Annotated in this window: 54 protein-coding genes; 25 read left to right on the forward strand and 29 right to left on the reverse strand. The window is 52.4% G+C overall.

The annotated features are described in order from the left end of the window. Positions 1 to 31: 31 nt before the first annotated feature. Together CR46_RS0116520 and CR46_RS0116525 are read right to left on the reverse strand one after the other, a co-directional pair. Positions 32 to 991, reverse strand: a complete 960-nt coding sequence (locus tag CR46_RS0116520) for a toll/interleukin-1 receptor domain-containing protein (RefSeq protein ID WP_030074523.1) — start codon at positions 989 to 991, stop codon at positions 32 to 34. 312 nt (positions 992 to 1,303) lie between these two features. Further along, positions 1,304 to 2,146, reverse strand: a complete 843-nt coding sequence (locus tag CR46_RS0116525) for a hypothetical protein (RefSeq protein ID WP_030074525.1) — start codon at positions 2,144 to 2,146, stop codon at positions 1,304 to 1,306. A gap of 416 nt (positions 2,147 to 2,562) precedes the next feature. Between CR46_RS0116525 and CR46_RS0116530 the strand changes: the two genes are divergently transcribed. From CR46_RS0116530 to CR46_RS0116545, 4 genes are all read left to right on the forward strand, one after another. Next, positions 2,563 to 4,308 carry an ATP-dependent nuclease gene (locus CR46_RS0116530; RefSeq protein WP_030074527.1) on the forward strand — a complete coding sequence of 582 codons (1,746 nt, stop codon included), beginning with the start codon at positions 2,563 to 2,565 and terminating at the stop codon, positions 4,306 to 4,308. Continuing rightward, positions 4,308 to 6,017, forward strand: coding sequence for an ATP-dependent helicase (locus CR46_RS0116535; RefSeq protein ID WP_030074529.1), 1,710 nt, complete (start codon positions 4,308 to 4,310; stop codon positions 6,015 to 6,017). Before CR46_RS0116530 ends, CR46_RS0116535 begins: the two co-directional genes overlap by 1 nt. Positions 6,018 to 6,845: 828 nt before the next feature. Beyond that, on the forward strand, positions 6,846 to 7,136 hold the full coding sequence (locus tag CR46_RS0116540; RefSeq protein ID WP_051690205.1) for a lysozyme inhibitor LprI family protein: 291 nt from the start codon (positions 6,846 to 6,848) through the stop codon (positions 7,134 to 7,136). A 395-nt stretch (positions 7,137 to 7,531) separates the two neighbouring features. Next, the gene (locus CR46_RS0116545; protein ID WP_030074532.1) at positions 7,532 to 8,722 is read left to right on the forward strand and encodes a GGDEF domain-containing protein; all 1,191 of its coding nucleotides are present in this window, start codon (positions 7,532 to 7,534) and stop codon (positions 8,720 to 8,722) included. A gap of 49 nt (positions 8,723 to 8,771) precedes the next feature. Here the strand turns inward: CR46_RS0116545 and CR46_RS18020 are convergent, their stop codons facing one another. From CR46_RS18020 to hemN, 12 genes are all read right to left on the reverse strand, one after another. Continuing rightward, positions 8,772 to 10,472, reverse strand: a complete 1,701-nt coding sequence (locus CR46_RS18020; protein WP_232222407.1) for a putative bifunctional diguanylate cyclase/phosphodiesterase — start codon at positions 10,470 to 10,472, stop codon at positions 8,772 to 8,774. A 16-nt stretch (positions 10,473 to 10,488) separates the two neighbouring features. Beyond that, positions 10,489 to 11,262 (reverse strand): MHYT domain-containing protein, encoded by a 774-nt coding sequence (locus CR46_RS18590; protein ID WP_035536938.1) that lies wholly within the window; start codon positions 11,260 to 11,262, stop codon positions 10,489 to 10,491. 413 nt (positions 11,263 to 11,675) lie between these two features. Then, positions 11,676 to 12,665, reverse strand: coding sequence for a GTP 3',8-cyclase MoaA (moaA, locus tag CR46_RS0116555; RefSeq protein WP_030074534.1), 990 nt, complete (start codon positions 12,663 to 12,665; stop codon positions 11,676 to 11,678). Continuing rightward, positions 12,662 to 13,069, reverse strand: coding sequence for a putative zinc-binding protein (locus CR46_RS0116560; protein ID WP_030074536.1), 408 nt, complete (start codon positions 13,067 to 13,069; stop codon positions 12,662 to 12,664). The genes moaA and CR46_RS0116560 overlap by 4 nt, the downstream gene beginning before the upstream one ends. Positions 13,070 to 13,126: 57 nt before the next feature. Then, positions 13,127 to 14,389 carry a molybdopterin molybdotransferase MoeA gene (locus tag CR46_RS0116565; RefSeq protein ID WP_030074540.1) on the reverse strand — a complete coding sequence of 421 codons (1,263 nt, stop codon included), beginning with the start codon at positions 14,387 to 14,389 and terminating at the stop codon, positions 13,127 to 13,129. Continuing rightward, positions 14,386 to 14,958, reverse strand: a complete 573-nt coding sequence (moaB, locus tag CR46_RS0116570; RefSeq protein WP_030074542.1) for a molybdenum cofactor biosynthesis protein B — start codon at positions 14,956 to 14,958, stop codon at positions 14,386 to 14,388. Before moaB ends, CR46_RS0116565 begins: the two co-directional genes overlap by 4 nt. A 20-nt stretch (positions 14,959 to 14,978) precedes the next feature. After that, positions 14,979 to 15,800 carry a peptidylprolyl isomerase gene (locus CR46_RS0116575; RefSeq protein ID WP_030074544.1) on the reverse strand — a complete coding sequence of 274 codons (822 nt, stop codon included), beginning with the start codon at positions 15,798 to 15,800 and terminating at the stop codon, positions 14,979 to 14,981. A gap of 40 nt (positions 15,801 to 15,840) precedes the next feature. Then, complete coding sequence (gene narI / locus CR46_RS0116580) at positions 15,841 to 16,533, reverse strand: respiratory nitrate reductase subunit gamma (RefSeq protein WP_030074546.1); 693 nt, start codon at positions 16,531 to 16,533, stop codon at positions 15,841 to 15,843. A 12-nt stretch (positions 16,534 to 16,545) separates the two neighbouring features. Further along, positions 16,546 to 17,364, reverse strand: coding sequence for a nitrate reductase molybdenum cofactor assembly chaperone (narJ, locus tag CR46_RS0116585; RefSeq protein WP_030074548.1), 819 nt, complete (start codon positions 17,362 to 17,364; stop codon positions 16,546 to 16,548). Further along, positions 17,357 to 18,919, reverse strand: a complete 1,563-nt coding sequence (gene narH / locus CR46_RS0116590; RefSeq protein ID WP_030074550.1) for a nitrate reductase subunit beta — start codon at positions 18,917 to 18,919, stop codon at positions 17,357 to 17,359. Before narH ends, narJ begins: the two co-directional genes overlap by 8 nt. Further along, positions 18,916 to 22,698, reverse strand: a complete 3,783-nt coding sequence (locus CR46_RS0116595; protein ID WP_030074553.1) for a nitrate reductase subunit alpha — start codon at positions 22,696 to 22,698, stop codon at positions 18,916 to 18,918. Before CR46_RS0116595 ends, narH begins: the two co-directional genes overlap by 4 nt. A 174-nt stretch (positions 22,699 to 22,872) precedes the next feature. Further along, a complete protein-coding gene (gene hemN / locus CR46_RS0116600) occupies positions 22,873 to 24,258 on the reverse strand; it encodes an oxygen-independent coproporphyrinogen III oxidase (RefSeq protein WP_030074555.1) in 1,386 nt (461 codons plus the stop codon). A 202-nt stretch (positions 24,259 to 24,460) separates the two neighbouring features. Between hemN and ubiU the strand changes: the two genes are divergently transcribed. The 3 genes from ubiU to CR46_RS0116615 all read left to right on the forward strand — a co-directional run bounded on the left by ubiU (position 24,461) and on the right by CR46_RS0116615 (position 26,991). Next, on the forward strand, positions 24,461 to 25,456 hold the full coding sequence (gene ubiU, locus CR46_RS0116605; protein ID WP_030074557.1) for a ubiquinone anaerobic biosynthesis protein UbiU: 996 nt from the start codon (positions 24,461 to 24,463) through the stop codon (positions 25,454 to 25,456). Positions 25,457 to 25,465: 9 nt separating this feature from the next. Beyond that, complete coding sequence (locus CR46_RS0116610) at positions 25,466 to 26,380, forward strand: U32 family peptidase (protein WP_030074559.1); 915 nt, start codon at positions 25,466 to 25,468, stop codon at positions 26,378 to 26,380. 164 nt (positions 26,381 to 26,544) lie between these two features. Next, a complete protein-coding gene (locus tag CR46_RS0116615; protein WP_030074561.1) occupies positions 26,545 to 26,991 on the forward strand; it encodes an Rrf2 family transcriptional regulator in 447 nt (148 codons plus the stop codon). A gap of 39 nt (positions 26,992 to 27,030) precedes the next feature. Here the strand turns inward: CR46_RS0116615 and CR46_RS0116620 are convergent, their stop codons facing one another. After that, positions 27,031 to 28,254, reverse strand: coding sequence for an NnrS family protein (locus tag CR46_RS0116620; RefSeq protein ID WP_030074563.1), 1,224 nt, complete (start codon positions 28,252 to 28,254; stop codon positions 27,031 to 27,033). A 166-nt stretch (positions 28,255 to 28,420) separates the two neighbouring features. Between CR46_RS0116620 and hmpA the strand changes: the two genes are divergently transcribed. Beyond that, a complete protein-coding gene (gene hmpA, locus CR46_RS0116625; RefSeq protein ID WP_030074564.1) occupies positions 28,421 to 29,593 on the forward strand; it encodes an NO-inducible flavohemoprotein in 1,173 nt (390 codons plus the stop codon). A gap of 68 nt (positions 29,594 to 29,661) precedes the next feature. Here the strand turns inward: hmpA and ubiT are convergent, their stop codons facing one another. The 4 genes from ubiT to CR46_RS0116645 form a co-directional block, all read right to left on the reverse strand. Beyond that, the gene (gene ubiT, locus CR46_RS0116630; RefSeq protein WP_051690206.1) at positions 29,662 to 30,159 is read right to left on the reverse strand and encodes a ubiquinone anaerobic biosynthesis accessory factor UbiT; all 498 of its coding nucleotides are present in this window, start codon (positions 30,157 to 30,159) and stop codon (positions 29,662 to 29,664) included. A gap of 127 nt (positions 30,160 to 30,286) precedes the next feature. Continuing rightward, positions 30,287 to 30,673: a SirB2 family protein gene (locus CR46_RS0116635; protein WP_030074568.1), complete on the reverse strand. Its 387-nt coding sequence runs from the start codon at positions 30,671 to 30,673 to the stop codon at positions 30,287 to 30,289. Positions 30,674 to 30,682: 9 nt separating this feature from the next. After that, positions 30,683 to 31,075: a hypothetical protein gene (locus CR46_RS0116640; protein ID WP_030074571.1), complete on the reverse strand. Its 393-nt coding sequence runs from the start codon at positions 31,073 to 31,075 to the stop codon at positions 30,683 to 30,685. Between the two features lie 42 nt (positions 31,076 to 31,117). Further along, positions 31,118 to 31,687 (reverse strand): hypothetical protein, encoded by a 570-nt coding sequence (locus tag CR46_RS0116645; RefSeq protein WP_232222408.1) that lies wholly within the window; start codon positions 31,685 to 31,687, stop codon positions 31,118 to 31,120. A gap of 176 nt (positions 31,688 to 31,863) precedes the next feature. Here CR46_RS0116645 and CR46_RS0116650 point away from each other — a divergent pair, with 176 nt between their 5' ends. The 5 genes from CR46_RS0116650 to CR46_RS0116670 all read left to right on the forward strand — a co-directional run bounded on the left by CR46_RS0116650 (position 31,864) and on the right by CR46_RS0116670 (position 38,351). Next, the gene (locus tag CR46_RS0116650) at positions 31,864 to 33,780 is read left to right on the forward strand and encodes a type IV pili methyl-accepting chemotaxis transducer N-terminal domain-containing protein (protein WP_030074575.1); all 1,917 of its coding nucleotides are present in this window, start codon (positions 31,864 to 31,866) and stop codon (positions 33,778 to 33,780) included. Continuing rightward, a complete protein-coding gene (narL, locus tag CR46_RS0116655; RefSeq protein WP_030074577.1) occupies positions 33,780 to 34,448 on the forward strand; it encodes a two-component system response regulator NarL in 669 nt (222 codons plus the stop codon). Before CR46_RS0116650 ends, narL begins: the two co-directional genes overlap by 1 nt. A 237-nt stretch (positions 34,449 to 34,685) precedes the next feature. Beyond that, positions 34,686 to 36,278: an MFS transporter gene (locus CR46_RS0116660; protein WP_030074579.1), complete on the forward strand. Its 1,593-nt coding sequence runs from the start codon at positions 34,686 to 34,688 to the stop codon at positions 36,276 to 36,278. An 80-nt stretch (positions 36,279 to 36,358) separates the two neighbouring features. Continuing rightward, on the forward strand, positions 36,359 to 36,817 hold the full coding sequence (locus CR46_RS0116665; protein ID WP_030074581.1) for a universal stress protein: 459 nt from the start codon (positions 36,359 to 36,361) through the stop codon (positions 36,815 to 36,817). 40 nt (positions 36,818 to 36,857) lie between these two features. Beyond that, entirely contained in the window at positions 36,858 to 38,351 is a 1,494-nt protein-coding gene (locus CR46_RS0116670) for an MFS transporter (RefSeq protein WP_030074583.1), read from the forward strand. A 165-nt stretch (positions 38,352 to 38,516) separates the two neighbouring features. Here the strand turns inward: CR46_RS0116670 and CR46_RS0116675 are convergent, their stop codons facing one another. Both CR46_RS0116675 and CR46_RS0116680 read right to left on the reverse strand, forming a co-directional pair. Continuing rightward, positions 38,517 to 38,837 (reverse strand): carboxymuconolactone decarboxylase family protein, encoded by a 321-nt coding sequence (locus CR46_RS0116675; protein ID WP_030074585.1) that lies wholly within the window; start codon positions 38,835 to 38,837, stop codon positions 38,517 to 38,519. A 48-nt stretch (positions 38,838 to 38,885) separates the two neighbouring features. Further along, the gene (locus tag CR46_RS0116680; RefSeq protein WP_030074587.1) at positions 38,886 to 40,859 is read right to left on the reverse strand and encodes a methyl-accepting chemotaxis protein; all 1,974 of its coding nucleotides are present in this window, start codon (positions 40,857 to 40,859) and stop codon (positions 38,886 to 38,888) included. Between the two features lie 141 nt (positions 40,860 to 41,000). Here CR46_RS0116680 and CR46_RS0116685 point away from each other — a divergent pair, with 141 nt between their 5' ends. Together CR46_RS0116685 and CR46_RS0116690 are read left to right on the forward strand one after the other, a co-directional pair. Beyond that, entirely contained in the window at positions 41,001 to 41,381 is a 381-nt protein-coding gene (locus tag CR46_RS0116685) for a gamma-glutamylcyclotransferase family protein (RefSeq protein ID WP_030074590.1), read from the forward strand. A gap of 201 nt (positions 41,382 to 41,582) precedes the next feature. Further along, entirely contained in the window at positions 41,583 to 42,839 is a 1,257-nt protein-coding gene (locus CR46_RS0116690) for a sensor domain-containing diguanylate cyclase (RefSeq protein ID WP_051690207.1), read from the forward strand. Between the two features lie 409 nt (positions 42,840 to 43,248). On the opposite strand, the gene CR46_RS0116695 is transcribed toward CR46_RS0116690, so the two are convergent. Both CR46_RS0116695 and CR46_RS0116700 read right to left on the reverse strand, forming a co-directional pair. Further along, positions 43,249 to 43,707 (reverse strand): DsrE family protein, encoded by a 459-nt coding sequence (locus CR46_RS0116695; protein ID WP_030074594.1) that lies wholly within the window; start codon positions 43,705 to 43,707, stop codon positions 43,249 to 43,251. A gap of 87 nt (positions 43,708 to 43,794) precedes the next feature. Further along, a complete protein-coding gene (locus CR46_RS0116700; protein WP_232222409.1) occupies positions 43,795 to 44,394 on the reverse strand; it encodes a rhodanese-like domain-containing protein in 600 nt (199 codons plus the stop codon). Between the two features lie 258 nt (positions 44,395 to 44,652). Between CR46_RS0116700 and CR46_RS0116710 the strand changes: the two genes are divergently transcribed. Next, positions 44,653 to 45,597, forward strand: a complete 945-nt coding sequence (locus tag CR46_RS0116710; RefSeq protein ID WP_030074600.1) for a co-chaperone YbbN — start codon at positions 44,653 to 44,655, stop codon at positions 45,595 to 45,597. A 38-nt stretch (positions 45,598 to 45,635) separates the two neighbouring features. Here the strand turns inward: CR46_RS0116710 and CR46_RS0116715 are convergent, their stop codons facing one another. Further along, complete coding sequence (locus CR46_RS0116715) at positions 45,636 to 46,814, reverse strand: MalY/PatB family protein (protein ID WP_030074602.1); 1,179 nt, start codon at positions 46,812 to 46,814, stop codon at positions 45,636 to 45,638. A gap of 39 nt (positions 46,815 to 46,853) precedes the next feature. Here CR46_RS0116715 and CR46_RS0116720 point away from each other — a divergent pair, with 39 nt between their 5' ends. Continuing rightward, entirely contained in the window at positions 46,854 to 47,285 is a 432-nt protein-coding gene (locus tag CR46_RS0116720) for a hypothetical protein (protein ID WP_030074604.1), read from the forward strand. Positions 47,286 to 47,300: 15 nt separating this feature from the next. Here the strand turns inward: CR46_RS0116720 and CR46_RS0116725 are convergent, their stop codons facing one another. Continuing rightward, positions 47,301 to 47,660 carry a hypothetical protein gene (locus CR46_RS0116725; protein WP_084180529.1) on the reverse strand — a complete coding sequence of 120 codons (360 nt, stop codon included), beginning with the start codon at positions 47,658 to 47,660 and terminating at the stop codon, positions 47,301 to 47,303. A 143-nt stretch (positions 47,661 to 47,803) separates the two neighbouring features. Here CR46_RS0116725 and CR46_RS0116730 point away from each other — a divergent pair, with 143 nt between their 5' ends. The 5 genes from CR46_RS0116730 to CR46_RS0116750 all read left to right on the forward strand — a co-directional run bounded on the left by CR46_RS0116730 (position 47,804) and on the right by CR46_RS0116750 (position 50,591). After that, positions 47,804 to 48,610: a hypothetical protein gene (locus CR46_RS0116730; RefSeq protein WP_030074608.1), complete on the forward strand. Its 807-nt coding sequence runs from the start codon at positions 47,804 to 47,806 to the stop codon at positions 48,608 to 48,610. A gap of 76 nt (positions 48,611 to 48,686) precedes the next feature. After that, the gene (locus CR46_RS0116735) at positions 48,687 to 49,094 is read left to right on the forward strand and encodes an acyl-CoA thioesterase (RefSeq protein ID WP_030074610.1); all 408 of its coding nucleotides are present in this window, start codon (positions 48,687 to 48,689) and stop codon (positions 49,092 to 49,094) included. A 36-nt stretch (positions 49,095 to 49,130) separates the two neighbouring features. After that, positions 49,131 to 49,433, forward strand: coding sequence for a hypothetical protein (locus CR46_RS0116740; protein ID WP_030074612.1), 303 nt, complete (start codon positions 49,131 to 49,133; stop codon positions 49,431 to 49,433). 12 nt (positions 49,434 to 49,445) lie between these two features. Then, on the forward strand, positions 49,446 to 49,967 hold the full coding sequence (locus CR46_RS0116745; RefSeq protein WP_030074614.1) for a DUF501 domain-containing protein: 522 nt from the start codon (positions 49,446 to 49,448) through the stop codon (positions 49,965 to 49,967). Positions 49,968 to 50,039: 72 nt separating this feature from the next. Further along, positions 50,040 to 50,591, forward strand: a complete 552-nt coding sequence (locus tag CR46_RS0116750) for an LOG family protein (protein ID WP_030074617.1) — start codon at positions 50,040 to 50,042, stop codon at positions 50,589 to 50,591. A 53-nt stretch (positions 50,592 to 50,644) separates the two neighbouring features. On the opposite strand, the gene CR46_RS0116755 is transcribed toward CR46_RS0116750, so the two are convergent. Next, a complete protein-coding gene (locus tag CR46_RS0116755) occupies positions 50,645 to 51,157 on the reverse strand; it encodes a hypothetical protein (RefSeq protein ID WP_030074619.1) in 513 nt (170 codons plus the stop codon). 48 nt (positions 51,158 to 51,205) lie between these two features. Further along, a complete protein-coding gene (locus CR46_RS0116760; protein ID WP_030074621.1) occupies positions 51,206 to 51,700 on the reverse strand; it encodes a tetratricopeptide repeat protein in 495 nt (164 codons plus the stop codon). A gap of 251 nt (positions 51,701 to 51,951) precedes the next feature. Here CR46_RS0116760 and CR46_RS0116765 point away from each other — a divergent pair, with 251 nt between their 5' ends. Continuing rightward, positions 51,952 to 52,983, forward strand: a complete 1,032-nt coding sequence (locus CR46_RS0116765) for an NADP(H)-dependent aldo-keto reductase (protein ID WP_030074623.1) — start codon at positions 51,952 to 51,954, stop codon at positions 52,981 to 52,983. A gap of 93 nt (positions 52,984 to 53,076) precedes the next feature. Next, positions 53,077 to 53,856, forward strand: coding sequence for a peroxide stress protein YaaA (gene yaaA, locus CR46_RS0116770; RefSeq protein ID WP_030074625.1), 780 nt, complete (start codon positions 53,077 to 53,079; stop codon positions 53,854 to 53,856). A 28-nt stretch (positions 53,857 to 53,884) separates the two neighbouring features. On the opposite strand, the gene CR46_RS0116775 is transcribed toward yaaA, so the two are convergent. After that, on the reverse strand, positions 53,885 to 54,460 hold the full coding sequence (locus CR46_RS0116775; RefSeq protein WP_030074628.1) for an isochorismatase family protein: 576 nt from the start codon (positions 54,458 to 54,460) through the stop codon (positions 53,885 to 53,887). A 143-nt stretch (positions 54,461 to 54,603) separates the two neighbouring features. On the opposite strand from CR46_RS0116775, the gene CR46_RS0116780 reads away from it, so the two are divergent. Continuing rightward, complete coding sequence (locus tag CR46_RS0116780; protein ID WP_030074630.1) at positions 54,604 to 55,446, forward strand: Tim44 domain-containing protein; 843 nt, start codon at positions 54,604 to 54,606, stop codon at positions 55,444 to 55,446. A gap of 120 nt (positions 55,447 to 55,566) precedes the next feature. Here CR46_RS0116780 and CR46_RS0116785 read toward each other — a convergent pair whose 3' ends face one another. Continuing rightward, positions 55,567 to 55,755, reverse strand: coding sequence for a hypothetical protein (locus tag CR46_RS0116785; RefSeq protein WP_030074632.1), 189 nt, complete (start codon positions 55,753 to 55,755; stop codon positions 55,567 to 55,569). Positions 55,756 to 56,056: the final 301 nt, after the last annotated feature.

Below are 56,056 nucleotides of genomic sequence, written 5' to 3' on the forward strand. Positions count from 1 at the left end.
ATCAGCAGGGGCCCAGTTTCCGATAGAGAAGTTATCTTGCACGCTGAAGTGGCGCGATAACGATTTCCCAAAGCATTTCTGCTGCCCCTCCCTGAGATAGCTTCTGATGTTGACGCCCCTGGAAAGCCATTCCCATGCTCGTTAGGTAAAGGGCTTGGTCGTCTGCTTGCACCGAAAGAGCCTCGTTAAAGGAGTTACTGCTGAAAGAGTCACCACCCTGACTGTAATAGATCCCTGCTCCCATTTGCCCTCCAACATACACTGTCGCCGTCGCGACGCTCTCACCATCTTTGTAGATGGTCGCAAAAAACCGATTAGCATCAATTCGACGAAATACACCTTCGTAGCCTGGGTTCCGTGCTTGGAGCTCATTCAGAGAGTTTTCGAAAAAGCGCGCAATGTATTCAAAAGTGTCGATTTGGAAACGGTCTTTGTCCAGCTGAGTAAAGGTCTTAGCGACTCGAAGGTTGCTCGAACGCGGGCCGGCAACTACAGTCTGCTGGGTATGCATCAAAGCCCCAACATCCACGCGTTCGGCGCTTGATTGAGTGCTTCGCCACCTTTCAGCCGCTTTGCGAACCTCCTTCACGACCTGTAACAATGCTTCGTCCCTATCCGGCCAGAGAGTGACCGGCTTTCCATCCTGGGGGGTGCCAAGCAGTTTTCCAAATGGGGCGTGGTGCCAATCGCATGCTCGCAAAATCACTGGAATGACAATTGCCTCCTTAGCGTTGTGTCGCTCCATGGCACGCGCCATCTCTATGTTGTAGCAATAGTCGGAAGCAATGAAATCAGGACTCACTAACAGCAAAATTATCTCATCGCTGTTGATATGTTCATCAATGGCTGCGTCGATCTCCTGACCAGCATCAATTCTTCGATCGTGCCAGCTGTCGATAACACCTTGACGCTTGAGCATCGCTAGCTGCTTTTCTAGCTGATCTCTCAGCACCTCGTCAGCGTGACAGTATGAGAAAAAAACGTTTGGCAAAATGAGTACTCCAAGCCTATAAGACCTGACTGATCTTACGACTTTTTCATCTCTTAAAGAAAAATTATATTTAGCATTTCGGCAAGAGGTTATCCGTCCTATCTATGGCATGCACACAATTCGGCGCAAAGCAGCCAGTGATAATAAACGACCTATTTGCACTGTGAGACCCGGTTAGCGTTCATGATGGGAGCATTTGCGTTGATGCAGCAAGTGACGCATAGCACATACAATATGGTTATACCGCTCTACTTTTAAGTTGAAATTTTGTTCGAATCAGGCATATCCGAGCAGAGTGTTTATTTCATCATTTCATTTGCTGGCTGACGTCCAATTGGATGTCCTTCTACTGCGATCGCGTTCCTTCTGCCGGAAGCGCTTCACATAGTCGGCGGAGGCCATCTCGTCCACCCTTAGCTCCAGTGCGCAGTTAATCAAGGAGGCCATGGTATTGTCCGTGATCTTCAAGTCACTGGGCAGCCGCCCAAACACCTGAGCACTGCTTTCTTCGATGGCAGCGAGGAAGGCCCTGAGAAAATCACCTTTTGACGATCTAGAGCTCTCCGTGGCCGCCTTGGTTAGCGGATCAGTAGCTTCAATATCTGCGTCGCTAGCATCCTGGGCTAGTTCGTCCATGAAGTCGCTTAGTGATGGCCAATATTTTAGGTCATATTGATAATGTAAGCGGCTAAGCTTATCCCCAATCTCCATTCCAAACAAAGGGTTGTGTTCAGAGGCTTCTTCGATTACTTCGCAGACATGATAATGGGTATTGCTGGCGAAGCCGGAATGATTATGGAGCACGCTGCGCTCATCCAGCAGCGTCGAGAGTTCCATAGCTTTGTCCGCAATCTGCCGATTGACCTCAATGAGACGATATCGACTAGCACGGGCGGCCTTCATGTCTTCCGGTTTCCAAAATGCGGCTGTACTCAAAAGCTTGGCGAGAAATTCCTGCAGTGCATGAGGGTGATGGCCGAGCTTACGGTGCAGTTCCAGATAGGCGCTTTCCAGCTCGTGGCCTCTGTTCAACAGTCTATCAATCACTCTGTTCTCACTCGGCAAACACTGATGCTCCAAATTGTATTGTTTACCCTTTCGCAGAATGTCTTCGCAAACGGCTAGGGGAGAGGCTGGCGGCTTGAGGTGAGTCATGTGCTTATCTCCGTGAAGTTTGAAAGATAGCTTACCGGCCTTCTCTCAGGCTGTCGGTACCCGAAACCGTTTATTTCTAGTGAGCTTTAGGTACCTGTTGCCACAACCATATCTAATTTTAGTAAGCACTCTCAAGGCGTACAAAATATGGCAGGCTTGAGGCCACTGAGGCCTCCCACTAAACGCGAAGGTCTGAAACGATTTAAGGAAGGGCTAGCGGGATAAAATTTATTTAGGGAGCGAAAATAGCCCTTTTCCTCACCAGGGCTTGGGGTATCACATTGGTATAGAAGCATGCTATTGCTGGGGTAACCGCTTATGACCATTTCTGGGATGGGGCGCAGGTGATGTGTTGATTACACAGTCGTGATAACAATGGATTAATTAAAAACCGATCCACAGGGGGCGCTACATCAGTGTATCTAGCAAAACTGAAAATAACGAACTTCAGAAAATTGCAATCTGTTGACCTTGAGTTTCAGCCCGGGCTGAACGTCCTGGTCGGCTCTAATAACATTGGCAAGACCGCTATTGTTGATGCATTGCGCGCGCTACTTGCAGGATACGACGAGCCATACCCGCGCTTTGACAACGACGATATGCATCGACCAAAGGGCGGCGATGCGGCAGGTGACATCCAATTTAAGTACGTCTTCCAGGATTTGGACGTAGACGACGAAGCCGACTTTCTGGCAGCACTGAAGCCGGACGAAGATGGCAGGTTTGAAGCTCACATTAACATCCGTTATTCAGAAGCTGACAAGATTGGCAGGCTGCGAGTAAGGCGTTGGTGTGGAGACCATGAAGAGATAGGCCTGACCGCAGATATGATCGAGAACCTTCGCGGTGTCTACCTGCCACCTCTTAGAGATGCATCACAGGGTCTCAAGCCCAATCGCCATAGCAAGCTGGCTCGACTATTTCAGCTCCTAGCCGATGATGAAGGTCGTGATGGAATTAATGAAGCACTTAAACTGCTCGATGAAGAGCTAAGGGGCCACGATCCCATTATTACCGCTCACTCGGCCATCACAAGTCGGCATGACACGATGCTAGGGTCTCAGCTAGCCCAAGTGTTGGATTTGGGATTGAGCGGAAGCGATTTTCAGAAGCTGGCATCACGCCTGTCGTTAGTGGTGGACGACTTCGAAATTGAACAGAACGGCCTTGGATTTAACAATCTGATTTACATGGCGGTGGTTCTCTGTGAGCTGGCCAGGAACGCTGACGCGAGTTACCGAGGCCTGATCATTGAGGAGCCTGAGGCACACTTGCATCCGCAGTTGCAGGCGGTGTTGCTAGATTACCTGGAATCGATTCAAGATGGGGAGGGTGAGAAGCCCGTTCAGTTGTTTGTTTCTAGCCATTCCCCCAACTTCGCCAGCATTGCTAATCTCGACAGCCTCACCTGTCTGGTCGAAACAGCCACTGGCGTGGAGACTTTCTTCCCACGCACCATCCAATTCGAAAGGGGAAAAAGAGAAAAGCTCGAACGCTACCTTGATGTGACCCGTGCTGAGCTGTTTTTTGCCCGTCGTATCATCTTCGTTGAAGGCGCGGCCGAGTTGATGCTGGTCAATGTCCTCGCGGAAATGTGTGGCTATAACCTGCGCAAGCACGGCGTCAGCCTGATCAGTGTCGAAGGACTCAATTTTGACTCTTTTTTGCCTCTGTTTGGCGAGGAAGCCCTGAAAATTCCAGTATCCGTGATCACCGACGCGGATCCAGTAAGTGAAGCGGATGAAATCGGAGAAACGGTGGCTGTTTATCCCACGTTCGACGAGGAAATTAGGGTTTCAGACAATACCGCCAGGATGAAGAAAAACGAGGATTCCCTCGTTAAGGTTTTCTGCGGTCTCAAAACTCTCGAATATGATCTGGCGTTGGTTGACGTTAATCGCACCGCAATGCTGGCTGCACTTAGAAATATGCACCCGAGAATCGCGCAAGACCTCCAGACTAAGGTCGAAGAGGAAGAAGGCGATGCAGACAAAGCACGGACCCTATTCAGCGGCATGTTTGAGCGCAAACAAAATAATGTGCAGAAGGGGCGCTTTGGCCAGTCACTTGCGCAAGTTATTGCCGAAGGCAACGCTTTTGTAGTGCCAGACTACATCCAGAATGCGATTTCTCATGCCTGTCAAACAGTGGAGGCCAAGTAGTGAACTACCCTTCCGAAGAGCAGACACAGGTTATAGATGCCTCAGTAGAGCCCTTGTCAGTAATTGCCTGTGCTGGCAGCGGCAAGACATTCACTGCCGTGCGACGTCTGGCCAATATTCGTCAAAAACTTGGTAATCATCGTGGTCGTGTGGCACTCCTGTCCTTCTCCAATGTCGCTGTAGATACTTTCCAAAAGGAATATCAAGATCTGGGGCTCAGCAGCAACGTCAACAACCGCGTGGACATAGATACGCTGGATACTTTCATCACCATAAACGTGTTGCGCCCTCATGCCTATCGGACGATGGGCGCGCAACAGACGGCTTTCCTTGTGACCGGTGGAGAAGCATTTCTGAAAGGATTCACCTTTCAAACGGATCCTTACCCGCGCGCTATCAATGAAATGCAGGTCGGTATTGACGCTGGAGGTGTCTACTTCTGCTACTCGGATATTAAAAGTGAAATGCACAGGCTCAATACTGCCCAAGCTGCAGACGTGGTGCATCGCCTTGGGCGGATCGGTGCCTACACACACAACCTCGGGCGTTACTGGTGCTATCGCACGTTAGCAGATCAACCTGGGATTCTGCGTGCTCTGGTTCGCCGTTATCCGCATATCCTGATTGACGAGGCTCAGGATATCGGAACGGTTCATCAGGTCATCATCGAGCAGCTAGTGAGTGCTGGTTGTCAGGTCTCACTGATAGGTGATCCAAATCAGGGTATTTATGAATTTGCCAGTGCTGATGGGGCGTTCTTGTCAAAGTACTGGCAACGTGACGGCGTAAATAGCCTCGAATTGAAGAGAAACTTCCGGTCCGTGCCACCAATCCTTGATCTGGCCAACCATCTGGCCGGACGAACCGATGCCGCAGATAGGGAAGCGCCTGATACAGTCCATGGTCCCTTCTTTGTAGCTTACGGTAAGAATGACAGAGAGCAACTCATTGTTTCGTTTCAGAGAGCAGTGGAGGCCGCTGGCCTTAGGCTGGAGCGTTCGGCGGTACTCTGCCGCGGACGCAAACAGGCAGATAAACTGGCTGGCAACAAAGGGGCCCCAGGCTGGGGCATCGTCAAACGGTTTACACAGGCTGCAATTCTGCGCGAGCGTTTTAAAGACTATCAAGGTGCATTCAAGCTGGTGGCTATCGGTATCGTCAACCTGCTCGTTGATGCTCCAAATGGGATGTTGGCTAAGCTCACATCCCAACGTGAGGATCAGGCGTTACGTCGGCTCATCTGGGCTTTTACTCGTAATCCTGATTCGGGACTGCCCGGTGTATCGCTCACAGGAAAAGCGCAGTGGCACCCCCTATTACTTAATAGAGTCAAAACTTTGCTGGCTCAAATTAATAAAGATTGTGGTCTGACGAGCGTTAATAAGCTTGGTAGCAAGCTCACTACAAGAGATTTGCCTGATGGACCGTTACTATCTGCCGCTGACCTGAATGGGAATAATGACCGACCCCGCATTCGCGTTGACACAGTTCATCAGGCGAAGGGAGAAAGTCTGGATGCAGTGTTGTATTTGACAAATAAGGAACATGCCGAAGGCTTAATGAACGGCGTGGATACAGAGATTGGGCGTATTGGCTATGTTGCGGTAACCCGTGCCCGGAACCTGTTTTGGCTTGGTGTGCCAGCCAGTGCGTTAGTTGATTTACGGCCAGGATTACTCGATCTTGGCTTTCAGGAAACTGAGGCATAAGGACATCTACGTTCGACCTATCTCATCAGCTTGACTGTGCCCTGTGATTGGCCCGAAGGTCACTTCCTTTCAAGGAATTTCCCCAAGTTTTGTGCCAACTATAAGCTCCCTCATGTGCTCTTAAATGACACTACCTCCACGAACGCAACCCAGAAAAAACCCTTCCGAATGATGATTTTAGAGCATTAAACGTAATTTTAGGACATATAATATGTCCCTATTTCATCAGTCTCATAACCGTCATCGGTTCAAATCCGGTCCCCGCTACCAATATTTTGAAAGGCAGATCAGTTACTTACTGATCTGCCTTTTTTGTGTTTGTTTGTTGGCTAATTCCCCGCGACACATTTGTGACGTGCATGTAACACATTAGCTTTCTCTATTTTATCAACAATTTCTTCTAACGACCGTCAGGCGATTTATTCCCCACCCCATTTTATTCCCCACCCCATTCATTTTTCTTTTTTGCCCTACAGCTGCGCCGATGGCGTGCCTGTTGATCACTAAACTATGCACCAGCCTCAAAATAACTATGCACCAGCCTCAGAATAATTGGCTATTTTAATAATAGAAGCTGTGGGATTAATCCAGCCGACGTCTTTCACTGAACCGTCGTCCGCAGCAAAGCGCTGAGCCTTTCATTCCTCAAGCGTCTTGTGGCTGTTAAAGATAACGCTCTCTTCTAGCCATAAACACACTCCATCATCAAAAGAGATAAATAGTGCTATGCAATGTCCAGACATCCGTCGCCCCCTACTCATCGCGACACTACTACTAGTGAGCACTGTCGCAGTCAGTAACGAAAAATCGCACTCGTATGAGGTGTGTATGCAGCAAGCCATTAGCACGCTCGATATGGTCACCTGCATATCGAACGAATATGAGCATCAAGATCAGAGGCTCAATGATAACTACCAGCAGCTTCGTCGCCAGTTGGGCAGTGAACGGCGCGACCAGTTGCTCACCGCCCAACGGGCATGGATTACATACAAAGAAGCTAATTGTGGTTTCTATGCCGACCCAGAAGGAGGAACAATGGCACGCATCAGCGCCAATTCATGCTTGCTCAACGAAACCACCCAACGAGCGGATGAACTGGAAAATTTGATGCGCCCCTAACAAGCCAGACTTACCTAGGCCTCTTCTTCAAATCTTAAGTAATTCATTAAACGTACTTTTTCTATGCCACACCTAACAATGTGAGGGCATAAAGATCGTTCTAGTGGTTACCAATAACTTTATACAAACCAATCACACTTTTTCATCGCTTTATCTCATAGGCATAGAGCCGAGTTTCACCACCAAATGATTGCCAGGAGCTACACTGGGGTCAGGGGCAGTCACTATTTTGGGGAAACCATGAAACCAACCTCTGAAATACTGTTATTTCCCGATGGAAGCAGGTTAATTTAGACGAAGCAATAAATTACCATAGACGGTTTCAGACGACCCCTTACCAGCAAAACGCGGGGCGAATTCTGAAGAAATCGCTTTCTATAAAGGGAGTCCGAGCCTTGGCATCAAGACCGACGCCAGATCAAGTACATTGGCTGACTGGCCAGTTTTGCGAAGATAGCAAAGAAGTAACTTACCGAAGATCCATCACCTCAAGGGTACAGTTTGAAGCCTGCCTTTCATTAATTGTTGCAGCCTGTATCTTTGGTATGTTTTCTATCTCTGACTACAGCCTGCTTGGCTTAACCAAAGAATATTATCTGTTGGTCGCCATGCGGTGTGTGGTGGTGGTTTTATGCCTGTCGCTGGCTTTAATCATTTATCGTTGGGGAGGTTATGCAGACAGCGCTTGGTTACACGCTTTACCACTATGGGTATTGGCAACAGGCATTATTTTAATCGTTCCCTTACGTCCCGATAGCCTGTCTACTCAGACAACAGCGGTGGTAGTAGCTACCATGGCTTTCTATCTCTTAATTCCCAATTTGCTGAAAGTAGTAACACTTGCAAGCCTCTATTTAAGTGCAGGCTTTATCGTCTCTGCGGTGTTATTTGCAGACATCACACCCATGACGACGCTTCGTATCGCACTTTTGCTGATTATGGCCAATGCGGTGGGCTTCTTTGCTCTACTGCGCTTAGAGAGCCTCCAGCGCAAGCAGTTTTCGCTACTTCACGAAGAGCGCCATCAAAACTGCAAGTTGCTCAAGGAAATAGCCCACCGAAAATCCCTGGAAACCCAGTTGCGCACACTCGCTGAGCGCGATGCTTTAACGGGACTCAATAATAGAGGCCATTTTATTAAGCTAGCTACCGCGTTGTTACACCGCTCGCAACATGAAAACATGCCGTTCAGTCTCTTCATGATCGACGTCGATCATTTCAAAAAGATCAACGATACCTGGGGCCACAGCCATGGCGATTGGGTACTGACTAAAATTGCAGAAGTGTGCTCGCAGTCTCTTCGCCCTATGGATGTGATCGGGCGCTTCGGGGGTGAAGAATTTGTGATGGCCTTACCCAACACAGGACCTGAGGATGCTCAAATGGTGGCGGAGCAATTAAAAAAGCAGGTTGCCGAGCTACCGCTAAAGGAAGGTATGAGTGAACTGTGCTTGAGCATCACCATTGGTATTGCAGTGGCGCATAATGAAAAGACCACACTTGAGTCGCTGATCAAACAGGCAGATCAAATGCTTTACGTCGGCAAGCGAGATGGCAGAAACAAAGTGGTCATGTTTCAAATCTAAGAGTAAAGCGCTACACAGAAAAAACATTAGTAAACAAGCTTCAAGAACACTAATCTAAAAAGCGGGTTAGCGGGCGCGTTAATGTATTGGTAAATACATCCACAGGAGTGGGACGGCCGAATAGAAAACCCTGATAAACATGACACCCCAAGTTGGCTAGCACTAAGCGCTGATCTTCTGTTTCTACACCTTCTGCAATTACTCCCAACCCTAGGCTTTCTGCCAATGTAATTATCGTCCCAGCAATTGGTCTCGCCTGCCTATTAAGGGTTAAATCCCTGACAAAAGCGATATCGATTTTCAGCGTATCCAGCGGTAGAAGTTTTAAATAAGAGAGTGATGAGTATCCCGTGCCAAAGTCATCTAATGCAAAGCTGACACCCATGCGCTGTAGCTGCTGCATTTTATTGATCGTCCCCTCTGGGTCAATCAGCAGGAGCGACTCGGTCAACTCCAGCGTTAACCGCGCTGGTGGCGCATCATATTGCTCGATGATAGATAACACCTGGTCAGTAAAGTCAGGCTGCTGGAATTGGCGCGCGCTAACATTCAATGAAAGCTTCAAGTGCTGTAATTGCGCGTCTTGATGCCATTTGCCTAGCAAGCGGCAGCCCTCTTTCAGCACCCACTCTCCTAGGGGCAAGATCAGTCCGGTCTCCTCGGCCAACGCGATAAAATGACCGGGTGACACCAACCCCCGCTGAGGGTGTTGCCACCGCAGCAAGGCCTCGGCCCCAATGACGTCGTGCTGACCGTTCACTTGCGGCTGTAGATGCAGACATAACTCATCATTCTCGATTGCAAAACGTAACTCACGCTCCATCATCAGACGCTCTTCAAGTTCTCGCTCCTGCTCCGCACGAAAGAACTGCGGCTGACCGTCACGAAGACGTTTCGCTACCAGGAGAGCAAGATCTGCTCGCTTAAACAGGGGGGCGCTGCCCTCACGCTTAACGGGGTTAAAAATCAGTACACCTACATTAAGCTTACAAGGGTAGGTATGCCCCTGTAGGTCATAGTCGGCGGTCAACGAGGCCAGCACCTTATCTATTAGAGAGCAGACTTCACTCTGGGCGATAGCGCCATCGTTGGTTGAACATGCCCCCAATAAAGCAAACTCGTTACCATCTAACCGCGCGGCGTATAGCCCCTTCTCTGCCCACTGCTGAAGTCGCTTGCTCAATTGACGCAGTAACTCATCACCAATATCTTGGCCTAAACTGTCATTCAGCAGTTTAAAGCGGTCAATATCCAGCAGCGCTAAAAATGCTTGTTGATGAACGGCTTTTTCAGCAGCACCAAGCTCTTCAATCCGCGCCTGCAAAGCTCGCCTGTTGGGCAGTTCTGTCAGCATGTCATGGTAGGCAAGATAGCGTATACGCTGCTCTGCCTGTTGCTCTTCTGAGCGGTCGCTAAGAAGCGCCACATAATCACGCTCATTGCTATCAGCGTAGTTCACACACGTAACGCTCAGCCAAGCGGGAAACCCTAGACCATTAGCCCGTATCGCCTTAATCATCCCACTCCATTCGCCATGCTTCTCAAGCGCTTGGCGAATCTCCACGTTCAGTGTTTGACTATCTTGAGCGTAGTTAAGATGCGCAATTGATGCTCCTACCAACTGATTAGTAGTACTACCTACCAACCGCTCGAAGGCTGCATTACACAAGCGTACGCGTGCCCGGTTATCAAGCAAAACGACGCTATCTTGAAGGGCAGATATTACCTCTAGCAGCCGCGTTTGCGTCATATATTCATGGCGCTGACTAGCATGCAGACGGCGCTGAACCCCGGTTGAGGGTGAGTAGTGCGGTTAATACCGCCACGACACCGATAAGATAAATAAGCCACCGAGAGTGCGAGTGCATGGGCAACACTAAGACACGGCCATCCGGTACGTACCAAGCAGCTTGCATGGCTACGTAGTGCATTCCGCTCACTGCAATAGAGACACACAGCGCTGCAATGAAAGCGCAGCGCCTTGAACGCTGTATGCCCCACTCCTGCTGGCAAAGCCTGTATACATAGACGCTTGCCATACCCAACACAACCGCAACAAGTAGTGATATTAAGAAGAGATTCAAAGAGTAATACAGCTCGGCCGGCATGCGCATCGCAGCCATGCCGCTATAATGCATCGCCCCAATACCCATCCCTAACCCCACCCCCGCCAACCATAAAGAATGATGGGAAGGTGCAGGACGAGAAAGCACCACCATAGCACTCAGGCTACCTAAAATAGCGGGTAGTATCGAAAGTAGAGTAGCTACTGGCGCATGAGTCACTGGAAAATCAAGCTGATAGGCGTGCATACCAATAAAGTGCATGCTCCAGACGCCTAACCCCATGGCACTGGCACCTGCAAACAGCCATACGCTACGCCAAAGTGAATGAGTCACCTTGCGTACCAGTTTGATGGTATCCAACCCCGCATAAGATGCCGCCAATGCGACTAACCATGAAATAAAAACAAGCAGGATATCGTGCTTGCCCTGAATGGCATTGAGCGCTTGGGGATCAGACAAAACATTGAATAGCATAAATAAGCTGACTGCCCGTTTATTTTTATAGTAATAATCAATATCAACGTTATTAATTCTGGTGATGCGTAATAAACAGCATTAACGTCGATCGCTGTACAAGCAAGCCGCTTTCGTCCCACCTAAGCTGCCGTAGATATAAATGTCACTACCATGTATACGCAACTAAAACGCCTATTAACTGATCTTGCCCAGTTATAGGAGCACATTAACAACTTCACGAATTGAAATAGCAAAATTTTTATGAAAAACCACTCTAAAGTATAATATTGTTAGCACTCTAAACAGGAGCAGTCGAATCAAGCGTCATGAAGGGCTGACAAGGAAGGGCGGAGACGTTGCGATGAGTAGCGGGTTAGCACACAGGAAAGCGGATTAGCACGCTGGGAAGGTGGAAGGCGGGCCAGGCGACCCTAGCCACCGGTGGCATTCATAAATCTCACTATTTGAACGTCACCATCAGTCGTAAAGTGATGACGCTCAGGCTTCTTCGTCATCGCCGCCACAATGGTCGCTTTTAGGCGCTGGGTGTCGCCCGGATAGCGGCGCATGATGGCGTGCAAATCTACCGAGTGCTCATTACCTAAGCAAAGCAGCAGACGCCCTTCCGCTGTCACCCGCACCCGATTACAGGTGCCACAAAAATTATGGCTATGGGGAGAAATAAACCCAATGCGCGACGAACTACCCGGCATACGATAGTAACGAGAGGGCCCCAGGGTCGTTTCAGTGGTCGGTAGGAGCGGATAATGCTGTTCGATCGTCTCGCGTACTACATCACTGGAAAGATAGGTTTCGCCGCGATGATGCTCGCTAATTGCGCCCAGCGACATCTCCTCAATAAAGCTAATATCCACGTCTTCATCGCGTGCGAAATTGACGAGATCTAGAATTTCATCGTCATTGCGCCCCTTCAGCAATACGGCATTGAGCTTGATGGATCTGAACCCTGCCTGGCGGGCTGCTCGGATACCGTCGATGACGTGGTTTAGATCTCCCGTCCGAGTTAACGCCTTAAAACGCTCAGGTTTGAGTGAGTCGAGGCTGATATTGACCCGATCAAGCCCACCTTGGCGCAACGCTCCAGCATGTTTTACCAGCCCTGAACCGTTGGTGGTCATGGCTAGCTCATGCAAGCCTTCAAGCTCGCCCAGCTTTTCGACTAGTGTGAGTATGCCCTTACGTACCAGTGGCTCCCCCCCGGTTAGGCGGATTTTCTCTACCCCCAGCTCGACAAACGCTTGAGAAAGGGTCGCTAACTCCTCCAGGGTGAGCAGTTTGGCACGGGGTAGAAAGGTCATCTCCTCCGCCATACAATAAACGCAGCGAAAGTCACAGCGATCAGTCACCGATAGGCGAAGATAGCTTACCGTGCGGCCAAACCCATCGACTAACGTACTCATTTTTTAGGCTCCTCTACGTGGGCGTTGGCATTAACGGGGAACCGAGCAATCAGTGCTTGCACCTCTGCGGTGACGTCGTCGATTATTTGCTCGTCATAAAACTGGCCGCGTCGCTTGCGAAGGCCACTCTCGTAAAGCTTCACATGTTTGGTGGGCGACACCCCTGCATTCGCCAGACAATGGCTAGCGCAGTGCATCTGACAGCCATCAATCGCTATGATCGGTCGTCCACTTTGGGCAGTTCGTACAAGACCGGGCACCCCGCCGCCAACGCCTGCAATGCAGGACATTTCCGCTTCCCCCGCATGATCAAGGCGCAGTGCAACACTATTGGCCAGTTGCGCAACATCAGAGCAGCCAGAGCAGGCATAGACCAAGGTGCGCGGTTTTTGACGTAACGACATGCCCTCTCCTTGAATAAGCAAGCAAACAACCTCAGCCGCCGCAGACGGTAGCAAAGCTCACGCGGCGAACTGATTAATGGGGTAATAGTGGTAGGTACTCCCTTCCGTTACCTCTGTGTCGGGGTTAATCATCAGATAGCCGTCGGCTTGGCTGGCGGCAGTGAGCATATGCGACCCCTGCCCACCCGCTAATGTCGCGACAGGTTCCCCGCTACTACCGTCCACCACCACGCGCAATAACTCGCACCGCCCCCGGGGGCCGCGCTGGGCAAAACCGGCTTTTATTGGGTAACACTGCAACGCCGCTACTTTTCTGCCCTGCATGGCGTGAACAAACGGTAATGCCAATAGTTGCCAACCAACCAACGAAGCGACGGGATTGCCAGGTAACGCGATTAGTGGGGTAGCTGCTAAAGGATCGGCACCTAAATAGCCAAACGCAAAGGGCTTGCCTGGCTTCATCGCGACACCATGGAAATGCAGCCCGCCACGCTGTTCGATAATGGGCCGAACGTGGTCTTCTTCGCCTACCGACACTCCCCCCGTACACATCAGCACGTCTGCAGCGTGCTGTGCATCATCAAACGCCTGATGTAGCGGCGCGGGCGAATCCGCAATGACGCCAAGATCAATTACCTCACACTGCGCCTGCGCTAGCAGTGCCTTGAGCATTGCCCGGTTGCTGTCGAAGACCTGCCCAGGCGATCGTCGGGCACCAGGGGCGATCAGCTCATCGCCGGTGGAGAGTAGTGCCACACGCAAACGTCGTTTAACAGTAACGGCACTTATTCCGTGACTTGCCAACAGCGCAATCGATGCCGGGGTGAGGTACTCGCCTACTGCCAGTAGCAGGTCACCCTCACGGGTTTCTTCGCCCTGGCGGCGAATATTAGCGCCCATAGCCAACGTGCCTTCGATATGAATATGCCCGTGATGATCAAGCGTGACGCGCTCCTGTGGCACCACAACATCGGCACCAACGGGTACCGGTGCACCGGTAAAGATACGCGCGCAGCCGCCTTGGGAAAGCAACATCACGCCCGCCCCGGCCGGTACGCGCTGAACAATGGGCAACCCTTCCCCCTGGCGAGCCGATGGGTAGTCAGCCAAGCGCAGCGCATAACCATCCATCGCGCTATTGTCGACCCCAGGCATATCAAGAGGCGCAACGACTGCCTCAGCAAGCACGCGCCCTGGCGCCTGTTCAAGAGAAACCGTTTCTACGCCGTTAAGTGGCGTAGCAGCGTCAATAAGCCGCTGACGTGCTTCAAAGAGCGCTAACAATCCTGGCGTTACGATGTCGCCACACTGACAGTTCATACGCGCTCCGCCTCATTATGCGTAGCATGACGGCTGCTACATGGCGTCGCTAAAGGTAGGACCATCGCGGCAAAGTTGCAGGGCCGAGTACGGGAATCCAATTGCAATGAGATAATTTTATCCCACGCCATAGCGCACGCTTTAGGTGAGCCGGGCATCGCAAATATCAGCGTTTGATTGGCAACGCCTGCGACCGCCCGCGATTGGATGGTGGCCGTTCCTATCGTCTGCAAAGAGAAATGCCGAAACAGCTCGCCATATCCGTCAATGGCTTTATCAAACAGCGGCGTCAGCGCTTCTGGGGTGGTATCCCTGGGGGTGAAGCCAGTGCCGCCGTTAACCAAGATTACCTGGGTGTCAGCCCTTGCGATCCACTCCGACACTACCGCGCGAACCTGATAAATATCGTCAGGTACGATGCGCCGTTCCATTAAGTTGTGGCCACATTCACTCAGGTGCGCAGCCAGCAAATCGCCGCTGCCATCCTCGTCAAACCCGCGGGTATCAGAAATTGTTAGCACCGAGATGTTAAGCGGGCTAAAAAGGGCATCGACAGGCACATGGGACATCACACTCTCCTCTTGCTTTTCTATTGCATCAAACTGCCGCCGGCATCGTCATCCAGAACAATGCCTTCGACGCCGATCTCGCTTTCCAACGCCAGCAAATAGTGGCGTAACGCCCGTCGGGTCGCCTGCTCACGCAGACTATGACGTACCCGGTCAGCCACCTGCTCAAACGGTAACGCTCGCCCTTCACGCCGCTCGTCGATACTGACAACGTGCCAGCCATAACGGGAAGCTAAGGGGCGCTCGTGAAGCCCTTCGGGTAAGTGTTGTAAAGCTCGGTCCAGTTCTGGGACGGTCTGCCCCGTCACCAGCCAGCCCAAGTCGCCATCCATCTCTTTCGAGGGGCACGCGGAGTGGTGTTGGGCAAACTCAGCAAAACGTTCTGGGATCTCCGTGAGTTGTTTAATCAGCTTCTCACCCAGCTGGCAGGCATCGTCGCGCCCTTGTGAATCATCGGGCGCCGCTGCCAGCAGAATATGCCTAACGCGCAGCTGGGATGGTTCGCTAAAGCGCTCACGATGGGTATCAAAGAAGCGTCGGCAATCGGCCTCTTCCGGTTCAGGAACCGGTAGCTCCTGTTCAAGCAAGGCAGCCATCGCAGCGTCTTCTTGAGCTTCTGCGTGGTCTTCAGCTGACAGCAAACCTCGTTCAATAGCGCGTTGGCGCAGCAATTCTTTAACCACCAGGGCACGGGCAGCCTGAACCTGGGCCTCCCCCGCCGTATCGGCGGGGTGGTACTGCATTTCTAACGCTATCGTTTCTTCATCGATAGCGACGTTGCCGACACGCACCGGCGGTGGGGTAACGCCCCCCGGTAGCTGTTCAATATCAATCATCTGCATATTGTTTCTCCTCTACGCCTGGGCAAACACAGGCCAGTTTTCAGCCGCGACGGCGAACCAGCTGGTACCGACGGGTGATATAACCGAACGGCACGCTCCAGACGTGAACCAGACGGGTGAAGGGGAAGAGCAGGATGATGGTCAGGCCCACGAAGATATGCAGCTTGTAGATCCAAGAGACCTCTTCCATATAGCTGGCAGCGCCGCCGCCGAAGAAGACGATTGCCTGGGCCCAACTGGCTAGCGTGACCATCATTTCACCGTCCATATGGCCCAACGAGAAGAAAATGGTGACCATGCCTAATGACGCCTGGAAAACAATCAGCCCTAGGATCGCGGTATCCATCACACTGGAAGAAGCGCGCACCCGAGCATTAGCGATACGGCGATACAGCAACATAGCGCCTCCCACTACACACATGGCGCCGGCAATACCACCAATCACAATGGCCAGCAGTTGCTTAGTGCCAGCATGAAGGAAAGGCTCGTAGACCCAATGCGGCGTCAGCATGCCGACCAAGTGGCCGAAGAATATGACGATGATGCCGATATGGAACAGGTTGCTCGCCAGGCGCATGTTTTTTGATGACAGCATTTGGCTAGAACCGGTCTTCCACGTGAACTGACCATGGTCGTAGCGCATTAGGCTGCCGATCAAAAACACCGTACCTACCAGATAAGGGTAGTAACCGTAGATTAGGTGATTTAGATAAAGCGCAATCGCGTCTAACATGATGATTCTCCTTTAACGATTGGCATGGTGTGTGTTAGTAGCAGGCATGATGCGCACCGGCTGGCTCTGAACCGTATGTTTGCGCTCGGCCAGACGACGGCCTTCGGCAGACTGCAGTGCACAATCCTCGTCTGAGCTAGCAGAGAAGCGCACCGCTTCTTCTTCCCATACTGCATCTAGCGCTTCGGGAGTGTTGTCGGGTGCTTCTTTTTTGACCTGGGGACGGTGCTCTTCTACATCGCCTTCAGCGCCCACTAACGCCAAGAGCGATAGCGGTACCAGGGCGTGATCAGACCCCCGCTCTTCCAACCGAGCGGTAAGCAACGCCAGGATATGACGTATTTCGCCCAGCCAGCGGCCAATCTCCGCGTCATCACACATCGAAAGGTATTCAAGAAACACCGGCAAATGATCGGGTAGCTCCCGTGCGTCCAACTCAAAACCAGCGGCACTGTACTCAGCCATGAGATCCACCATGGCTTGACCACGATCGCGGGATTCACCGTGCACATGCTCGAACAACAGCAAAGACGTGGCGCGGCCTTTGTCGAACATCGCCACGTACTCGGCCTGCAGCTCCAGCAGATCGCCTTCATGAAGGCGCTGGCACCACTCCATCAATGAGGACTTAAGGGCCGCTCCCAGGCGGCGCTCAGCATTGAGAATTTCGATGAGTTCGCCGCAGGCGTCCTGCAGCGCTTGAGTCGGATAGTCGAGCAGGCGGGCAAGTACCCGTAGGCTACGCATGCCCTGCACAGGCTCGCTCGGTGCGTCTAACATTGCCTCTAGCGGGGCCGATGAGACAGGCGTTGGAATGGCAGCATCAGTCATGACGAGTCTCCTCAAATTGGGGCTGCGGGTCGAAGACCTCTGCCGGTTTCACCAAAACGCTGGTCTGCTTACGGCCATTAAACAAGTTCGGCTGGCTCTCGCCGTGGCAACCATCACCAAAGGTGAAGCCACAACCACCCCGTTCGGGGAAGGCTTCGGTGGCCATTTCGCGGTGGCTGGTGGGAATAACGAAACGATCTTCGTAGTTGGCAATCGCCAAGTAGCGGTACATCTCTTCCACTTGAGCAACGCTGAGCCCCACCGCATCTAACACCTCGGCATTCGGCGCGCCATCCACATGCTTACCGCGCATGTAAACGCGCATCGCCATTAAGCGCTTGAGCGCCAGCACTACCGGCTCTTCCTCACCGGCGGTCAATAAATTCGCCAGGTACTTCACCGGAATACGCAGCGATTCAATCTTGGGCAGGATGCCGTCGAACTCTACGTGACCGGCTTCAGCGGCAGACTGAATCGGCGATAGCGGCGGCACGTACCACACCATCGGCAGCGTGCGGTATTCAGGGTGCAGCGGCAGCGCTAACCCCCAGTCAATAGCCATCTTGTAGACGGGCGATGCCTGAGCCGCTTTGATGACGTTGTCCTGAATGCCATCTTTTTTCGCTTGGGCAATGACTTCCGGATCATGGGGATCAAGGAAGATGTCGCACTGACGATGGTAAAGGTCGCGCTCGTCCGGCGAGCTGGCGACTTCTTCAATACGGTCAGCGTCATACAGCAGAACGCCCAGGTAACGAATGCGGCCAACACAGGTCTCAGAGCAGATGGTCGGCTGACCCGCCTCAATACGCGGATAGCAGAAGATGCACTTCTCGGACTTACCGGTTTTCCAGTTGTAGTAGATCTTTTTATAGGGGCAGCCAGAAATACACATCCGCCAGCCGCGGCACTTGTCCTGGTCGATCAGAACAATGCCATCTTCTTCCCGCTTGTAGATCGCACCGCTTGGGCACGAAGCTACACAGGTGGGGTTTAAACAGTGCTCGCATAAGCGCGGCAGATACATCATGAAGGTGTTTTCAAACTGGCCGTAAATATCCGCCTGCACCTTGTCGAAGTTGGCATCTTTACGTCGTTTGGCGAACTCAGTACCGAGGATCTCCTCCCAGTTGGGTCCCCATTCGATCTTCTTCATACGCTCGCCAGAAATCAGCGAACGAGGGCGTGCCACCGGCTGATGCTCACCGATTTTGGCGGTATGCAGGTGCTGGTAATCGAACGTGAACGGCTCGTAGTAGTCGTCCATATCGGGCAGATCAGGATTGGCGAAAATATTCGCCAATACCCGCCACTTGCCGCCGATGCGTGGCTCAATCCGACCATCGGTACGGCGCATCCAGCCGCCCTTCCATTTAGCCTGGTTCTCCCACTCTTTGGGGTAGCCAATGCCGGGTTTGGTTTCAACGTTATTGAACCAGGCGTACTCCATACCTTCGCGGCTGGTCCAGACATTTTTACAGGTCACCGAACACGTGTGGCAGCCGATACACTTATCTAAATTGAGGACCATGCCTACCTGGGAACGAATCTTCATTTCACGGCCTCCTGAACGCTGTCATTGCCTTCGCCATCCAGCCAGTCAACGTGTTTCATCTTGCGTACCAACACGAACTCGTCGCGGTTAGAGCCGACAGTGCCGTAGTAATTAAAGCTGTAAGAGAGTTGCGCGTAGCCACCGATCATATGGGTTGGCTTGGGGCACACCCGGGTAACCGAGTTATGGATGCCGCCGCGGGTGCCGGTAATCTCAGAGCCGGGCACGTTTACCTGGCGCTCCTGAGCGTGATACATCATCACCATGCCGTCTTTGACGCGCTGGCTGACTACCGCCCGCGCCGCAATAGAGCCATTGGCGTTGTAAACCTCGATCCAGTCGTTGTCCTCAATATCAATCGAGGCGGCGTCTGCCTCGGACAGCCACACCACCGGGCCACCACGGTTAAGTGTCAACATCATCAAGTTGTCGGAATACGTGGAGTGGATGCCCCACTTCTGGTGCGGCGTAATAAAGTTCAGTGCCTTGCTCTTAAAGCCGTTATCAGCAGGCAGCGTGAAGCCTTTGGCCGCCTTGGTATCGATAGGCGGACGATAGACCAGCAGGCTTTCGCCGAAAGCACGCATCCAGGCATGATCTTGATAGAACTGCTGACGGCCGCTCACGGTGCGCCATGGAATGAGCTCATGGACGTTGGTATAGCCCGCGTTATAGGAGACGTGTTCATCCTCAAGACCCGACCAGGTGGGGCTGGAAATGATCTTGCGTGGCTGAGCAACGATGTCGCGGAAACGGATTTTCTCGTCATGCTTCGGCGTTGCCAGGTGGGTATGATCGCGCCCGGTAATTTTGGAGAGCGCATCCCAGGCTTTTACCGCCACCTGACCATTGGTTTCCGGCGCGAGGGTCAGAATCATTTCAGCGGCATCGATCGCACTGTCGATCAGCGGCCGCCCTTTATGCGGGCCATCCAGCTTGCGATGGTTAAGTTTTCCTAATAGCTCGACTTCATCGTCGGTGTTCCAGGCAATGCCTTTGCCGCCATTGCCAATACTTTCCAGCAGCGGCCCTACAGAGGTAAAGCGCTCGTAGGTTTCGGGGTAGTTGCGCTTAACTTCGATCAGCGACGGCATGGTTTTACCAGGAATCGGCGCGCATTCGCCCTTTTTCCAGTCCATCACCGCTGGCTGAGCCAACTCTCCTGGCGAGTCGTGCTGCATCGGCAGGGTAACCAGATCGGTTTCCTCGCCCAAGTGGCCGACACACACTTTAGAGAACGCTTTAGCAATACCCTTGTAAATATCCCAGTCGCTGCGCGATTCCCACGCCGGATCAGTGGCGGCGGTCAGCGGGTGGATAAACGGGTGCATATCAGAGGTATTGAGGTCGTCCTTCTCGTACCAGGTCGCCGTGGGCAACACGATATCCGAGTACAGGCAGGTAGTGGACATGCGGAAGTCCAGCGTCACCAGCAGGTCGAGCTTGCCTTCTGGCGCTTCGTCACGCCACACGACTTCTTCAGGCTTCTGACCACCGAAGTCGCCCAAGTCTTTGCCTTGAATGCCATGGCGAGTACCCAGCAGGTACTTGAGCATGTACTCGTGGCCTTTACCGGAGCTGCCCAGTAGGTTCGAGCGCCAAATGAACATATTGCGTGGGAAGTTCTCTGGTGCATCCGGGTCTTCCGCTGCAAAGCGTAGTTCACCGCTCTTGAGCTGCTGCACCGCATAGTCGGCGGTAGACATACCCGCGGCTTCGGCTTTTTTGGCGAGGCGTAGCGGGTTAGTGTCCAACTGAGGTGCTGACGGCAGCCAACCCATACGCTCAGCGCGCACGTTAAAGTCGATCAGACTGCCTGGGTAATCCTCAGCCTTGGCTAACGGTGAAAGAATCTCTTTGATCTCAAGCTTTTCATAGCGCCACTGGGAAGAGTGGTTATAGAAGAATGAGGTAGAGTTCATGTGGCGCGGCGGGCGCTGCCAGTCTAGGCCGAAGGCCAGTGGCGTCCAGCCAGTCTGCGGGCGCAGTTTTTCCTGACCCACGTAGTGGGCCCAACCACCACCGCTCTGACCAATACAGCCACACATCACCAGCATGTTGATCAGACCACGGTAGTTCATGTCCATGTGGTACCAGTGGTTCATACCGGCACCGACGATGATCATGCTACGACCGTTGGTTTTGTTAGCGTTGTCAGCAAATTCACGGGCAATACGGGTGCACTGCTCTGCCGAAACACCGGTGATTTTTTCCTGCCATGCGGGGGTATAGGGACGAACCTGGTCAAACGAGGTCGCGCCATCATCTTCGCCATCACCGGCAAAGCCACGGTCGATGCCGTAGTTAGCACACATCAGGTCAAAGACGGTGACCGCCAGCATCTCGCTGCCATCCGCCTTCTTCAAACGTTTGGCGGGCAAGTTGTGGAACAGCAGGTCATCGGCAGCGCCAACACCAGACCCTTTGACGTGCTCAAAGTGCTCGTGCTCAATGCCACCGAAGTAAGGGAACGCCACGCGTGCAACGCTATCGTGGTGAGCTGCTAAGCTGAGGAGCGGCTTGATCTCAGTGCCCGCAGCATCCAGCGATTCCAGGTTCCATTTACCGATTTCATCACCGGTTTCACCCCAGCGGAAACCAATAGAGCCACGCGGCACTACTAGCTGATCGCGGGTTTCGTCCCAGGCAACGGTTTTCCATTCAGGGTTGTTTTCCTGACCCAGGGCGGCATCAAAATCACTGGCCCGCAATTGGCGGCCCGGCGCGAAGCTGCCATCCGCACGCGCTTCTAGTTCCACCAGGAACGGCATATCGGTATAGCGGCGCACGTAGTCAGTGAAGTAGGCACTGGGGTTGTCGAGGTGGAACTCTTTGAGAATGACATGCCCCATGGCCATGGCTAGCGCGGCGTCGGTGCCTTGCTTGGCAGAGAGCCACTCGTCGGTGAGCTTGGAGACCTCAGCGTAGTCCGGCGTAATCGAGACGGTTTTGGTGCCTTTGTAGCGCACTTCGGTAAAGAAGTGGGCATCCGGGGTACGTGTCTGAGGGACGTTGGAACCCCAAGCGATGATGTAGCCGGAGTTATACCAATCGGCAGATTCAGGTACGTCGGTCTGCTCGCCCCAGGTCATGGGCGACGCGGGCGGCAAGTCGCAGTACCAGTCATAGAAGCTCATGCAGACGCCACCGATCAACGACAGGTAGCGGCTGCCAGCCGCATAGCTGACCATCGACATGGCGGGAATTGGCGAGAAGCCGATGATCCGGTCAGGGCCATACTGTTTGGCGGTGTAAACGTTCGAAGCCGCCACCAGCTCGTTTAGCTCGTCCCAGTCACCACGCACAAAGCCGCCCATGCCGCGAGCACGCTTGTACTGCTTGGTCTTGGCGGGGTCTTCAACAATCGACGCCCACGCATCGACCGGGTCGGGATGCGCCTTAAGCGCTTCGCGCCATAGCGCCAGCAGTGGCTTACGAACCAATGGGTACTTAAGACGGTTGGCGCTATACATGTACCAGGAGTAGCTGGCACCGCGCGGGCAGCCACGCGGCTCATGGTTGGGCAGGTCGGGGCGGGTGCGGGGGTAGTCGGTCTGCTGGGTTTCCCAGGTTACCAGACCGTTTTTGACGTAAATTTTCCAGCTACACGAACCGGTGCAGTTAACACCGTGGGTGCTGCGGACCACTTTGTCGTGCTGCCAGCGGGCACGATAACTATCTTCCCATTGGCGGGATTCGCTGCGCAGTTCACCGTGTTCGTTGGCGAAGGGCTCGCGGGCCTTGCGGAAGAAATTCAGCCGATCTATGAAGTGACTCATGGTCGATCTCCAGGCTCCTCGGAAATTTGCATTACCCGTCAGGCGGGTTCCATAGAGAGGAGTCTGCGCGATCGACACCAGAATTACTGCGTGATTACCTCCATATACACCCCATCTACCCCCAAGGTGATAGAGCAGAAAACGTTAAGGAATAGACACTGGCTACCCATGTCATTATACGGTCCGCGAGTAGCGATTTTCCTTCGGCGTCAGGTAAGCATCAAACGCCATGGCGAGATTGCGGATCATTAACCGGCCCGCCGGCAACACCTCGATTTCATCGTTGCGCAAGGCAATCAAGCCATCGTCGGCCATCTCTTCCAGGTCCTTCAATGCCTTGGCGAAGTAACTGCCAAACTCAATGCCGTGGCGAGCCTCGATAGCAGCGAACTCAAGATGGCCGTGACACATCAGGGTATTGATGACATCACGACGTAGGATGTCGTCATCGCTGAGGCGATAGCCACGGAAGACCGGTAAACGCCCCTCGTCCAGTCGGTGCTGGTACTGGGCCGTCTCTTTCACGTTTTGACTGTAGGTATCCCCCACCTTGCCGATGGAGGTGATGCCTAACCCAATCATGTCGCAGTCGGCGTGGGTCGAATAGCCCTGAAAGTTACGCTGCAACGTGCCATTTTCACGGGCCACGCTCAGCTCGTCATCCGGCAGAGCGAAGTGGTCCATACCGATGTAGACGTAACCAGCAGCGGTCAGGCGATTGATCGTTAGTTCCAACAGCTCCAGCTTGCGCTCTGGCGGCGGCATATCCTCAGGGCGGATCAATCGCTGAGCCTTGAACAATTCTGGTAAATGAGCGTAGCTATAAGCGGCTATGCGATCTGGCTGTAGGTCAATAATCTTGCTCAGCGTGGTATCAAAACTGGCCACCGTCTGTAGCGGTAGGCCATAGATCAAATCCACACTGACTGATTCAAAGCCAGCGTCACGGGCGGCCTTAACCAGCGAGACCACCTGCTCTTCACTCTGCACGCGGTTGACCGCTTGCTGCACCTCGTGATCGAAATCCTGCACACCGAAGCTCAACCGATTGAACCCTAGTGCGAACAGTTCATACACCTGCTCGGGGGTTACTGTGCGCGGGTCTACTTCTAGCGAAAACTCGCGCTCTTCAGGCGCGGCAAAATGAAAGGCATCATCCAATGTCGCCATCAACTCGCCCAACTGAGCGTTACTCAGATAAGTGGGCGTGCCGCCCCCTAGGTGAAGCTGCGTCATTCGTCGCGTGCTATCGAACAGCGCTCCTTGAACGCTAATCTCCTGCCTTAGCCACTGAAGATACTCCGCTGCCCGCTCGGTGTTATGAGTAATGATTTTATTGCAGGCGCAGTAGTAGCACAGGCTTTTGCAGAACGGGATATGTACATAAACCGACAGTGGCTTTGGTTCTTCAGCCTGATTACTGCGCTCGGCGGCGCTGCGGTAGTCATCCTCGGCAAACGCCGCATGAAACTGTGGCGCCGTCGGGTAGGAGGTGTAGCGGGGTCCTGGCCGGTCATACTTTTCTACCAGGGGGCGGTTGAACAACGGCTCGTCTTGCATAATTAACGGGGTCTCTAGCGGTAGGCGCAGCAAGCGCTGGTTAATATTCATACAGTATACGTTTTTAAAAAAACCTGCATCCATCGCATGGCCCTGCGGCGTTCCGTCCCCTTTGAAAGCCTTCTCATAATGACCTGAGTCAAAGGGAGGCAAACAATAGGCGACTACTATGCTCAGGTTTTCATCTTAAGGAGTCTTCGCAATGGAGCTTGTATGCCCTGCTGGCAACTTGCCCGCCTTGAAGCGTGCGGTGGATGAAGGAGCCGATGCCGTTTACTTCGGTTTTCAAAATGCGACGAACGCGCGCCAGTTTGCTGGGCTAAATTTCACCGACAAGCGCGCCCGCGAAGGGATCGACTACGCCCATCAACGCGGCAAACGAATACTTTGCGCGATTAACACCTACCCCCAACCCGATGGCTGGCAACAGTGGACCCGCGCCGTGGATCAGGCGGCCGACCTAGGCGTCGATGCTTTAATTTTAGCCGATATGGGGCTACTTGATTACGCCGCCCAGCGCCACCCTAACGTGGCTCGTCACCTGTCGGTACAAGGGTCGGCCACCAGCCATGAAGCACTACGTTTCTACCATGACCACTTTGGCATCACGCGTGCCGTATTGCCCCGAGTGTTATCTATCACCCAGGTACGTGACTTAGCCAAGCAAACGCCAGTGGAACTCGAAGTGTTTGCCTTTGGTAGCTTATGCATTATGGCGGAAGGCCGCTGCTACCTCTCTTCCTACCTCACCGGCGATTCACCCAACACGCGAGGAGTCTGCTCACCTGCGGCGCATGTTCGCTGGGAAGAGACGCCCCAAGGTCTAGAATCGCGGCTTAACAATGTGCTTATTGACCGCTACGCGGAAGGTGAACGCGCAGGCTACCCCACCCTGTGCAAAGGCCGCTTTGAGGTGGGCGGTGAGACCTATCACGCCATTGAAGAACCCACTAGCCTCAACACCCTGGAACTGTTGCCCGAATTGCGTGAACTGGGTATTAGCGCAGTTAAAATTGAAGGCCGCCAGCGCAGTCCCGCGTATGTGTCTAAAGTAGCCGGCATTTGGCGTCAGGCACTGGACCGTCTTGAAGATGCGCCTGGACGCTTTCAACCAGAACATGCCTGGATGGCTGGCCTTGCCGAGCTTTCCGAAGGTGCTACCACTACCTTAGGCGCCTACGAGCGACGCTGGAAATAGGAGCTCTCCATGTCTACCCCGACTCTGCAACTGTCCCTGGGCCCGGTACTGTTCTACTGGACACGAGAGCGCTACGCCAATTTCTACCGCGAAGCAGCCGACTGGCCGGTGGAGATCGTTACCCTAGGCGAGACCGTCTGCTCCAGGCGTCGCGATATGAAACTGGACGACTGGCTTGGCATTGGGCGCGAGCTTACCCAAGCGGGCAAGCAAGTGGTGCTCGCCAGCCAAACATTGATTGAATCTGAGGCCGATTTGCGCGACTTGCGCAAGCTCTGCGACAACGGCGACTTCATCGTGGAAGCCAACGACCAAAGCGCCTTACAACGCCTTTCGTGTGCTGGGCTACCGTTTATCGCTGGGGCTGCGCTGAATCTTTATAACCCCGCAACGCTAGGCGTTATGAAGCGCACCGGGATGCAGCGCTGGCAAGCACCGGTAGAAATGTCTAAAAAGGACTTGGCCCAGCTGATCGCCGACTGCCATCAGGCAGGTGTCAGCCAGCCCTGCGAGGTGTTTGCCTACGGCCACTTGCCACTCGCCTGGTCATCACGCTGTTTTACCGCGCGACGCCATCAAACGCCCAAAGATCGCTGCAAATTTGTTTGCCAAAAGTATCCTGAAGGCTTAGTACTACGTTCCCAAGAGTCTCGCGATGTTTTCACCCTCAACGGCATACAAACCCTCTCAAGCGCCTGTCAGGATCTTCGTTACGAACTACCGGACATGGCCGCCATGGGCGTCTCAGTAGCACGCCTTAGCCCCCGGGCGGAAGGTATGGCAGAGATAGTCAAGGCCTTCGACCAAGCCCGCCAAAATAGGCTGCCTCCCCCTGACCCATTAAGCGTGGTGGATGCAGAGATCTGCGACGGCTACTGGTATGGCCGACCAGGCATGGACAATACCCGCACCGTCGCTAGCTAACGCAACGGAAAAGCGCCATCAGGCCAAGGTCGCTTTTCCGTTTAAATGGCCTTGCCGTATGGCAGGGCCACCCGACATTTCACCTCAACAAGATTGCAACCTACTGAACATTCATACAACATACTCTTTATCAGCTTGACTACTCTCGGAGCCACGTAACCTCCATGCAGCTCACTCGATTTACTGATTATTCAATACGCGTATTGATCTTTCTTGCCGCTAAGGGAGAAGAGCGCTCCACCATTCATGAAATTGCCGACACCTTTCAAATTTCGCGCAATCATTTGATGAAAATCGTTCAGGAGCTTAGCCAGAAACACTACGTCACGGCTATTCGTGGCAAAAATGGCGGTTTACTGTTAACGCGTGACCCCGCCACTATTGGTCTGGGAGAGCTGGTGCGCGAGATGGAGCATGGCATGGCGTTAGTCGAGTGCTTTCATAGCGATAATGCCTGCATCATTACTCCCGCCTGTCGTCTTCAACCGATTCTTAAAGAGGCATTATCCGCGTTTCTAGACGTCCTCGACCGCTATACGCTGGCTGACCTGCTGGGCAACCAGCAACCTGAACTGGCGCGTCTTATGCGTATTCCTACCCTCAGCGCTTAGTCCTTCAAAACCAGTCCTTCAAAACCAGCCTTTGAAAACCTAGCCCTCCTGCCCATCGACCCGCGCCCGCATTAACGGCAACGTGTAGTGCGCCAGAAAGATAACGTAGGCCACACACCAGAAGGTGATGCTTAGCGTATAAGTCCAGTGGGTGATCTGGGGAAACAGCGCCAACACAGGGGAGCACATAACGGCCGCTATTAGCATTAACCCTAGCGCTACGCCAATGCCCGGCAAGGTGCGTATTGGCCGACCGGTATGGCCGAGTGACACCCGAGCCATCATGGCTAGCATCATGACGCCCATTCCCCCAATGCTCAGGGCATGAATCGCAAGTTCAGTGCGTATTAGCCCCATCAGTGCTAACACCCACATGACAAGCCCCAATGGGATGAAGGCATAGCTGCCATGCAATCCCCATAGCAACGGTTCGCGCCAGCTATGCAGCCCACCCCAGCGTGCCATCCGTAGCGTGTTCGCCAAGGCCGCGAAGAGCATTGTTCCACCCATGAATGCAACAGGAACGGCAACACCTAGCAAGATGGCCAGTTGCAAGAGTACAACACCGCCGGTACTGCCCAGGGTAGCCACTTCAAGTAGTGGAATAGGCGCTGGTTTGGGGCGCTTGAGACGATTAGCAGTAAACATGGCAATGACCCGCCCGCCCACTAAGGTCATCATCAATGTGATCAACAGCACCGCTAAGTAGGCAGCCTGGCGAATCATCTCGGGATCGCCGTTGATCACCCCCACGTGCATCGCCAGATTCGCCATCGCAAATAGCATAAGCACGGGGACAAAAATTAAATTACGCCAACGTTTTGCGGTCACCACTAGCGTCGCCATAACGATAGCAACGACGGGAAGAAAGGCGAGGTCGACGATCACTATCAGCCACCTCGGTAACGCTACAGAAAAGACTATCGGAAAGGCCATTAGCAGCCTACCTAACAGCCATAACACCACTAACGCGATCAACGGGCCGCCTTTTAAGCTCGGTAACCCGGTCCAGTTGCGCACAGCGGTCAAGAGAAAACCTGCAACCACTGCTGCCGCAAAGCCGAATAGCATTTCATGTTGATGCCAAAAAATCAGCCCGCCGTAGGGGCGTAACAACATATTGCCGTGCCAAAAAGCTAACCACACCAGCAGAGATAGCACGCTAAACAGCGCGGCCAGTAGGAAGAAAGGACGAAACGCCAGTCGCACCAAGGGGAGCTGCTTACACGTGGAGGCTGGCTGGGATGAGGTAATCGTTGGCATGGCAGAATCCCGACTGAATTACTTGGAAATAGCATTGTGCGCTTTGCAATCTTCAAAAACCATGACAGGTATCAAAAATGCATCTTTTGGCGACACAGGTGGCATTTATCCCTTCCAGACCTTAAGATGCATTTATAAAGCATCTTAAAGAAAAGAGGTATTACCCGTGCTAACACTTGAACAGGAAAAGCTGATTAATGCGACGGCGCCCGTAGTTGCAGAACATCTGGACGCCATTACTCAGCATTTTTATCCGTTAATGTTTACCCGCTACCCTGAGGTCAAACCGCTCTTTAATGAGACTCATCAGCAAAGCGGAGGCCAGCCACGCGCCTTAGCTAACGCGGTATTGGCCTATGTAAAACTACGCAATAACCCTGCTCAAGCACGCGCCACGTTGGCCGTTGTGGTCAGTAAACATGTTTCTTTGGGTATTCTTCCAGAGCAGTACCCCATTGTGGGTGAATGCTTATTAGCAGCCATTGGTGATGTCCTTGGCGATGCCGTTACCCCCGCCATTGCCGATGCGTGGGGAGCACTTTATAACGAACTCGCCGCTCTTTTAATCGATCTTGAAGACCAGCGTTACCGTGAGTTCGAGCAACGACCCGGCGGCTGGCGGGGCACACGCCGGTTTAAGATTGCCAGCACCCAGCAGGAGAGCATCTTAATCCGCTCGTTTATTCTGGAACCCGAAGATGGTGGCAGCGTGGCTGACCATGAGCCTGGCCAATATATCGGTGTGCGCCTGACCATCAACGGTGAACAGGTCTATCGCCATTACAGCCTATCGGATATTCCCAATGGTCGGAGTTATCGCATCTCGATTAAACGCGAAGCAGAGGGGCAAGCCAGCCGTCATTTCCACGATGTCCTGCAACTAGGCGATAGCCTAGAGCTGCTTCCCCCCGCAGGTGATTTGACGCTGGTAGAAGGTGACGAACCGCTGCTGCTTGCCAGCGGAGGCGTCGGTCAAACACCCCTGCTACCCATAGCACGCCATGCGCTGGCGCTAGGGCGTCAGGTTGTCTATTTACACGCTGCCCTAGACGCCGATCACCACGCTTTCAATGGCGAGCTTGACGCTTTAAAAGCGGCCTACCCCCAACGTTTTCAGGCGGTCACTATTCATGAACGCGGAAACCGTGCCGATCATAACGGACGTATTGACCGCTCCTTATTAGCCGACTACCTGCCTGGGCCTATGGCGCGCTGCTATTTTGTTGGCCCCCAGGGTTTCATGACCGCCATTAATAGTGCGCTGGCTGAGCTGGGCATTAGCGCAGACCGCCGCCACTTTGAGCACTTCGGCCCCTCACGTCCCCTCGACGCGGCTTGATAACAAGTGGCCTTGGCGAAGGACCGAGGCCACCTATTAAACATCCAGCGAGGCTGGAGACGATGACATTATGCCCTGCGCGCAAACCTCTCTAGCCCTATTAACACCTCCCCCAAGCGCCCTTGGGCGAAACTCTCTTCACGTCCATCAAGTAGGTTCTTCAGCGTCAGTCCCAGCTCCGTATCACCTTCAATGACTAAACGGCGCTGAAAAAACAGGCTATCGGGGTCTTCGCGACGCGTCGCCAGACACAAAAATTCGCGCCAGCCCCCACGAATAGTTGCCTCGCCAAGTTCACGGCACACGACCAAACGCTGGGCTTCCAGCGTCAAGCTGAGCGCTATCCCTAAATCGGCAATGGCTAGCGTAATACGCCGCCCTTCTAAAACATCGAACTCCCCTTCTTGAAGAGGCTCAGCAAACGTATGGTTAAGTAAAGACTCGACCACACGCTGCTTGATAATAAAAGGCACCTTCGGATCAAGAAGACGAATCAAATGTTCAAGGTTTATCGGTAGCGGCAGCACTGCAGATGGCCTTGGAACAGCAAACGGTAGCAATGACACTAAACGCACTCCTACATAAAGGAATCAATGGCGAACACCACAGGGGTCTATGTAAACGACCGAGTTCGATGCTAAGCACTGTGAGGGCGCTTAACCCTGATATGCATCAGGAGAGGCGCGGATAACGTCACGCTAACCAGGAAAGTGGGCTGTGGCGAATAGCGGCCCCCACCATATAGGCAAATAAAACGATAGCTACCAGGGCGGCAACCGCGCGCGTTTGGGGTGTTTTCCCACGTTTAATCGCAAAGGTACCAATACCGATATACGCCAGTAATGCCAGCAGTTTGGCGCCAAGCCAAGGAAGCTGCCAGGGCCATATAGAGAGCAGCATGAGTAAGGTGACCCCCAGCCCCAACAGAGCAGTATCGATGAGATGGGGCAGCACCCTAACCCAGCGCGCGTTGAGCCGAGGGCTTTCTCGCACTGACCACCATGCGCGCACGACAAAAAGCGTAATACTCAACATCGCAGCCGTGACATGCAGATGCTTGATGACAAAATAGTGCTCCACGGAACATCCTCAGCCAACGTTAACGGCATCGCCCTGATGATCGAAAGCAATGAACGAGGTAATGTTGCCCATTTGTAACGACTCGGTCATTCGCTGAAGCTGACGTTCAACGTCGGCTTCAGCGGCAGGGTCGTCCATGGCCGCCGCAAATACCAAATCCCATTCAAACCCAGTACGCCGAGACTCCTCAACCAACGCCGCCATACTGCTCAATTCATCTATCGACTTGTCCACGCAGACGACAGGCACCAGCACACCGCCCTCGCCCTGTTCGAAACGGCGACGCTGTTCAGCATCAGGAAAATCGGGCAGCTCAGCGTGAACGAACACAAATAGCAACCGCTGGGGCTTCGCTTGCTGACGCGCTTCTTGCAGTAGATCGGAAAATGTCGTTATGGTCATAAAAAGCGCCTTATCGTTAGTTGGTTAAATGAGTTGATGGCATTATTCAGGTGACTCGACAAACAGCCATAACAGCAGCATTATCATGATTAATGGAATGAGCAGGCTCAGAGGTGCGGCCCGCCAACCATAGGCTTGAACCACTAAGGGTTCCATGCGTAAAGAAAATCCCACGCCTGCCGCGATGGCCAGGAAGAGTCCTATTAATAAGCATTTCAGGCAGCCAGGCATCCAACCGTTGGCATGGGCGATGCCAGTGGCAATAACAGCACCTCCCACCCCTAACCCCCCTCCTACCAGCAGAAATTCACCAGGTTGATTGGCCACCCCAAACCCAATGAGCACTAGCGCCAGCCCCAACAGCAGCCATTGCATCAGGCGGCACGTGCTGTTGCGGCGAGCCAACCGCCATGCAGGCCAGGCCAATAGGGCACCGCTACCCAGCGGTAACAGCACGTAGACAGGATGAATAGCGAGCAGGGTATACAGTGTCCAGCTGGCTACCGCTAACGCGCTGGCCAGCGGCATCAATAGCATGGCTACCAGCATCTGGTAGCCATTGACTGGCTCTTTTGATGTCTTCAGTGACGAAGGTGGCGTAGGTGAAAGCATGGTGTTTCCCGGCGAGGGTATGAAGACATCAGAAGACGTGCCAGAATTGTCGTTAAATGCCGGGTTTAGGTCAAAAAGCATCGGAGGTAGACGGGCTAACCCCAAAGTAATAGCCCCCATATCGAGAGCCAGTCAATGCCACACTTTTCTAGCACTTGTGCGTTTTCGAAACCGTCATGAAATTACTGCAACGCTCCCTCGTAGCTCGCATTATTGCGTCTCTGTTAGCAATTAGCGGGATGGCACTAATTAGCATCACCCTAACCATGGCAATGTCCAACAGTACCCGTGGCGATGCTGCTGCCATTAACGTTGCCGGGTCTTTACGCATGAACGCCTACCAGATTATGGGAGCATTGCAGCGCGTTGAGTATGGCCCACAAGAGACGAATGAAGAGCGGCTCAACAGCGTAGAACAGCTCGAAACTTTAGTGGCCCGTTTCGATCAGCGGTTATACAGCGCCGCGTTGGAACAAAGCATCCCCCTTGATGAGCACCATGAGGCTCGTCATCAGCTAGAAAAAATTCAGACCTACTGGCAACGCACGCTTAGCCCTGCTCTTGAAGATGCTCCTACTGGTGATGGTATCGCGTTGGATGCTTTCCATAGCATGATCGCCACCCTAGTCAGCGACATTGAGATCCTCGTAACGCAGCTTGAGAACAGCACCGAAGCGAAGGTAAGGCTGCTGGGCTTGATGCAAGTGCTCTTTCTTGTGTTGATCGCCATTGTGGTGTTGATTTCACTTTACGACGTTCGCCACAATTTGGTGTTGCCATTGCGTCAGCTGATGGTGCTCGCCAGGGAGGCAGCACAACGTAACTTTACACCGCGCTCGCAGATTCGCGGCAGCGACGAGCTGGCTTTACTTGGCGACACCTTCAACACGATGTCTGCTGAGTTGGCCTCTAGCTATGCCGCGCTGGAAGACAAGGTATCGCGCAAGAAGCTGGAGCTTGAGCGCAGCAACCAGGCGATGCGGGTGATGCATGATGCCAGTCGTTCACTTTATGGTGGCGGTAATGACCTGTGTTCCAGCGCAGCGCCTATGCTACGTGAATTAGAAGAACTGCTGACGCTTGGGCCGATACGACTATCTCTGAACGACCCTTTTGATCAGCGGGAAATGCCCGTTTTAGAAACCCATTCACGCACTCGGCCAGAGTATTGTCGCGATCAACATTGCCATGCTTGTCTGATTGACCCCCGCCCGCTAGAGATCATGGCCAGCGACCAAGCACAATGCTTGCTGTTACCTATCAGCGTAGGTGACACGCTGCTAGGCACTCTGGAAGTGTGGTATCCAAACGAACGCCTCAACGATAGTACGCGTCGGCTGCTCACTATTTTAGCCGACCAGCTCGCCACGGCAGTGTACCTTCAGCGACGCATCGAAGAGGAGCAGCATGTCACGCTGATTAACGAACGAACCATCATCGCCCGAGAGCTGCACGACTCATTGGCTCAGTCGTTATCGTACCTCAAGATGCAGGTCGCTCGACTCGAACGCATGCAGCAAAAAGATGCCACAAAAGAGGCTCAAGCAGCCGTGTTTGATGAACTACGTGTCGGCTTAAACAGCGCCTATCGCCAACTGCGTGAACTGCTAACTACCTTCAGGCTTAAGCTTGAAGGGCCAGGCCTTCAATCTGCCTTGCGTCAAACCGTTGATGAATTTACCCAGCGAATGGGGGCGACCGTAGAACTGAACTACGATGTACCGCCTTATTTACTGAACCCCAATGAAGATATTCACGTGCTGCAAATCATTCGTGAAGCGCTGGCCAATACTCATAAGCATGCCCAAGCTCATTGGGCGGCGGTTACCGTGCGCTTTGCCGATGCTCAGCTGCTTGTACGTGTTGAAGATGACGGTATCGGGCTGGAAGACGATAGCTCGCCACCGATGCACTATGGGTTGGTGATTATACGTGACCGAGCGACCACCCTGAATGGAGAACTAAGCATTGCTAACCGCCCCACCGGGGGGATCCGCATAGAGCTTGTCTTTACCCCATTAACTGCTCGCTTGATCCAACAGCAGCCCACTGCGGCTGACTCCGACTCTCATTTTGGTACTGGGGCTTCATAATGACGCTGACAACCGCTAACGATTCACCTGCCAGTCTGCTGATCATCGATGACCATCCACTGCTACGCCGTGGCGTAGCTCAGCTGCTAGAGCTTGAAGATGACCTTGAGTTAGTTGGCGAAACAGGCAACCCTGAAGAGGGCATTGCGCTGGCGCTTTCCATGGAACCCGACCTGGTATTACTGGATTTAAACATGCCGGGCGTGAACGGGTTAGAGGCTTTACGCCGCCTACGAGAAGCTAACTACAGCGGCCGAGTGGTAATGTTTACTGTTTCTGATCACGAAGACGATGTTGTCTCTGCGCTACGCACCGGAGCAGACGGCTATCTACTAAAAGATATGGAACCAGAAGACATGGTTCGCCAACTGCGCCAAGCAGCCCTAGGACGTATGGTGATTAGTGAAAGCCTAACCGCATTGCTGGCCGAAGCGCTGCGTAATCAACGCAATGCGCCCACTACCCCCGACGTTCACAGCCTGACGCAGCGCGAACGAGAAATTCTCCAGCAACTGGCGGGCGGGTTATCTAATAAGCTCATCGCACGCAAATTGGATATTACCGAAGGAACCGTCAAGGTCCACGTTAAGCATCTACTCAAAAAGCTTAACCTACGCTCTCGTGTCGAAGCCGCTGTTTGGGCAGTGCAAGAAGGACTGGATCACTAGCCGACTCTGAGTGGTTACCTCCAAAGACTTCTTGGGTACTTTTACACTGTTTTAATTTTACCCCCTCTGATTTTTTCTCTTTAAAATCAATTAGCTTATCTCTCTCAGCGACTACCTCTCAAGTGGTATGCCGCTGATTTTCGAGCCTTTTCCCCTGGTTTCCCTACTCTCCTCTCAGGCGTATCTTGCCGGTTAATAGCTGTTTGCAGAAAGGTTTAATGCCAAGGGGAAACCGCCATGAGCAAAAGAAACGCCGACATTGAGAAGTGGGATGTCGAGGACGCCCACTTCTGGGAACAAACAGGCAAACGGGTCGCTAACCGCAACCTGTGGATATCCATCCCTAGCCTGCTGATGGGCTTTGCTGTCTGGATGATGTGGGGAATGATCACCACTCAAATGCAAAACCTCGGTTTTACATTTACGATTAATCAACTTTTTTCCCTAACGGCGCTTGCCGGACTTGCTGGTGCCACACTGCGTATTCCAGCGTCGTTTATGATCCGTATTGCTGGCGGGCGTAACACCATTTTCTTAACGACCGCCCTATTGATGATCCCTGCCGCGGGTACTGGGCTTGCACTTATGAACCCAGGCACGCCGTTCTGGGTATTCCAAGCCTTGGCACTACTCTCTGGCATCGGGGGCGGTAACTTTGCTTGCTCAATGAGCAATATTTCTACCTTCTACCCCAGTAAGCAGCAAGGCTATGCCCTGGGTATGAATGCGGGGCTAGGCAATTTTGGCGTTACCACCATGCAGATCGTCATCCCGCTGGTAATGACCGTTGGTATTTTCGGCGCTCTTGCTGGTGCTCCGCTAGAGCTGCAAAGCGCCAGTGGCACCTTAATTGGCCGCATCGAAGCAGGTACCGACACATGGATTCAGAATGCTGGCTTTATCTGGCTCGTATTCCTGATTCCTTTAGCGTTCGCCGGCTGGTTTGGAATGAATAACCTGCGCACCATTACCCCCAACCCCGGCTCTCCGCTGGCGGCTTTCAGTAAAATATTAGGGCTCTATGGCGTAGGTTTAGTGACTGCGATCATCGGCATGCTGGCTCTCGGTTGGCTTAATATGTGGATTGCTCTGCCGCTAACCATTGTGCTAACTCTGGTGTTGCTGCGCCTGATTCCAGGCGACATTAAGCCCAATATTCAGAAGCAGTTCGCGATATTTTCCAATAAGCACACCTGGTCAATGACGGTTCTCTACATCCTGACCTTCGGCTCTTTTATTGGCTTCTCTGCGGCACTGCCCCTCTCTATTAACGTTATCTTCGGCAATATGATGGAAGTGGCCGCCGATGGCTCACTCACCCGCGTAGCCAATCCAGAGGCCCCCAGCGCCTTAACATGGGCTTGGATAGGCCCCTTTGTAGGTGCACTGATACGCCCGTTGGGCGGTTGGATTTCCGACAAGGTGGGCGGCTCAATCGTCACCCAACTTATCTCTGCGGTTATGGTGGTCGCCTCTATGGCCACCGGCTATGTGATGATGCTGGCCTATAACGCCACTGACCCCAACCAATTCTTCTGGATATTCCTTCTGCTGTTCATTGTGCTATTCGCCGCCAGCGGTATTGGCAATGGTTCAACCTTCCGCAGCATAGGCGTGATTTTCGACCAACAACAGAAAGGCCCGGTACTGGGGTGGACCTCTGCCGTTGCCGCCTATGGCGCTTTCATCGCCCCTCGGGTCATGGGCGAACAAATTCAAGCCGGCACACCGGAACTGGCTATGTATGGTTTCGCGGCCTTCTACGCGATTTGCCTTGTTATTAACTGGTGGTTCTACCTGCGCAAGGGTGCCTACGTTAAAAACCCCTGACCTATGTTCAGAACCCCTAATCTTTACGCCCGGCGCTAAGCGCCGGGTCTTGATCCCCTACCCCACTGCGGGAGGACACCATGAAAATCATGATCGCCTACGACGGTTCGCGAAACGCTAAGCTGGCGCTTGCTCAAGTCGTCAATATGTTCCGCTGTAACCAACCCCTGCTGGTACTCGTCGGTGTCGTTGAAAACCCTCTCGACGCTACCGACAACAACGAAACGCTCTTTCAACAAGAGCGTGACGAGCTTAAACAGCACCTTCAAGAAGGCGTGACATTCGCTACCGGCGAGGGTTTCGAAGCAGAGCTGCTGCTAGCCGAGGGAGATGCCCGCAAGATGCTGCTGCAAGCAACTCAGAAACTCTCGCCAGACCTGCTGGTGATTGCCCGTCATAGCCATCAACCAGACGGTGGCATCATCGCCAAGTCGTTGACGTATTTTGTCGATGAACTCGACTACATGACGTTCGGCAGTGTCAGCTCTTTCCTGGCTCGACGCGCCGAATGTCCTTTATTGATCCTGCCCAGTCCTTGAGCAGCCCTAAACCACCCTTGGGACACAGGATGAGACGCCCATGAAAGTTTCCTCTGTATTCAAGTTTCGCAGCCCTGAAATCCGGGCTTTGCACCTGACCTGGATCGCCTTTTTTATTACCTTTTACGTGTGGTTCAACATGGCGCCGCTGGCGTCGAGTATGCTCAAGAGCGTCGACTGGCTGACCCCGGACGACCTCAAGCTATTCGCCATTTGCAACGTCGCGTTGACCATCCCTGCGCGTATTATTGTTGGCATGGCATTGGACCGCTTCGGTCCGCGTCGCGTGTTTTCAGTGCTAATGGTGACAATGTCGATACCGGCACTGGCATTCGCCTTCGGGGATAGCATGACCCAGCTACTGGTCGCCCGCTTAGTGCTGAGTTCGATCGGTGCCAGCTTCGTGGTAGGTATCCATATGACCGCGCTGTGGTTCAAGCCCAAGGACATCGGCTTTGCCGAGGGCTTTTACGCTGGCTGGGGCAATTTTGGTTCCGCAGTAGCGGCCATGTCGCTCCCGACCATTGCTCTAAGCATGTACGGCGGGCCCGATGGCTGGCGTTGGGCAATTGCTCAAAGTGCCATCGTGATGGCGGCTTACGGCGTCTATTACTGGTTCGCGATCACTGATGGTCCTGATGCCAGCTCCCATCGCAAACCACGTAAAACGGCAGCCATGGAAGTGAGCTCTTGGGCCGATATGATCAAGCTGATCATCTGGACCATTCCACTCGTTGGCGTACTCGCCATTTTGGTGTGGCGTATCCAGTACATGGGCTACTTATCGGTCACTGGCGCCACCATCGCCTACCTCGTTATCGTCGCGATTGTGATCTACCAAATTGTACAAATTCTGCGGGTTAACCTGCCAATTTTGCGCAAGGGAGTACCTGAAGATGATAAGTACTCCTTCAATAGTGTGGCTGCGCTTAACAGCACTTACTTTGCAAACTTCGGCGCGGAGCTGGCAGTCGTATCCATGCTACCTATGTTCTTTGAGGAGACTTGGGGACTCAATGCCGCCACGGCTGGCCTGATCGCAGCATCGTTTGCGTTCGTCAATCTTGTGGCTAGGCCCATGGGCGGTATGGTGTCTGACCGCATGGGTAACCGGCGTTTTGTGATGCTGTGCTACATGTTCGGCATTAGCGTAGGTTTCTTAATGATGGCATTGCTCAATTCAAGCTGGCCGTTGATTCTGGCCATTGCAGTGACCATCGGCACGTCGATTTTCGTGCAGGGAGCTGAAGGAGCGACGTTCGGTATTATTCCCTCCATCAAACGCCGCATCACAGGGCAAATTTCAGGCATGGCAGGTGCCTACGGCAACGTGGGTGCTGTGGTGTACCTGACTATCTTTACATTTGTCACCCCCTCGCAGTTCTTCTACATCATCGCTGCTGGCGCGTTCATTAGCTGGGTGATTTGCCTAGTGTGGCTCAAGGAGCCTGAAGGGGCCTTCGACGACGAGTACTATGTTTCTTCTGTCGACAGAGATATCGAAACGCAATCTCTCAAGAACAGTAAGACCTAAAGAACAGTAAGACCTAAAGAACAGTAAGATCTAAAGAACAGGAAAATCTATAGAACAGGAAAATCTCAACGTTCATCAATCCTGTCACTAACGCACACAACCCGGGCCTAGGCCCGGGTTGTGTGTTTATGTACATACGCAAATGGCGAGTATTGCGGGGAACCGCTACTGAGGATCGGTAATGTCCTCAATCCAAGTCAAGGCTGCCACAGCGGCCGGAAACCCAGCCGTAGGAATCGCCAACATGGCGACTTGTTTAAGCTCTTCAGAGCTTAAACCCTCCTCCAGGGCACGGCGAACATGGGAGTGGACCGCCCCTTCGGAACGGGCACCTATCGCCAGCGATAGCTTAATCAAGCGGCGGCTGCGCGCATCTAGCGGGCCAGCTTCAGCACAGGCCTTACCTAGCGCTGCATAAGCCTCCCAAATGTCAGGATACTGCTCCGCTACATCGCCCGCTGCCGAGGGTAAATCATTTTTTTTCATAGCAAATTACCTTAAAAAACAATAAATGAACCCAGAGTATAGGAGATACTAAAAAGCCTGCTGGGTACGATAGTCAGCCTTGAGAAGCGGGGTGCTTTCCGAAGGGGCTGACCCGACGTGGTACTTACTGATTCTCCCGGACATTTCTTCTGCTTGTTCATCTAGCGAGCGGCTAGCAGCGGCGACTTCTTCCACAAGCGCTGCGTTTTGCTGGGTAACCTCTTCTAACTGACCCATGGCACTATTAATTTGCTCAACACCGGCGGACTGTTCATTCGTAGCGGAAGCCATCTCTTCCATCAGCCGTGCAACCTTTTGAACACGCTCAGAAATGGTCGTCAAGGTACTGCTAGTAGACGTTACTAAGCTTTCGCCCTCGTTAATTTTAGCGATGTTGTTATCAATTAAGTGGCGTATTTGGTTCGCTTCTTCTGCACTACGGCTGGCTAGCTTGCGCACTTCACTGGCAACAACCGCAAACCCACGGCCATGCTCACCGGCACGGGCAGCTTCCACAGACGCGTTCAGCGCCAACAAATTAGTTTGAAAGGCAATATTGTCAATCGCCGCGATGATCGTGGTTACTTGGTCACTGGATTCATGGATATGCCGCATGGCTTCCTGGGCTCTTTGCGCAATGGAAGAGGCGTCTTCAGCTTCTGATGCAACCTCCTTCGTCATGCGTTGCGCTTCATGGGCATTCTCAGCGGTTTGACGAACGGTGGCGGTAATTTCTTCAAGGCTAGAAGCCGTTTGCACCAACGAGGCCGATTGCTCTTCCGTGCGCTGAGCTAAATCTTGGTTACCTTGGGCGATTTCACCACTGGCCAGCTCCACCGACTGCGCGTTGCGCTTAATTTCTCCAATGAGCGCTTCCGTATCTCCCGAAGCATCATTAAAGGCTCGGTAAAGTCGAGAAAGCTCGTCTGAACCCGGCACCGCTAGCCGCTGCGTTAAATCATTGCCGCGCGAAGAGATATTAGCCAGGGCGGCAGTTAAAGGGCGAGTCAGGGTACGCACTATTAATATCGCCATCACAACAGCCAGTATGGTGGCTAAGAGCGAGATGATAATATAACGCCACAGGGCATTTTGAGCGGCACGTTGCATGTCCGCTGTAGTTGTAATTATTCCCTCGGCTACGCTGTTCTCAAGCGCTTTCAGGCGACCTATTTTAACAGTTTGCCACTCAAACCATTCGTTAGGATCAACGTTATAACCGCCCACGTTGTACTGCTGAATAGCCAGCTCACGTCGTTCAATCAAGCGCTCAATCTCCGGGCCGCTCAAGGCATCATCAAGCTGCTTTTGAGTTTCTGCTGCAGCAAATGCGCGAAACCCAGTTAGAAAGGCAACCTCTTCACCCAATAAGGAGAGATAACGGTTCAGCATTTCAAAGCTCATACCATCCGCGCTAAACGCTGCCGATAGCATGGCACGTTCAATGCCCGCTAAATCTTTCGCTTGAAGAAGGTTAAAATACGCAGCAAGTTGACGACTGATCTCCCCCTCACTGGTTTGCTGAGCAAGTGATCCCACTAAGCTCATCAGCTGGTGGTTAATACCCGTGTAATGATTAAGTGCTAATGTCATCCCTACGGATAACTGATCGACCTCACGGCGTAATTCAGCCGTTCGCTGCCACTGTTGAATAAGTTGATCAAGCTGGCCACTGGCGGCTGTACTTAACGTTTTGCCGTCTAGTTCCTCACGCTGTTGAATAAACGCCTCAGCAGCCACATCGGTTGCGGCACGTTGCTGGCTCAAGCGCTCCCCAAACGCCTCACCTTCGCTTGCTAAATAGCCGGATGACATACCCCGTTCACGCTGCATTTCATGTATCCAATCACCGGCATGTTGTGCCAACGCTGTCATCGTTTGCAGCCGTTGCAGTTCCTTTACCGCCGCTTGCCGGTCAAGCACCCCGTTTACTGTAAACCACGCCAAGGCAAGCAGTGGTAACGTCAGTACTAGGGCAAATTTCACGTACATGGGCAAACGATTAATCAATTTTTTCATCATTTAATTTCCATAAAGCAGGCGGCACCACATAATTTATTCTTAGCATCTTATCCTCTACGCCAGCATGACAAGCAAGGAACTCATGAATGAATAGCAGCTATATCTTTCTTTTCAGGTCGCGTTACATTGAAGAGCACTCTTATGGATAACTTAAAGCGCGACATAGCCCGGTGCCCCCGCGTCGCGGTATATGGCACCTTGAAACGTGGGCAACGCAACCACCACTGGTTGGGCGGCGCAGCGCTGTTAGGTCATGACTACCTGACCGCTCTGACACTGTATGACCTTGGCCCCTACCCAGGAGCGAAGCAGAAAGCCTCCCAAGGTGCATTAGTAGAAGTCTATGCAATTAACAGCGACCAGTTGGCATTGCTTGACCAGCTAGAAGAGTATTGCCATCACGCCCCGTTAACAGGCACCTATTGCCGTGAGATCTTCCAGACCCGGCATGGCAGCGCTTGGTGCTACCTCTACAACTATGGTGTCAAAGATAAGATGCGTATCGATAATGGAGAGTGGTAAATCACTTTAGGCAATACTGTCGATGATTGTTGCTGAATAGTTTATAAGCAATTTTTTTCACATGATTAATTAAAAGTGCCTACACTGACAAGCGTAATAAATGACACGCTTCGTCAATAATATGCTGATATGACGTCCATTTAAGATTAAACTTCTTTTTATTATTCAAATATTAAAGTCTTTATTATTCAGAATCTAAGTATGAAAAAACCAACAGAAGAAGCTGTACTTTGGTCCGCGCTGTTTGAACAGTCTGGGGATGGCATGGTGGTACTCAGACAAAATGGTAGCGTGTACCGTGTGAACCAGTGTTATGCCGATATGCTCGGTTATACCGTCGAAGCGATGAAAGAACTTTATGTATGGGACTGGGATACACAATTTTCCCAGTGTGAACTACAGCAGATGTTGCTAACTGTCGATAATTCAGGCGAACATTTTAATACGCAGCAACGTCGCAAAGACGGCGCTATTATCGATGTAGAACTCAGCAACAATAGCGTTCTTTATCAGGGAGAAAACCTGATTTTCTGCATTGCTCGTGATATTACAAAACGCAAACTAACGGAAGAACGATTGCGGCATAAAGAAGAGCTGCTTCAAAGCATCGCCTCTCAGGTTCCTGGCGCACTTTATCAATACCGCATGACCCCAGAGGGTACACGCAGCTTCCCTTACTTTAGTGAAGGGGCTGTCGAGCTGGGAGGCCTTTCATTAGAGGAGCTTTATCGTTCAGGAGCAGCCCCCATTATGTCGCGCATACTTCCCGAAGATGCCGCGATGGTAGAAGCCAATATTCAAAAAACCGCCAAGCAGTTAGCGCACGCTCAGTCAGAGTTCCGCATTCTCCACGGAGATGGCTCTATTCGCTGGATAGAGAGCCGCTCGGCAGCCAAAAAGGAAGTCGATGGCTCCATTTTATGGACAGGGATACTGTTAGATATCACTCAGCGCAAGCTAGCTGAAGAGCGTGTCCGTACGATGGCGATTACTGACGGCCTTACCGGCATTACCAACCGGCAAGAGATCAGCCGTTTATTAGCGTATGAGGTAGAACGCACAGCCCGCTACGACACGCCGTTTTCACTGATTATGTACGATCTCGACCATTTCAAGCAGGTCAATGATCAATTTGGTCATAACGCGGGTGATGAGGTTTTGAAAACGGTTACAAAGCTAGTCAATGACACTATTCGCGGCATTGATCTTCATGGTCGGTGGGGAGGAGAAGAGTTCATGATAATACTGCCGCAAACCCAATTGGAGGCCGCTAAAAATATTGCTGAAAAGCTAAGGCAGGCAGTCGCTGCCTACCATTTTGAAAAAATTGGAACTGTCACCGCCAGTTTTGGTGTCGCAGAACGAGCCCCCCAAGAAAATTCCCAATTAATCGCCCAGCGAGTTGATGAAGCCCTCTATCGAGCGAAAATGCGTGGTAGAAATCGAGTTGAAACATGAAACAGAGAAAACGGTAATTTGAGGAAGACGTAAATAACATTGACGTATGGCTAACAGACATACGTCTGTTATACATATCTTATTAGCAAGCTTAACAAACGATCCGGAACTATTAACACGCTATTTAAAACGCACTACTTATATTAGCTTTTACTCTTCTTATGCTAATAACGCTATCCATGCCAGCATAGGGCAAGCCATTTGCCGTGAATGTCATAGATGGTGACAATTTTACTGTGTTAAGTCTTATTGTATTGCAAAAGGAGACCAAGCCGTCAGTACGGTGGTTTCGGGGAGTTGCATTGACATCGAAGGGTCGGGCGGCATGCTTATAGCTGCCACACTAATAAAAAAGCCGCCGTTATCTTTCGATAACAGCGGCTTTTATTGCGAGCGATAGCGCTAATAGTTAGAAACTGTAAACCGGAATAGCAGGGTCGCGCATCATTTCAGCTATCGGGCCAGGAGCAGCCACACCAACACCTTCTAACAGGTCTTCTTCGCTGTGATCGGTGTTAGGCAGGTAAATGGCGCAGACATCCACACCAACACCCTCGCCCATCAGCATTTTCAGCATACCTTCTGGCTTAACTTGCCCTGCTGGGTTGCTCGGCGGGGTATTTACTGCTTCTTCGCTTTCATAGCCATCTACGGCCAGGTCACCAGCAGCATCACACAATAAAATGTGGAGATCTGTGCCCTGCTGTCGCATAGCATTGCCTAAAATCATCGCCATCGTTTGGGTTTGCAGTGCATCACTGGTGAGAATCATTAGAGCTTTTTCGCCCTCATCACCATGGTTATCTGCAACAGCAACCAGGGGTAGCGCTAACGCGAATGCACCTGACATGAGTAATGTTTTACGCATCGTTATCTCCTTGAAGGTAGATTGCTCGTTGTTTGTCTTTCGTTATAGGGTGTGATCTTGACTAAAGTGCCTGTCTTTACCCGCTTTTCATTCGTGCCATGCCACATCTGGGTCAATTTCATAGCTCCAGGGCAGCCCCGAATTACGCCAACCATCACGTGCTCTCACGCCTTTTGAATCGCCTTCAGCCAGCGTGCCACCCTCAAAGCCATCGCTGACGGAGTACACGTCTGAAAACCCCATTTCTGCAATGAGATCAGCGGCTGGTGCACTGCGTGTTGCTCCTGAACGGCACATCACAATGATGGGGGTATCGTCGTTTGCTTGATGCGCTTCAAGTGCAGCTTTAATTTGTTCAGCAAAATCAGGGTTGCGCACCATAGGCCATGTCTTTTTATCTGCGTCGAATTCAGAGCGGTCTGCTAGCACCCAAGGCACATGAATATCAGTAGGAGCGGCAAACCCTGTGAATTTGATTTCGACAGGATCACGCACATCAATTAACAGTGCATTCTCGTCTTGCTGTAATAAGTCATAAGCTTCTTTGGCTGTTACATACAAACCAAGCTGTGTTTCTCGATAGGCTTCTGCTTCTTCCCCTTGAGCGATAGTGGCCATACTCATGGCTAAGCCTGCTAGCGTGACCAGAGCTGCCCCACGAAAGGAAAACCCAGACCTATAATTCATACTATTTTTCATAACAAAAACCTCTAAGCAAATAACCTCATGCGATTAGAGTAGCTGAAAAGATATAAAAACACCTGCGACGTTTTGCCACTAGCCAAAAGGGGTAGCCAAGTTGGCGAGCATTTACGTTTCATCATGATGCTTCTGTACCAATGATCATCGACCTGCCTTACTTTATTTGCCTTCGTTTCCTTGAATCCTTCTTCTATTGCCTGCATATCATGTAGTAATCCTTTTCAAGCGATGCAGAGCTTAGCCATGTCCATTATTGACCCCCGTACCGGCAATCCGTTAACTACGGAACCCGCTAATACCGGCAACGAAGAAGCGGGCACAGCTCGCCCTTCCGTGACACCCGAAGAAGTGATTATTGAGCTTAACGCTGGCAATATTCAGCAAGTGCTTGAAGCATCAATGCAAGTGCCCGTGCTACTGGGCTGTTATTCGCCTTCAAACGCCAGTGGCAATGCCCTGCTATTGGTGTTGGAAAAGTTAGCCGTTGAGTACGCGGGTGCCTTCCTGCTTGGCAAACTGGATATTGACGTTAATCCGGAAATCGCTAGTCAGTTAGGCGTACGCTCAGCACCCGATGTTAAGCTCGTTAGCCAAGGTGGTTTGGTCGATAGTTTCCAAGGCGTATTACCTGAAAAGGAAGTGCGCGAGTGGTTAAACCGTTACTTCCCTGCCCCAGGTGAAGCACCGCCTAGTCCAGAAGATCAAGCCGAAGAGGCATTAGCAGCGGGCGATGCAGCAGGCGCGCGCGAAATCTATCAAACCTTAATTAGCCAGCATCCTGAGCATTACGCCTATCAGATTGGCCTTGCACGTGCACTGGTGGCTGAGAAACGCGGCGATGATGCCCGCAGCGTGCTCGACAATTTACCCCCTGAAGAGCGCGATGCGGCACCCGCCCGCGGCGTACGAGCCAGCATCGAATTTAGCGAGCAGGCACTCTCTGTCGAAGACATCGCCGCGTTAGGTGATCGCAACGACAGTGAGGCGCGGTATCAGCGTGCTCTGCGTCAAGTTGCCGATAGCCATTACGAAGCCGGCCTTGAGGGGCTACTGGGCTTGATGAAGGATGACCGCGCCTATAACGACGACGCGGCCCGTAAAACCTTACTGCAAGTCTTCGACGCTCTGGGTGCCGATCATCCGCTAACCGTTACCTATCGGCGCAAGCTATTTGCTCTGCTGTACTGATGAATTCGTACTGATGAATTCGTACTGATTCGTACTGATCAGACTTTTAACAACGCATCCATGCGCGCCAATGCCGCTTCTAACTGAGAAGCGGTGGTTCCAAAATTAAGCCGCACGAAACCAGGGCAGCCAAACGCCGCCCCATCAGAAAGCGCTACGCCCGCCCGCTCCAATAACGCCTTGGCGGGCGAATCGCCTAGCCCTGCTGCGCGCATATCCAGCCACGCAAGGTAGGTGGATTCCGGCGCGCTCATGGTCACCCCAGGCCATAGCGCTACTCGCGCTTGCAGCGTAGCGCGATGCTCTCGCAGCACTGCTAACAGCGCCTGACGCCATGGCTCACCTTCGCGGTAAGCCGTTTCAGCCGCCACTAGCCCCAACACATTTCCGTCCGGCAAAAAGCCTTTTGTGGCCGCCGCAAAGCGCTTACGCAGCGCAGCATCCGGGATTACCGCACAGGCACTGGTCAGCCCCGCAAGATTGAACGTTTTTGACGGCGCCCACAGCGTAATGATTCGTTTGGCCAGTTCAGGGAACATGACAGCCAAGGGGCGATGAGAAGCTCCCTCGTTTAACAGCAGATCGCAGTGCAACTCATCAGAGACGACCCATAAGTCATGCCGCTCAATGACCGAGGCCAACTTGGTCAGCTCATGATCACTCCATACGCGCCCTGTTGGGTTATGCGGATGACACCACAGCAACAGGCGGGTTTGCGGTGTTATTGCGGCTTCTAACGCGTCAATATCCAACTGCCAAGGCTCGCCAGGGGTGGTCGGCTCAGCTAACATCGCTTGCTGGGCCTGCCGTCCTGTGCGCTCGGCAACAGCCAGGAATGGTGGGTAAATCGGGGCAATCGTGAGGATTCCGTCACCAGGTTTGGTTAGCGCCATGGCTGCAAAGTGCAACGCAGGCACAACCCCTGGCAGCCACTGCTGCCATTCGGGTTGAATAGACCATCCATAGTGGCGAGCGCTCCATTGGCAAAGAGTATCTGTTAATGTAGCAGGCACTTCACCATAGCCATAGACACCGTGCTCAACGCGGTCATGTAGCGCATCAATCACCGCCTGCGGTGAGCGAAAGTCCATATCCGCTACCCACAACGGCAGTACATTTGCATCGTAGCGGTGCCACTTTTGCGAGGCATAATGCCCTTTGGAAGCGCCCCCTTTGGGAGAGCGCCTTTCAATGGGCGTGACAAAATCAAACGCCATAACTGATCTCACTTATCTTCTCGGGAGTAACGACTGAGCATGCCGCAAGATGACTTTTATACCAAGATGCGCGCCGGGCTTTCTGCGTTGTTGCGGCAGTGGCGTTCGCTCGGCCAAGCCGACACTGATCAACTAGCGCTTATTTTGGCTGAAACGGCACGGGTCGCAAAGTTAGGTACTCCAGATGCAACGCCAAGCGGTGCCACACTTGAGCAGTGGAGTCTCGACGAGCAAGGCGAAATGCCACTTTGGGCACCACGCACTGCGGTGTTTTTGCTCAACCAAATGCCAGCTCGTCCCACCCCGCAAAGCGACGCCGAAGCCTGTGCTTGGGCCTACTGTTGGCTACGTAATCGGTCATTTGAGACACTTCAAGCTGCGCATGATGCACTGCCAACCCATCTAAAAGCGCCGCTAGAAAATGCCTTGGAAGCTGCCTGGCGTGATCAACAAGGGCTCCGCTTAGTGTAGTTGGCGCTGGGGCAGTTAATGGCGCTTGCGCACCGACGACTTTGGCTTAAAGCCTGCGGGCTTGGTGGCTAGCCAATCGACAAACGCGCGTATGTCATCATCACTCATTAGCGCTTCTAGACTGGCAAAACGATCTGCTAACTCGCGCTCGCTATACAGACGATGTATATGCTTATGACACGGGTGGCAAAGCCACACTATCGCGGTTAGACGCTCTTCACGGCTGTAACGTTTTTGATAACGCGGCTTGTTATGCAGGGTGCGCGGTATTAAGTGGTGTTTGGTCAGTGGCGACGCCCGCTGGCACAGCTCACAGCCGGCAGGCTTGGGAGGTGGGGAAAGCGCGTGTGTGCGTGAATCGATTGATCGCGTCACGGGAGAAACAGCCTCTCATACAGGCAATAGTTAGTCTGTTAATAGTAAACTGGTATTAGTTAAATAGCGGTAGCGCCAAAGCAGGTCGATCAAACAACTGTACAACAATAGTAACGGTTTAATAGCCGCAAGGAAAACACTCCATGATAGAGGTTCCTCTCACTTGGCAGCTGGCGAAACTAGGCCTATCAATTAGCATGGTACTAGGGCTAGGCGCTATTGCAGTGCGCGCCAGCCCACGTATAGCGGGTCTGTTAGCGGGCTATCCGCTTGGAACGGCGTTAGCCCTGTTTTTTATTGGTTTAGAAATTTCCCCTCTTTTTGCGACCCAAAGCGCAGTGCATACACTCGCTGGGTTTACTGCAACAATGGCACTTGGGGCTGGCTATTTGGTGGCAGGCCGACAACCAGGATTTAAAGGCGTTGTGGGCGGTTTATTCGGCGGCTTTATCGCATGGTTCGCGGTCAGCACGGTGCTTGCTCAATTCAGTTTTACGCGTTTAAGTGGCACTCTTGTGACCCTATGTGCCATCGCCGTGTTTAGTGTGTTATTCCGCACTATTCCTGATGTAAAGAGCCCTGCCAGTCGTGCTTTTTCACTATCCGCCTTAGCGGCGCGCGCCTGTTTGGCCACCGTCATTATTTTCGTGATTACACGACTTGCACACTGGCTACCACCCGCTTGGGCAGGGACATTGGCGGCCTTTCCTGTCACGATGCTGCCATTTTTGCTTATCCTGCACCTCAATCATGGGGTGGCTCCCGTAGCAACGGTTATCAAACACTACCCAATAGGGCTGGGTTCGCTGCTGAGTTATACGCTATGTGTTTCCTATACGTACAACACACTAGGGCTTTTGTGGGGCACATTGGCAGGCTTTGCTGCCGCGACCCTATGGTTGCTGGGATGGATGCAATTAACCGCTTGGTATCAGCGTCGTGCTACTTGACCAAGCGCTCGCTAGGGGTAATTCTGATTAGCCTAAATGGCGAATAAACAAGCTAACAAACAATAAGGATACCCTGATGTTCACCCGTATGATTGAGCCGGCTTTTTACGACACCGATGCCCTAGGCCATATTAACAATACCCGTCTGCCCGCTTGGTTTGAGCTAGCACGTAACGACTTATTCAGGTTGTTTACGCCAGACCTCAACCCCAAACAGTGGCGCTTGATTATGGCCCGGATGGAAGTCGACTATCGCGCTGAACTGTTCTACGGCCACGACATCGAACTACGTACCTACTTGACGCGTTTAGGTACCAGCTCGTTTACAGTGACTCAAGAAGCCCGGCAGCATGGTACGCTTACTAATCTAGGGCATACCGTACTGGTACAATACGACCATCATGAAAAACGCGCGGTCCCTATTGAAGGCGAGTTGCGCGATGCGCTATCCGCCCACTTACACAGCGCGCCAACGCCTGCTTAAGACACCCTCTGCTTGGCGGGGCGCTGGGAGATTTTCATGGCAATCCGTTATAACCTTTGGATCGACCCTGACAATACGGCGCAGCATCGCGCCGTTGAAGCCGACCTTGAGCGCTACTTTATAGATCGCTTTGCTGACTACCCGCATATCCGCTTGTTCGGCGCAGACCCCTACGATTATGATGCCCCGTTCAACCGACTTTATGATGTATTAATGGCGCGAGCTGCAGAATACTGCGAAGAGAAGTGGCGTTATGTTGCCACCCCCGAGCAGTTAAACCGTTGTTTTTTCCGCGCCGTTGGCCGCTCAAATAAGTTTGTCCAAGATGACCGAAAGTGAGACATCACCGCAATGGTAATTCGTACCGACCAGGCGCCCAATGAGCGCCAGCTAGCTATTATCACTCAACAACTTGGACGTGCCCCGCGCGGTATTGAAGCCGTTGCTGCGACCGACACTAAAGGCACTCCGCTAGTGCTGCGCATGGCCCCCATTGTCGATGGCAAACCGTTTCCAACTCTTTACTGGCTATGCTCTGATCTGCTGAAAATCGAAATTTCCCGCATTGAAGCCGTTGGTGTCATTAAGTCACTAGAACAACGCCTTCAGGAGGAGCCCGAATTTCTAGACGCTTACCAGCAAAGCCATCGTGATTACGTTAAAGCACGCTGGGCATATATGAGCGATGCACAGCGGGATGAGGTCACTCAGTTAGGTTATACCGACGTGCTGACCGAACGCGGCGTCGGCGGCATTAGCAACTGGCAACAGGTTCGCTGCCTGCATACTCAATATGCTCACCATTTATGCGGCAATAACGTCATCGGACAATGGATGGACGAACACTACGATGTTCAGCGCTGCCTAAGTTAACACTCCTCTCACTAACGGCTTAACATTAACCGCTTACTCATCAGCAGCTGATCAGTCATAAGGATGCTTACTATGGCACGAATTTGTGTATATCTCGGCTCGCGAGAAGGAAATACAACCGCTTTTCGCCAGGCCGCCAATACGCTTGGCACTGCCATTGCAGACCGCGGCCATACCCTTGTTTATGGTGGTGCGCGCATCGGTTTAATGGGTGAGCTTGCTAACGCGACGCTGGAAGCAGGCGGCAAGGTAATTGGTGTAATGCCAGACCACCTTGTCGAGCGCGAGCAGGCACACTTTGGTTTAACGGAACTCATACGCGTGCCAAATATGCACGAACGCAAAGCCACTATGGCGGCCAACGCTGATGCTTTTATTGCCTTACCTGGCGGGATAGGTACGTTTGAGGAACTGTTTGAAATTTGGACCTGGGGCTATTTAGGGCTTCACGACAAACCCATGGGTCTACTTGATACCGATGGTTTTTATGCCCCACTTCTTACCTTTTTGGACAGCACCGTCAGCCACGGCTTCTTAGCTCAAACGACCCGCGATATGTTGATGGATGCATCCACACCTAGCCAACTATTGGCTGCATTAGAAGCCCAACTTAGTTTGGCCTAAAAAGATAGGCACTATAATGTGCTTCTCTGACAGCGGCATTAAAAAGCAGCCGATTAGCGCTTAGCGTCTTCCGTCAGCACAAGCGTACGTTGATAGGTGAGTTGTAACAGACGTGCATCTTCACCAGCGCGATGACGATGGATACCACGCTCAGCGATGACGGCTTCTTTTGTGCTGCTCCATAGAGCTTGCTGCTCTTCGCTGAGCAAAATACGTAATGCCTCTAAACGAAAGCGCGGCAGCATCCCCGCATGATGAAACAGCAGCGACAACCACGTATTGTCATAGCCCCAGCTGTCGCTGTAGGCCTTTCCAAGTTCACGGAGTTCGTCATTTAACCAATGTGCCACTTGGCGTACAGGATAGCCCTCTCGCTGTAAACGCTCACGGGAAATGCCGTGCAAAAGCTCAGCTTTGGGATCCCAATGTACCCACTCATCCAACGGCTGAATAAGAAACGCACAGCAGCTACCGTCGGCACGGGCAATGCCAACTTCAATAGGGTAACTGCCGCGACCGAATCCGGACGCTTCAATATCTAGCACTGTAGGTAGCGTCTCGGACACTGATTTCCTCATTCACTGATCTCAGCGGCCAGACCACTGACGTCTCTACTAGGCTGCCGCCATTCCCGTTGTTGCCTGACGATCTGCCAAGCGTTGCCAATAGGCCGCCTGCTCGTCGTCTATTGCCAAGCCTAGCTCACCTAACCGATAGGCGCGCGCCAACCGTTCTGCGGCCAGATAATGGCCCGATTGGGCGGCACGGGCATACCATGTCACCGCGTAATCCTCACGCCGTGGGTACTGAACACAGCCGTGCTCGTGAATCTGCGCTGCCTGGTACTGTGATTTTATATCGCCAGCTTGAGCCGCTTCTAACACATAACGCGCGCCACGCGCCTTATCCTGCGGCGACAGGCTGCGATGAAACAGCATATGCCCATAGATCGACTGAGCATCGGGGTGTCCCGCTTCTGCGCAGCGTTTAAGCAAGCGCATCGTCAAACGCTGTGTGCGCGGCGAACGCGGCAATAACCAACGCGTGTGAAACAGCTGCTCGGCTAGGCGAAACTCTAACCGGGTAAACAAAGTTGATGCCTGCGGCATGGCAAACCACCCTGCCTATCTGTTGAGATCTTCGGCTAGCTATCGTTCCCGCTTTTTGACCGCTAACCATACGATTAACCAGCACTAGGCTGGTCGATGGGCTGGCAAGCATACGCCTGCCTTTGCGCCGACTCAACCCTATTGATTTGCTGCTTTTGTAGCGCCTCGCTAACATGCCTCTCACGCGCCATTATTCACGGCGTTCATCAGTGAATATCCTGAGGCAATTTCGCTTCATTGAGGAGACGATAATGCAAACCCGACCACTGGGTAGAACCGGGATTGAAGTCAGCCGGCTCTGTTTAGGCACCATGACCTTCGGCGAACAAAATAGTGAAGCTGAGGCCCATGAGCAGCTTGATCGCGCGGTCGCTTTTGGCATCAATTTTATCGACACCGCTGAAATGTATCCGGTACCACCAAAGGCTGAAACGCAAGGGCTAACAGAGACTTACATTGGCAGCTGGTTGAAAGCACGTAGCGCTAGAGACGATGTCATTATTGCCACCAAAGCCGCAGGCCCTGGGTTAGATCATATTCGTGGCGGCCCTAAAATGAGCCGCGACCATCTGCATCAGGCCGTTAATACCAGCCTTGCACGACTCAACACGGATTATATCGACCTTTATCAGTTGCACTGGCCAGACCGTAAAACCAACTTCTTTGGCAAACTGGGCTATACCCACGCTGAACAAGAAGATGCGACGCCGCTTGAAGAAACGCTGTCAGCGCTGAAGGAACTGGTAGATGCCGGTAAAATACGCGCCATTGGCCTTTCCAATGAAACGCCGTGGGGTGTCATGCGCATGCTGCAGCTATCAGAGCAGTTAGGGTTGCCTCGGGTAGCGTCTATTCAAAACCCCTATAACCTGCTTAACCGTACGTTTGAAGTCGGGCTCGCTGAGATCGCTCACCGTGAAGACGTGGGTTTACTCGCCTACTCGCCGCTAGGCTTTGGCGTGCTGTCAGGCAAGTACCTTGACGGTGCTAAGCCGCCCAAAGGGCGTTTGACGCTTTATGAGCGGTTTCAACGCTATACCTCGCCAGAAGCAGAAGCGGCAACGCAGGCTTACGTTCAACTTGCTAAGAAGCATGACCTAGACCCTGCCCAAATGGCATTGGCCTTTGTCAACTCCCGCCGTTTTCTAACTAGCAACATCATTGGCGCCACTACAATGGATCAGCTTGAAAGCAACCTCGACAGCGAGAGCCTTAAGCTGGATGAAGAAGTGCTCGCCGCTATCGACGACATTCACCGTCGGATGCCTAACCCCTGCCCCTAATCACGTGTTCCGCTATCAAGCCGATAGCCTCGGCCATCGCCGAGGCTTGGTATAATGCTTTTCTATTTTCTGTCACGGCATAAGGAGCACGCCATGCTGAGCGTTATTTCCCCCGCCAAAACGCTGGACTTTGAAACCCCCTCAACCACAGAAAAAGTCACCCAACCTGACTTCCTTGAGCACAGTAAGCCGTTGATTGATATTCTGCGCGGCTACTCTCCTCAACAGCTTAGCGACTTAATGGGCATAAGCGATAAACTGGCAGGCTTAAATGCTGCACGCTTTGCCGACTGGCAGCCACCATTCACGTTGGATAACGCCAAACCAGCGGTTCAGGCGTTTCAAGGGGATGTGTACACAGGACTACAAGCCAACACCTTTAGTGATGACGATAATCGATTTGCCCAGAAGCACCTGCGCATTCTATCAGGGCTATACGGCTTATTACGCCCACTAGACTTAATCCAAGCCTATAGGCTGGAGATGGGCACCAAACTACCCAACGACGCTGGTAACGACCTTTATGCGCACTGGAAACCAACGTTAACGCACGCGCTTAATAACGCCATTGAGGAAAGTGGCTCAAACGTATTGGTGAATCTGGCGTCCAACGAGTACTTTAAGGCGATCGATACGAAGAAATTAAGCGCACGCGTCATTACACCCGTCTTCAAAGACGAGAAAAACGGCTCCTTCAAAATCATCAGCTTTTACGCCAAAAAGGCGCGCGGCTTGATGAGTGCATGGATTATTCAGCAGCGCATAAACGATCCTGACCAGCTCACTGCCTTTGATGTAGCTGGGTATCGGTTTGATCCAGCGGCCTCTCAAGGCGACACGCTAGTTTTCACTCGGCGAGAAAGCGACCGCTGAACATGGTAAGCGTCGAATATAGCGGCTGTTAGAAGAATGTCACAGGGCGCGCTGATCGCGGCTTGAGAAAGCGTTGATGAACCTCTTTAAATAGTGGCGTATCGCACTGATAAAGCCACTCATAAGCCACCATATCAGCACTGACAGCCACTGCACCATTGGCACAGGCACGCTCTCGGGCAAGGCGTGCCTCCTCCTTACGACGGCTCGCCGTCGCCTCACTTAGCCAAAACACCTGATAGCCCGCTTCTAGTAAACCAAGCGCACTCTGCAGCACGCAGATATGTGCCTCTGTCCCACAAATGACCACCTGCTTCGGTGAGAGTGCTTCTAACGCCTGAGCAAAGGGTGGCTCCTCCATCACACTAAAGTGATGCTTTTGCCATATTTTGTGCTCCCCCAGCTCGTCTAATAGCCTGGCTGATGTACCGCCAAGTTTTTCAGGGTACTGCTCGGTTAGCCAAACAGGGATATGCAACGCATTGGCAATACCCGCCAACCACGACGCCTCTTCTATTGCGGCTGTGCCGCCCTCAATGACAGGTAACAGACCAGCTTGAAAGTCGACGATTAACAGCAGACTTCGATCATGATGTAGGCGCACTTTTTATTCCTATTTTTGTCTTTATATGTGTTATCAGAATAACTTACTTACCTACTTACACGGTAAACTAACCACTTCTTTTTTTCTACGCGCCGCTGGTTGGGCGCATAACCTTGCCTTTGCACCATTAATGGAGAATCAACATGTTACGGCAATTTTTTGTCATGCTACTGGTTAGCGTTATGGGCTTTAGCGCAGCCGTCGAATACGCTGAAGCGCGTCGCTTGGGCGGCGGTAGTAATATGGGTAGCGTATCACGCTCTGCAGATCAGCCCGCTAGCACTCCTACGCAACAACAAGCGCAGGGCACTCAACAGCAAGGCCAAGCAGCTGCCGCCGCACGACGTGGTGGAATGGGAGGTATGATAGGTGGCCTGTTAGCAGGTGGCTTATTGGCTGCGCTCTTCTTCGGCGGCGCCTTTGACGAGCTACGCCTTATGGATTTGCTGCTAATGGCTGGCATTATTGCTTTGGTGGTCTTTGCTTTACGCGCTTTTATGAGGCAGCGTCGGCCAGCCCCGGCAACAGCAGCAGGCTATCAGCGGGAACAACAAGCAGCAGCTCCATCTAACTTCTCAGCTACGCCTGGCAGCCTAGCCAGTGGCCTGCAAAGCACGCCTGCTTGGTTTGATAAAGAACGGTTCCTAGGCGGCGCAAAAGAGCACTTTATGACACTACAGCGTGCCTGGGACAATAATGATCTGAACCAAATCCAAGAATATGTAACGCCAGAGTTATACAACCTGCTACGCCAAGAACGCGCCGAGCAGCCTGCTAATAACCGCACTGAGGTTATTAAGCTGTTTGCAGAACTAGGCGACATTAGCGAATACGACAGTCATGCAGAAGCGACTGTTATTTTCCACGGTATTTTAGAAGAGAACGGCGAACAGATTGAGTTTAATGAAACATGGCATCTCACGCGCACTATGCGTGATCAGGCACCATGGTACCTTCAAGGCATTGAGCAAAATCCTGAAGCCTAATCCCCTAAATCTAGCGCATTGCTTAATTACTTCAAAATGCAAAACAGCCGCTTTTAAATAGCGGCTGTTTTTTTATCAGCAAAGATCGACACACTGCTTTAGGGTAAGCCAATAGCTTGCTTAGTTTTCTGCAGATTCTTCGATATTCTCGCCCATATCTTCGAGGCTTTCGCCTGCATCTTCCATACTCTCATCGATATTTTCACCTGCTTCTTCTGCAGGGCCTTGATTGTCACAAGCAGCCAGACCGCCCATCATTAAGGCCATTAGTAATGCTACTGCAAGCTTCTTCATTAACGGGGTACTCATATCGCTTCTCCTCCTGAGATGGTGCTTCACTATACATGTCACAATATAGTAGGTGCTAGGCGCCAGTCATGCCAGCTCAGCACAGTAACCTCTTGTTATTTAATTTTTTAAAACAGCTGTTTAAAGGAATAAATAAGAAAGAAGCAGGAAATTATTACGCAAAAAAGCCCCCCCAAGGCGTGAGTGAACTGCCCTTGTCATTCCCGCAGGCCCTCAGCGGGAACCCATGTTGACCTGTGGTTTTAGGCTGCTGCAGGTCAATGCCAAGGTGGATTCCCGATAACCCCACTCGGGAATGACG

It is taken from the genome of Vreelandella neptunia (assembly GCF_000712975.1).
GTDB classification, from domain to species: domain Bacteria; phylum Pseudomonadota; class Gammaproteobacteria; order Pseudomonadales; family Halomonadaceae; genus Vreelandella; species Vreelandella qaidamensis.

Excerpts from the sequence above, each read along its gene's own strand:
- CR46_RS0116525 (WP_030074525.1), bottom strand. The coding sequence starts at position 2,146 with ATGACTCACCTCAAGCCGCCAGCCTCTCCCCTAGCCGTTTGCGAAGAC.
- CR46_RS0116540 (WP_051690205.1), top strand. The coding sequence starts at position 6,846 with ATGCAGCAAGCCATTAGCACGCTCGATATGGTCACCTGCATATCGAAC.
- CR46_RS18020 (WP_232222407.1), bottom strand. The coding sequence starts at position 10,472 with ATGACGCAAACGCGGCTGCTAGAGGTAATATCTGCCCTTCAAGATAGC.
- CR46_RS18590 (WP_035536938.1), bottom strand. The coding sequence starts at position 11,262 with ATGCTATTCAATGTTTTGTCTGATCCCCAAGCGCTCAATGCCATTCAG.
- moaA (WP_030074534.1), bottom strand. The coding sequence starts at position 12,665 with ATGAGTACGTTAGTCGATGGGTTTGGCCGCACGGTAAGCTATCTTCGC.
- CR46_RS0116560 (WP_030074536.1), bottom strand. The coding sequence starts at position 13,069 with ATGTCGTTACGTCAAAAACCGCGCACCTTGGTCTATGCCTGCTCTGGC.
- CR46_RS0116565 (WP_030074540.1), bottom strand. The coding sequence starts at position 14,389 with ATGAACTGTCAGTGTGGCGACATCGTAACGCCAGGATTGTTAGCGCTC.
- moaB (WP_030074542.1), bottom strand. The coding sequence starts at position 14,958 with ATGTCCCATGTGCCTGTCGATGCCCTTTTTAGCCCGCTTAACATCTCG.
- CR46_RS0116575 (WP_030074544.1), bottom strand. The coding sequence starts at position 15,800 with ATGCAGATGATTGATATTGAACAGCTACCGGGGGGCGTTACCCCACCG.
- narI (WP_030074546.1), bottom strand. The coding sequence starts at position 16,533 with ATGTTAGACGCGATTGCGCTTTATCTAAATCACCTAATCTACGGTTAC.
- narJ (WP_030074548.1), bottom strand. The coding sequence starts at position 17,364 with ATGACTGATGCTGCCATTCCAACGCCTGTCTCATCGGCCCCGCTAGAG.
- narH (WP_030074550.1), bottom strand. The coding sequence starts at position 18,919 with ATGAAGATTCGTTCCCAGGTAGGCATGGTCCTCAATTTAGATAAGTGT.
- CR46_RS0116595 (WP_030074553.1), bottom strand. The coding sequence starts at position 22,698 with ATGAGTCACTTCATAGATCGGCTGAATTTCTTCCGCAAGGCCCGCGAG.
- hemN (WP_030074555.1), bottom strand. The coding sequence starts at position 24,258 with ATGCAAGACGAGCCGTTGTTCAACCGCCCCCTGGTAGAAAAGTATGAC.
- ubiU (WP_030074557.1), top strand. The coding sequence starts at position 24,461 with ATGGAGCTTGTATGCCCTGCTGGCAACTTGCCCGCCTTGAAGCGTGCG.
- CR46_RS0116610 (WP_030074559.1), top strand. The coding sequence starts at position 25,466 with ATGTCTACCCCGACTCTGCAACTGTCCCTGGGCCCGGTACTGTTCTAC.
- CR46_RS0116615 (WP_030074561.1), top strand. The coding sequence starts at position 26,545 with ATGCAGCTCACTCGATTTACTGATTATTCAATACGCGTATTGATCTTT.
- CR46_RS0116620 (WP_030074563.1), bottom strand. The coding sequence starts at position 28,254 with ATGCCAACGATTACCTCATCCCAGCCAGCCTCCACGTGTAAGCAGCTC.
- CR46_RS0116640 (WP_030074571.1), bottom strand. The coding sequence starts at position 31,075 with ATGACCATAACGACATTTTCCGATCTACTGCAAGAAGCGCGTCAGCAA.
- CR46_RS0116645 (WP_232222408.1), bottom strand. The coding sequence starts at position 31,687 with ATGCTTTCACCTACGCCACCTTCGTCACTGAAGACATCAAAAGAGCCA.
- CR46_RS0116650 (WP_030074575.1), top strand. The coding sequence starts at position 31,864 with ATGAAATTACTGCAACGCTCCCTCGTAGCTCGCATTATTGCGTCTCTG.
- narL (WP_030074577.1), top strand. The coding sequence starts at position 33,780 with ATGACGCTGACAACCGCTAACGATTCACCTGCCAGTCTGCTGATCATC.
- CR46_RS0116660 (WP_030074579.1), top strand. The coding sequence starts at position 34,686 with ATGAGCAAAAGAAACGCCGACATTGAGAAGTGGGATGTCGAGGACGCC.
- CR46_RS0116665 (WP_030074581.1), top strand. The coding sequence starts at position 36,359 with ATGAAAATCATGATCGCCTACGACGGTTCGCGAAACGCTAAGCTGGCG.
- CR46_RS0116670 (WP_030074583.1), top strand. The coding sequence starts at position 36,858 with ATGAAAGTTTCCTCTGTATTCAAGTTTCGCAGCCCTGAAATCCGGGCT.
- CR46_RS0116675 (WP_030074585.1), bottom strand. The coding sequence starts at position 38,837 with ATGAAAAAAAATGATTTACCCTCGGCAGCGGGCGATGTAGCGGAGCAG.
- CR46_RS0116680 (WP_030074587.1), bottom strand. The coding sequence starts at position 40,859 with ATGATGAAAAAATTGATTAATCGTTTGCCCATGTACGTGAAATTTGCC.
- CR46_RS0116685 (WP_030074590.1), top strand. The coding sequence starts at position 41,001 with ATGGATAACTTAAAGCGCGACATAGCCCGGTGCCCCCGCGTCGCGGTA.
- CR46_RS0116690 (WP_051690207.1), top strand. The coding sequence starts at position 41,583 with ATGAAAAAACCAACAGAAGAAGCTGTACTTTGGTCCGCGCTGTTTGAA.
- CR46_RS0116695 (WP_030074594.1), bottom strand. The coding sequence starts at position 43,707 with ATGCGTAAAACATTACTCATGTCAGGTGCATTCGCGTTAGCGCTACCC.
- CR46_RS0116700 (WP_232222409.1), bottom strand. The coding sequence starts at position 44,394 with ATGAATTATAGGTCTGGGTTTTCCTTTCGTGGGGCAGCTCTGGTCACG.
- CR46_RS0116710 (WP_030074600.1), top strand. The coding sequence starts at position 44,653 with ATGTCCATTATTGACCCCCGTACCGGCAATCCGTTAACTACGGAACCC.
- CR46_RS0116715 (WP_030074602.1), bottom strand. The coding sequence starts at position 46,814 with ATGGCGTTTGATTTTGTCACGCCCATTGAAAGGCGCTCTCCCAAAGGG.
- CR46_RS0116720 (WP_030074604.1), top strand. The coding sequence starts at position 46,854 with ATGCCGCAAGATGACTTTTATACCAAGATGCGCGCCGGGCTTTCTGCG.
- CR46_RS0116730 (WP_030074608.1), top strand. The coding sequence starts at position 47,804 with ATGATAGAGGTTCCTCTCACTTGGCAGCTGGCGAAACTAGGCCTATCA.
- CR46_RS0116735 (WP_030074610.1), top strand. The coding sequence starts at position 48,687 with ATGTTCACCCGTATGATTGAGCCGGCTTTTTACGACACCGATGCCCTA.
- CR46_RS0116740 (WP_030074612.1), top strand. The coding sequence starts at position 49,131 with ATGGCAATCCGTTATAACCTTTGGATCGACCCTGACAATACGGCGCAG.
- CR46_RS0116745 (WP_030074614.1), top strand. The coding sequence starts at position 49,446 with ATGGTAATTCGTACCGACCAGGCGCCCAATGAGCGCCAGCTAGCTATT.
- CR46_RS0116750 (WP_030074617.1), top strand. The coding sequence starts at position 50,040 with ATGGCACGAATTTGTGTATATCTCGGCTCGCGAGAAGGAAATACAACC.
- CR46_RS0116760 (WP_030074621.1), bottom strand. The coding sequence starts at position 51,700 with ATGCCGCAGGCATCAACTTTGTTTACCCGGTTAGAGTTTCGCCTAGCC.
- CR46_RS0116765 (WP_030074623.1), top strand. The coding sequence starts at position 51,952 with ATGCAAACCCGACCACTGGGTAGAACCGGGATTGAAGTCAGCCGGCTC.
- yaaA (WP_030074625.1), top strand. The coding sequence starts at position 53,077 with ATGCTGAGCGTTATTTCCCCCGCCAAAACGCTGGACTTTGAAACCCCC.
- CR46_RS0116780 (WP_030074630.1), top strand. The coding sequence starts at position 54,604 with ATGTTACGGCAATTTTTTGTCATGCTACTGGTTAGCGTTATGGGCTTT.
- CR46_RS0116785 (WP_030074632.1), bottom strand. The coding sequence starts at position 55,755 with ATGAGTACCCCGTTAATGAAGAAGCTTGCAGTAGCATTACTAATGGCC.